The organism is Photobacterium sanguinicancri, from assembly GCF_024346675.1.
GTDB classification, from domain to species: Bacteria; Pseudomonadota; Gammaproteobacteria; order Enterobacterales; family Vibrionaceae; genus Photobacterium; species Photobacterium sanguinicancri.
On sequence record NZ_AP024851.1, the window covers coordinates 173,015 to 230,685 of the forward strand.

The following is a 57,671-nucleotide window of genomic DNA, read 5'->3' on the forward strand; positions in this document are numbered from 1 at the left end:
AGTCTTAAATACATCGATTGTTGGCCCGCAAGTAGGGGCTGAAATGGCGAACCAAGGTGGCATGGCTATTTTGGTCGCGATGTTATGTATTTTAGGTTACCTCAGCTACCGCTTTGAATGGCGATTAGCGGCGGGCTCGTTGTTTGCGTTATTGCACGATGTGGTGTTTGTATTGGGTTTCTTTGCGGCAACGCAAATGGAGTTCAACCTGACCGTGTTGGCGGCAGTGCTGGCTATTTTGGGTTACTCCTTGAATGACTCGATTATTATTGCTGACAGGATCCGAGAGTTACTGATTTCGAAACCTAATCAAGATACAGAAACAACAAATAACCAAGCTATTGCGGCAACTATCTCCCGTACTATGGTGACATCAGGAACCACCCTTATTACGGTAGGGGCATTATGGTTACTGGGTGGTGGGCCATTAGAAGGTTTCTCTATTGCGATGTTCATTGGTATCGTAACAGGGACGTGGTCGTCTATATCTGTCGGTACAACATTACCGGAATACCTTGGTTTAAAACCTGAGCATTATATGGCAAAACCAATTAGTGAAGAGCCATAAGCTCATCAAAATACAGAAGGCCACATTATGTGGCCTTTTTTATTTGATGTTAAAACTAATGGTTATATTGAAGCGAGGTTGTAAACTAGTTATGGAGAAAACACGAGCTTGATAGTTCGGCTGTTTTTGGGATGGTAGTGACTCATAATTTGTGGGTATATTTGGGCTTAACATCTTATTTTATATAAATTCTATTTGTTACTTAATATCTAATTAGATAGGACGCCTAGAGAATTTATGGTGTGTTTAACAGCGTGATTAAGAAGAACCATTATCTGACTTATACTGCCGAAGAGTAAGAGGTTTGCTATGAAGCCTTTTTTCGGGTGGCTCTTGTCAGCAAACTTACCCTTAAGTACATGAAAATATAATTCATGACGAGGTGGGTGTCTTTTTAGCTCCTATAAATGCTTATATTTATATAAATAAGGTTTTCCAGTGCTAACTTTTCGAAATTTTTCCATTGGCAAAAAAATTGCCAGTGTCTTTTCTGCGATCGTATTGGTGCTAATTGGCTTCGGCTTGTTCATCAGCAGTGAATTGAATTCCGTGCGTAACGGTATTGTCAATTTTACTGATTCTACGTTACCAAGTGTACTGAGCGTAGAAGACATGCTGTTTGATTTGTCTTATGCCCGTCGTACTCAATACGCAATTCTCACCTATACCAAACTTGACGATATTCGTTCTCGAATTACTAAAGCCAACCAGCAACACCAAGAAGTAGAGAAAAAGTTTTCTGAGTACGGTGCAACGGTATCTTCAGCGGAAGAGCAGCGCATATTCGACCGTATCATGACGTCGTGGCGTCGCTATCAGCAGGCATTGAATGGCTTTAATGAAGCGGCTGGCCGTGGTGATATTAGTGCTGCTCAACCGATTCTTGCTGGCACATTTAAAGACTTTAATGCATTGGAAGCGGCCATGGATGAGTTGCTAGAAATGAACCTTGGTTTCGTCGCGAATAACCGCGAATCGATGCTAAGTAGTGTGGCTACTGTGGTTAATATCACCATCGCCAGCATCCTAGGTTTAGTTGCGTTTATGATCGGAAGCAATATCTTTCTGTCTCGCCAAATTTGCGGTCCATTAAGCCTTGTTATGGCGCAAGCACAGGCAATTGCCAGCGGTAATTTAACGCACAAAATTCAACGTGAAGAGATGGGTAATGATGAATTAGGTAAGCTGGCTGATACGACGATTACGATGCAGCTTAACTTACGTAGCTTGATTGAAGAGATTGTTGCTGCAGTTACCCAGCTAAGCTCGGCTGTCGAAGAAGTTAGCGCTGTTGCCGCTCAATCATCTGTTGGTATGAGTGAGCAGCAAAATGAGATCACTATGGTGGCTACAGCCATGGATCAAATGAAAGCGACGGTAGCGGAAGTGGCGAGCAACACTGAAGTGGCATCAGCATCTGCATCAGAAGCGAATGTTGAGGCGGCTGAGGGGGCGGCGGAAGTCACGCAAACCATCAAACATATCCAAAGTGCGTCACTGGAAATTGAAAATGCAGGCGCTTTGGTTGGACAGCTTGTGAAAGAATCTGAAAACATCAGCATGGTTGTTGATGTGATTCGAGGTATTGCAGAGCAAACTAACCTTCTTGCTTTGAATGCGGCCATTGAAGCAGCACGTGCCGGAGATCAAGGCCGAGGCTTTGCCGTTGTCGCTGATGAAGTAAGAACACTGGCTGGTCGTACTCAGCACTCAACGGGTGAAATTATTACGATTATCGAAAAACTACAGAAAAGTGCTAATGAGGCACGTGAAGCGACCAACGAAAGTTGTTCATTGATTCATTCCTGTGTCGAGCAGAGCCAGAACACGGGTGATAAGATTCAATCTATCGAGGTCACTGTAGGCAAAATAGCTGATATGAGTGTGCAAATTGCGAGTGCTTGTAGCGAGCAAGATTCAGTGACGGAAGAGCTGGGTCGTAGTGTCGCTAAAATCAATGAATCTTCAGCAGAAGTTGTGGAAGGTTCAGGGCATACAACGCAGGCTTGCCATGAGTTGAGCCAGTTAGCAATGAACCTCCAACAAGCGATGAGCCGTTTTCGTGTAGTTTAGTAACGTATCGTAATACGGATTCACATGTCTAAATTTAAACGCCTGATGTATTTCATCAGGCGTTTTTGTTTCTATTACATTTCAATATTCTATTAACTATCTGACTTTAAATAGGTAAATAGGAAGCTGTCTTCTGTTGGCGGCTTTTCGTCGTAAGATCTATCACTTTCTATATCAATACATTTTGATCATTCTAATCATGATAATTAAACGCAGGTATACGTTCATTCACTTGCGAAGTTAGGGAGAGGCGTGTACTCTTTAAATAAAGGACGCCATCCATTAAGCGTGGGGTGTCCTTTACTTTTGATTGTAAAAAGGACGTAGTCCCTTATTTTGCATATCCATGTACTTAGGCTCGGCAAAATGGAATATCACTCAGCTCTAATGGAAGAGTAAACAATAGAGCTACCGTCAGTTTAGTGGCTACAGGCGGTAAGCCCTGCCATGGTCTCAGAGGGCACCTTGTGCCATGGCTTAAACTGAATTTGGTTGGTCGTGCTCTAACCAATTTTTCCTGACAGTTAATTAGGCACACGGCCAGCCATCCTAAAACAATAAGCAAAAATGATAATGACCAATAGAAGTACTGAACAAAAATGTGATGCACCAATGCCAGAGCAACTACCTTTGGCGACGTCAATAATCGAACAGATTAAAAGTCTTGAATCGCTGAATCGTGTGACCGTTTATACACCAGACGATAAAAGTAAGATTGTTATTAGTAGCAACGAAGCCAAAACACAAAGCCTAACCCTTTATTGGAATGTGGATGGTTATATGGCTGATTGTACGGCCAACCTGGGTTTTTCGGGGGTGTCGATTCGCAGTGCTGGCTGCGCTGGTATCTTCGCTTTTGCTTATGATGTTTGCCATGGGTTTCAAGCGAAATGGTTTAAGTAACCTTATTTAGCTAGTCGCACCGTTTTGTTTAACTTGGCAGTTAGTGTAGACACGCGGCTAGCTATCTTTGCCTAAAATAGTGAGAGTGAATCATGGAATGTAAATATTGCGGAGCAATCCGTTTTGCTCGGGTTAATAACAAGCTTGCAGATGAACAACGAAAGGGGGCGACTATCTATCACTACCGATGCGCTCAATGCGGTAGAGATAGACTCATTAAACGATTTTCTGATTTACTCGATTGAAGGCTGCCCTCTAATGTTATTGATAATTAGTACAACAAATTTGCAATAAGATTCGCAAATTAAGACGAATAAAAAAAGATTGTGCATCCTGCATCATAAATGCCCGTAAAAGAAGCGTTGATAGTCATAAAAAGTAGGCATCACAATTGCTTTACCTTAGTGATACACCTCAAAGGTGTTTATAGCTCAGCAGTTAACACTCATGGTAGAGGACGGCACTATGTATCAATCAGACATGAAGTTGAACCACCAAATTACTCAACATGTAGAAATGCAGATGCAGCGATTAAAGTCGTCCGCTGCCAGTGCTGATGAGAGGATGCTCTTGCCTCATCAGCAAGGACAAGAAGTCATGCGTGATATTTTGCAACAATACCTAGCGGGTTTGAAAGCAATAAGCTGCTTGCTTGATCATGGCTACGTGGCACAAACGCGAGGTATTTTTCAAACACTTGGCGATGATTATGAAGATATTATTTTTTTAAGCTTGCCGAGCTTAGATGGCGAGTTAACAAGTCTACATAAAGCGTATCTGAAAGGGGTGAGTAGTGCCCATTGTGAGGCGTGCTATAGCCCTATCACGCGGTGTGAAATTCGCTCGACGATTAAGCAAGCGAAAACCATTAATCATAATGTCTTTCAGATATACCCGAAAAAGCAGGCGCTTCAGGTATTGCGTCCGCAGGGGGATAAGCCTTGTTCAACAACACTCGCTATTTCACTACATCGCCATTATGCCCACAAAGCGTTACTGCTCACTATGCTAACAGCCAAAGTCAGCGGTGAAGATGACGTAATGCGTGCTTGCTTAAATTACCGTGCACATTTGGAAATAAGTGATGAGCTGGTATGGCAACGTGACATTGAAGAGCATCAAGAAGTACCAGCATCAATGCATAGTTCTGTGAACGATCGGGAAGAATATGCCGCGGCATTATAAGTCTACAAGCCGAAAGTGCTAGTCACAATATCTCCTTTCATATTCTTTTAGGTGTGGTAACGTTGAGCTTAATCGTTAAGTTTGATTTTATTGTGCCTTTGCATGAATAGGGAAGTGAATTATCCATGGAAAAGAAAGCGTTAGATACAAGCATTGTGACAGCCGGTCGCTCCAAAAAGTGGACTCAAAAACTCGTCAATCCACCCGTTAGTCGAGCATCTACTATTGTGTTCGACAGCGTTGCTGATATGAAAGCATCCGCGTCTAAACGTATGGATAAAGCCTTATTTTATGGCCGCCGCGGTACGAATACCCATTTTGCTTTTCAAGATGCCATGGTGGAATTGGAAGGTGGTGTAGGTTGCGCTTTGTACCCTTGCGGTACAGCTGCGATAAGTAATGCCATTCTCTCTTTCGTAAAGACAGGCGATCATATTTTGATGGTAGATGGCGCATATGAGCCGACACGCGATTTCTGTGACAAGATTTTAGTGAATATGGGCGTTGAAACGACCTATTATGATCCCATGATTGGCGAAGGTATTCGTGATTTAATTAAACCGAATACCAGTGTTCTTTTCCTTGAATCACCATGCTCTATTACCATGGAAGTGCAAGATGTACCGACATTAGCTCGCATTGCGCATGAGCAAGACATTGTAGTGATGCTAGATAACACTTGGGCTTCGCCAATTAACTTCCAGCCATTCGACCACGGTGTTGATATTTCGATCCAAGCGGCAACGAAGTATATTGTTGGACACTCAGATGTAATGCTAGGGACGGCGACGGCGAATGCCCGCTGCTGGGATCAACTACGCGAAAACAGTTACCTGATGGGGCAATGCACATCACCAGACGATGTTTACTTAGCCATGCGTGGTTTGCGCACCTTGGGTGTACGCTTAAAGCAGCACGAAAAAAACGCGCTACGTATTGCGCATTGGCTGGCTGAGCGTAACGAGGTGGATCATGTTCGTCATCCTGCTCTGCCTTCTTGTGATGGACATGAGTTTTTCAAGCGTGACTTCAAAGGCTCAAATGGCTTATTTTCTTTGGTGTTGAACCGTGGGAATACCGAAGCGCTGACAGCCTTGCTTGATGGGATGGAACATTTCAGCATGGGTTATTCATGGGGAGGCTTTGAAAGCCTGATTTTAGCCAATGAAAACATCAATAGTTTACGCACTGCGACAAAAAAAGATTTTGCCGGTCCTATGCTTCGCCTGCATATCGGGTTAGAAGACCCTGAGGATTTGATCCGCGATCTAGAACGAGGCTTTGAACGTTTTAATGCTGTTCTTAACCGTGATCAGATGTAAACGCATGCATGATTGCCATCGCTGAGCTAACGTTATTCTATAAAACCACCTTTGGGTGGTTTTTTGTTTGTCAGCGTATAGGTATAGAGTCGCAAAAAGTAATGGGGAAGATGTGGGTTAAACGCAGTAGAAATTCAGTATTGGTATAAGCTTAATGAACGTATGGGAATGATAAGGACTTGGTATGCACCAATCGAAGTTTATGTGGTTCGCGTCTGGGATGATGGTTATATTGCTCGTCGGTTGTACCAATAGCAGCGTTAATAATATTGATACGGGGTTGGATAATTACCAGTTTTTACCCGATGAGTATGATGTTGAAACTGAATATAACAGTATTTATTTTTATGGTTTTAATCAGGGATGTCGTTCGAAAACGTATGATTCTGAAAGCGGGCGACTACCTGTTGAAATAGATAGTACTTTAGCGAAAAGAAGCCAGAAATATAATGATGGAATTGAAGCCGGAAGAAAAGCCTGTGAAGATGGCTCTCCAAGAACGGTTTCATATTATACGACAAATAAATAGCGAAACGATTGCGTAGCTCAAAGTGGTGGTTAACTATATGAGTGATATTAAGAAGGGAGTAGTATTAATTACTCCCTTTTTCAATGCGATTTATAATAACGTTACATTATTTAATCAACTGTCTATTTTTCAAGCAGCTTCTGCGTCGGAATATGACGTTATTTTACCGTTTATAAATTGCACGGGTATTACCATCGATATTTCAGGTAACAGTAAGTGGGCATCAAGCTCGCTAGCTTCAATTGGCTGAACAACAATATGCAGATGGTGCTCTAAAATGCTTCGAAGCTTACTAACGCTGATAATGCCGCCTCCTTCGATTTCAGTGTATCTATCGTTTTCAGAGTAGATCCAACATGCAACAGAACGATATTGCTTCTCAATTTGATCAATGAAGGCGGTAATGTTTTTCATAAAAATCCTTTTTCTTACATCAATAATATTAGTATTGATTCCTAGACATTATGGAACGACTTGCAAATTAAGCAAATGAAAATGTGGTTTATTATGCAATATGTGAAGGCTATAGGGTTTTTGCGCAAGACGATAAGAGCTATTATTTACTTATTTATATAATAACAATGTAAATAATTACTTTTTAAGGTTTAGCTATAGGCTTGGTATATTTATCCAGTCAAAAAAATGTCGGTGATAAATGATTCAACTCTATTTTAAAATTATATTATTTGAAGATATTGAAATCGGAGGGCTATATAGTGGAAAGTAATCGTTGTGGGTGGACACAGCACCATCCATTAGAACAAAGTTACCATGATATCGAATGGGGAATGCCCGTTATAGATGATATTCAGTTGTTTGAATATATCACTCTGGAAGGTGCTCAAGCCGGGTTAAGTTGGTTAACGGTATTGAAAAAGCGAGAGGGTTATAAGACGGCTTTTTTAAACTATGACTTGGTTCGTTTAGCTGAGCTTAACGAGAGGCATGTCGATGCGATTATTGCACAATATGACGTGATTAAACATCGCGGGAAGATTGCCTCTGTGTTTACTAATGCAGCAGCAGCAATAGCCCTGCAAAAAGAATATGGCTCGCTGTCAAAAGCGCTTTGGCAATTCACCGACGGTTCTCCCATTAATAATCAATGGGCTTCTATGGCTGAGGTACCGACATCGACTGAAGCATCCAAAGCCATGAGTAAATTTTTGAAGAAAAAAGGCTTTAAATTTGTGGGAGAAACAATTTGTTATGCCTTTATGCAGGCAACAGGGATGGTGAATGATCATGCTGTAAATTGTGACTGCTATCAGAAAGTGATAGCAAAACAGAAGCTAGTCTTTAGCTCGGCTCCTCGCTATCATACGAGCAATTGATGTAATTGAGAGTCCTCATGTCAGAGCAGCCAGTAAAGATAATTCAAAAAGCCACTTGGGTGGGTTCGATTGCTAACGTCGCGTTAGCCATTATTAAAATAACGGTGGGTAAGATTACCGGTAGCCAAGCACTTATCGCAGATGGTGTTCATAGTTTTTCGGATCTTGTCACTGATACCGCTATTTTGATTGGTTCTCGCTATTGGACAGCTCCAGCAGATAAAGAGCATCCTTATGGTCATGGCCGATTTGAAACCTTAACCAATATTTTTATCGGAGTGATCCTTGTTTTAGTGGGTCTAGGTATTGGCTGGGACTCCATCAGCAGTATTGGTCATGAACCGACAACGACACCTGGCATGCTTGCATTCGGAGCTGCTGTCGCTTCTATATTGGTTAAAGAGGTACTTTACCGATGGACGATTATTCAAGCGAAAAAAATTAATAGCCGCGCATTACATGCGAATGCATGGCATCACCGCTCAGATGCACTCAGTTCGTTGCCCGTAGCCATTGCCGTTATTGCAAATTATGTCTTACCTGATTTGTATTATCTTGATCAAATTGCAGCCTTACTTGTCACAGCGATGATACTAAAAGCGGCATTTGAGATTTTATGGCCTGCTATCTGGGAGTTAACAGAAGCGGAAGCCGATAGCGAGCTTGAACAGAAAATCCAAAGTTATGCTGCTGATGATAAAGACATTGGTGAAGTACATGCGATTCGCAGTCGCCGTACGGGAAGTAATATTTTACTGGACTTTCACTTATTGGTTGATCCAAACATGTCGGTAGATAGGGCGCATACCATTGCCGAAAATTTCAAAAATCATATATTAGAAGAAATCGATGAAGTGGTGGACGTTATTATTCACATTGAGCCCTATAACTGCGCTGAACGTGTCCACAATCCTTGCTGTGGCGATGGTGAATGCAAGTGATTATGCAAGATTGCTTAGTAAGCTGAGATAGAAGCTGACTGAGGTATAAAACATTTAAAGTGCTTAAAAAGAACGTCAACTTAGGTTGGCGTTTTTTGTTTGTCTCATCGATAAGATAGTGCGTTTATTTGGTGTTTAGCTAAGATTTATTAGAGGTGTCCGATTGCAAACTCAAATTTGGTCGGAGAAGGAGAGGGCAACAGGGAGGCTAGCTATGCCACTAATAAGAATTAAGTCTTTACCTTTTACGCAACAAGAAGTGCCGATACCACAGGTATTGAATAGCCTCTCTAGGGCTATTTCAGTGGAGACTGAGATTGAATCTCACCATATCATGCTGACATGGGAATACATCCCTGCGGGACATTATGTGCACTCTGGTAAAGCAGTACATCATCAACCTATTAACACACACCCAATATTAGTTGATCTGATTGCACCAAATTTTAATACAGAGCAGCAAATTGCTTCAATGTTAGAGCTTATTGCTAATACATTGGCAGAGCAGGTCCCTATTGCTAAAAATAATATCTTTATTAATTTCACACCAGCCTACAGTGATGGAGTCTATGACAGCGGGCAGGTGGTTGAGTGGGATGAGTGAATGAGCGATAGATTGGCGGGGCGAATGCAACTGTGCGTGAGCTATTGTTCACTTTGATGCTACTTCACCATAAAAAATACTTAATGTGAGTTAAAGGACATTTAATGAAAAGTGTTATTTATTTTTCGCATTAATCACGTAGCATTGTTGGTTCGTCATTAAACTATAATTGCAGAGTATGCTCCCTTTTTTAACCTCTTTATCACCAATGATACCTCTCTCGATTGCTATTATGTGCGAAGTTGTCGCAACGAGTTTTTTACCCAAGACGGAGCAGTTTACTAAGCCAGAATTGACGCTTCTAGTTTTGATCTGCTACGGGATTGCTTTTTTTATGCTTTCAATTACTGTGCGTACTATGCCTGTTGGTGTTGCGTATGCCATTTGGTGTGGCGCGGGTATTGTGCTAGTCGCGATGTTGGGTTGGGTGTTTTCAGGCCAGTATTTAGACAAATATGCCTTATTAGGGATGAGCCTTATTATGGCGGGTACTATTATTATTAATGTGTTCTCTAAGTCAGTTACGCATTAGTCATTTGTATTTCGAATTCCTTTATATTTACGGTATTAAAAAAGAAAGCCCACAGGCTAATGCTCATTAATCTGTGGGTTTTCTTTACTGATTTATCATGGCCCTATGAAGTCGATTTTGGCTGGATTTATCAGTTTTAATGTATTTTCATGCTGTTGCTGAGTTACTACGTGGCATATTTGTATTGTGACTCATATTTTTGTCTTTCTATGCAAGCACTTCGATTGGGTTAATGGCCCGTCATCTTGTAAGAGATCTCTTACAAAGTAGTGGGGTTATATCTGAATGTATTGCATGTTATTTCTCAATAAAAACATTAATCCCATATAAAACAATGAGTTGAATGTTTAATGTTAAAATAAGTTAATGGTAAAATAAAAAGTGTGATCAGGGAGTGTTGTTTCAAATCGCAGATCGAGTAATCTTTATCTCGTCGGAAGGAACTGACGGAACAGGAACAAGCCAAGGATTTGGTAGCCTCAGGAAGAGGGCGATAGATTAGGATGATTTATCGAACAAGGACTGTGAAGGGACAATTGGAAGGAACCGATATAGTAAATAGGATATTTACTAGTCAGGAAGACAAATGGAACACTTCAGGATGAAGTAGGGACACCTCCAGGACGGAGAAGAGAGTCGAAACAGGAAGAATCGACGGGTCAAGGATTGATCAGTAGGACATCTCTAGGATAGAGACATAAAGGACTTAGCTGAAGGATTCAGCATAATCATGGAATGATGCAGGGAGCACCATAGTAGCCGGATTGCTGCAAGTAAGACCTAAGGGCGCGACGAAAGTCGCGCCCGTTCTTTTTTAGGTGCTATTTACTTGTAGCTCACTTCACAATGCCCAATCAATGCTTAGCTTGCCAATACTTCTGGCTTACGTTTCGCACTCGCAATAAGCATGTAAATCGCCGTAGCCAGTAAAATCACGAAGAAGAAAGCGGTTAATCCATCTTCTGTTTTCATGAACTTGTCAGCCACGATTGGACCCAACGCAGAACCTAAGCTGTAGCTAAATAGCATGACTTGCGTTGCTGCTACAATGAAGGTGCTATCCAGTTCATCACACGCCAACGTGATAGCTATAGGGTAAAGGGCAAAAGCCGACATACCCAGTAAAGCTAACATCATCATCATCATTGCAAAGCTGGTTTCAAAGTGAATGATGCCCATCGCAAAAACACCCACTAAACATGCTAGAGCCATCAGTAGTGATTTGCTCATGCGAATTGAAAGCCAGCTAATAATTGGCTGGATAAACATACCGCCTAGAATGATGGCTGCCATCAGTACACTGATTTGCTCGTTAGCTACGCCTTCTTGTTGCAAGGACAGTGGCATAAGGCCGTAAATCGATCCCATTAAAATACCAGACACTAGGCAGCCTATAAGTGCAGGCTTACGCAGTTGCATTATTTGCTGCAACGATAAGCTTTGTGGGTGCTCTATGCTTGGTTGACCTTGTCTGCACAGTAATGGTGGCAGCATTGCCATGCACAATAGTGCAAAAATCATGATAAAAGGTTCGAAGCCTTGAGTGCCAATAACAGAAATTCCAAACTGCCCCAACGTTGTGCCGCCATATAATGACGTCATGTAAAAGCCTAGGCGTTTAGCGCGCTCTTTCTTGTCGCCAATCAGCAACCAAGACTCAACAACAACGAAAACACCAGCAACTGCAACGCCAGCAATAAAACGAGCCAGAAGCCACACTTGCTGTGATGGTACGAGCGGCATCATGATCACTGTTGCTGCTAACAAGCTTAAAAAAGCAATGAAAGAAACACGGTGCCCTAAACGAACAACGATTGGCTCAACAATAATGGAACCAAGGAGTAAGCCACAGTAATAACTACTTGCTAACCAACTCACTAGGTCCTGACTCATCTTAAATTCATTTGTAATTAACGGAATAAGACTCATCAAGTAGCCAGAAGCGATAGCAAAAATAGTTAAGCCCGCGACAGGCACAAAGGTGCTGCTACGACGAGCTAGAGTAGTAGTAGTTGTCACTACTGTGATCTCCAGAAAAAGTGTAAGTAATAAAACAGCTAAGGAAGGGCTGTTTGGTTCTATATGTGTATAGATATTTGCAAGGAGAGTTGTCGCGTACAACGGCAGAGAGGCTGTTGAGGTCGCTGGAATTTCGAGCAAATAATCTCAGATGGCGGGACTATATCTGAAAAAACTAAAACGTAAAATGAGAAAAAATAATCCGAATAAGCAGGAAAATTAATGGTGTTAATAAGAGATTTTGAATGTTTAGAGTAGTATGTTGTTTGGAGTGGCTCCAGTGGGATTGTTTTATTTAACCTATTGATTTAATGGCATTGAAAATCAAGTGTTGTGGTTTTTAATCTGGATTAATGCGAGAAATGTTTCGTGTATTAATGTTTTTATTTCGCTAAAAATGAGCCCATGCTTCTAGTCTGCTATTTTTAACACTAAAAATTTATGGGCTTGAAGGTGAATTTAAAATTCTTGGTTCATTACTTGTAGGCATTTAAGCAAGTGGAGGCGGTCGGTATCACTGAGTTTTGCAGTGATGTCTTGCGTTAGATTCAAGTGGAGTTGATCGTGCTCTTGGTACAAGCTTTCACCGGATGTTGTTAGTTCTACTAATATTGAACGTCTATCAGACTCATGAGGACGTCGGCAGATTAAACCTGCATTGACCATTTTATCGACTTGGACTGTGAGTGTGCCTGTCGTCACACCAATCTTATCCGCGAGTTCTTTCATTCGCATTGCGCCATGTGCGCCGAGTATTTCAACAATATGTACTTGTGGTAAGGAAAAGCCCTTACCACGAACAACAGATTGTTCCCACGACGATAGTTTCTCGTAAAATTCAATAATGGTGTGGTTTAATTGCTCGATATCTTTCATTTTTATTCCGAGGCCATCTCATTACGATGGCATTGCTGAACTTCAATCGTTAAGTGGTTGAGTTTATCGAAATTTCGGAGTAATTGCTTGTAGTGTGTTACTTCTGCTGGGGTTGATGTGACAACTGAAATAGCGGCAGCGTAATGATCGGCACTGATCTTCCAAATATGAATATCACTGACTTGGCTGTCTTTGTCCTGCTCTAGTGTCTCAACAATTTGTTGGCGATACTGACTCTCGATGCTTGCGTCTAGCAGGATTGGGCTAGTTTGCTGCATGAGCCCGTATGCCCAGCGTGTGATGATAACTGCCCCTACAATCCCCATCGCGGCATCCATCCAATTAAATCCAAAATATTTTCCGCAGAATAACGCCATAATCGCCAGTAATGAGGTGAGTGCATCTGCCATTACATGGAAGTAAGCCGCTCTTAAATTGTGATCATCATGATGAGAGTGTCCATTGTGATGGTCATGTTTATTCGCATCATGCTGGTTATGGTTATGGTTATGGTGTTCGTGGTGATGATCATCTTTTAATAAGAACACACTGACTACATTAACAATAAGGCCGATAACCGCGACAAAAATGGCTTCATTAAATTGGATTTGCTGCGGTGAAAATAAACGGTGCACCGATTCAATCAGCATGATCAAAGCCACAAGCCCTAAAGCTATCGCACTGGTAAATCCGCCCAGCACACTGACTTTACCCGCCCCAAAGGCGAACTTATCGGTATTGGCATATTTACGGGCATAGCGATAGGCAAAAAGGGTGATCATAAAAGCGGCAGCGTGTGTACCCATATGCCAGCCATCGGCAAGCAACGCCATGGAACCGTAAATGGTGCCTGCAATAATTTCAGCCAGCATAGTGACTATGGTCAGTAATAAAACATAGTAGGTACGACGCTCACCTTTATGGTTGTGGCTGACAAAATCGTGGCTATGTTGCCAAGGCGCAAGTGAATGTGGCTGGTGCTGCATAGTGAACCCTTATGTTGTTTGCTTTACAACTTGCTTGCTTATCAAGTAATTTGATTGATAAGTATCTTGATGGTCAAACTATAGTTACAGCATTTAGTTTGATTATCAAGGTAAATACCAGTAAATGAGTGGTGATGACAGTGAGTTCGTTTTGAAAAGATAGTTGATAAATCGCATTTCTCACCGAGAGAGACTTGACCTTCCTCTAGGGGGAAGGTTTAGACTTTTATGGTTTCCTATTGTTATTTATGAAGTTTGATGCCGATATTACTGCGTTTGTTTTCTTTGCCTGCGACAACATTGGTTGTGATCATAAGTTTGATCATGCAACCTGTGCTTGCACAGCAACAAATGTCGAATATGGCAGGAAATCATCAACATAGTATTGCAGTGCTTGATGCTGAATTGACTTCAATAGCAAAAAGCGAACACTTACCAGAGTGCATGCAGCCTGAATCTCACTTGCACCATGAAAGCCAAACCTCTTCACCTTCTTTATGTATGACGACAAGCCATTCTTCTGGAGCAAGTCAACAGGCTGATGTTTCGTGTTGCAGTTCAATGGATATGCTGGATAGTTGCTGCAATATCACACACTGCCAAAGCCATCCTTTTATCACCGCATCACTTCCTGCGATTTCACATGCGCAAACGTCGCGTGCACCTATTATTCATACCTTGAGTTCTCCGATTCAATCTACCGACAACCTCTTTCGCCCTCCGATTGTATAGCCCATACCTCGCACTCTGCGCGTGATGCTTTAATTCCTTAATTTCGATGAAAGCCAATGTAAATAGCTTCTATTGAGTAATTAGATCAGAACTTCAGAGTGATTGGTTGCAATAGCACTGTGTTCTCCGTTGTGAGGCGTGCGATTGTTAACCCATCTATTTGCTTTTAAAGGGTAAAACTGTCGATTTTCAATTGATAGTACTTATTCGTATCTCACTAAAAGCAGCTTAAAAATACTCTCCTTATTAAAGGATGTGATTATGCACAAACGTGTATTTGTAGGTGTTATCGGCATCTCGTTATTACAGGTAATCGCCTTTCCTGTCATGGCCAATAGCGATTTACCTCAGTTGATAACATGGGCCGTAGAACATGATGTGGCAAAACAACAAATTGAATCGCAAGCAAATGCGATGACAGATGCTGGTGTTGCCAGCAGTCAATGGATGGACCCTAAATTAAAACTGGGTGTTGGCGGGTTACCTGTCGATTCATTTGCATTGGATAAAGATCCGATGACAAACATTTCGGTTGGCCTTATGCAGCAATTTGGCCGCGGTGATACGTTAACGCTAAAACAACAGCAAACCAGTGAGCAAGCTGAAAGTATTCGGAAAAAATTGGGCGTACGCGCATTGGATGTACGTTTTGCGATGACCAATTTATGGGTTGAGGGCGTTTATCAGCACCGTGCTCGTCAATTGTTACAGCAAAATAAAACGCTGTTTAAAGAGTTAGAGCAGTACCTAAGCATGAATTACGGGGTAGGCGTTAACCAAGCACAAGATGTGATTCAAGCTCAGCTACAAATTGCACGTGTAGACGACAAATTGGATGCTAACGCGCAAGTGCAACAACGAATAAAGGCGCAATTTGGTGAATGGTTAGGGAAGCAAGCGCAGTCAGTTGCTCCCTCGCAATACCCAGAGTGGTCAGCACTTCAGGCGTATCTCGACACACAAGCTTCGCATCAAAATGATTACTCAGCATTGGCGCAGCACCCTGCTGTGAAAGTGATCGATGAGCTAATAAAAAGCAATGAAACCAGCATTGATATTGCCAACGAAGCGTACCAACCACAGTTTGGTGTCGAGGTGATGTACGGTAATCGGCAAGCCACAGGGATGAACGGGCAACCTGCTTCAGATTTGTTGAGTGTGTTTTTAACCATGGATATTCCACTATTTACGGAAAACCGCCAAGACAAACAGGTTTCTTCTGCGCAACACCAACTTGGTGCTACTAAGGCGCAACGCGATTTACTCCTTCAGCAAATGAATGCGCAAGTGGCAGCGGTACGTCACGACCGTATTAATCTCCAGCAGCGTCTTAATCGTTATCAAAATGGATTATTGCGCTATGCCCAAGAGAAAACCCAAGCCATCGAACGTGGTTATCAAAACAATACCAGTCAATTAGATGAGTACATTCGAGCGGCAAGTGACGCCTTGAATATTGAATTAGAGCAAGCTCGACTACAGGCAGATCTTTCGTTGGCGAACGCCAAGCTTTCCTACTTATTAAATAAATTCTGAGAGGCAACATGAAAAAAACATTAACAGTTGCAGTGTTGTCACTGGCAGTGGGAAGTGCAGTCGGTTATTACGTTAGCCACAGTGGTGTCTTTGGCTTTAGTGCGCAGGCGAGTGATGGACAAAATACAAATACGATGGCAACGGATTCTACTGCTAATGAACCTCTGTATTGGGTTGCGCCAATGGACCCGAAATATAAGCGTGATAAACCTGGCAAATCCCCGATGGGGATGGATTTGATCCCAGTATATGCAGATGAAAGCCAAACAGAAAAGCTGGCAGGGACTGTCGAAATATCGCCTTCAATTGAAAATAACTTAGGGGTAAAAACTACACAGGTAGCACGCCAGCAGTTGATCCCACGTATTGATACTGTGGGTTATGTTGCTTTTGATGAAAGCCAAATGTGGCAGATCAATAGCCGCGTGAGTGGCTGGGTTCAAACATTAAAAGTCGCAGCCATCGGCGATAGAGTTGAAAAAGGACAAGTGCTGTTTGAGTTGTATTCACCAGAGTTAGTGAAAGCACAAGAAGAGCTATTAAACGCAAAAAGGCTCGGGCGAGCAGCGTTAGTACAAGGGGCGAAAGAACGTTTATTTGTATTAGGTGTTGATAGCGAACAAATCCAACGTGTATTAAGACGCGGTAAAGCTATGAAGCAAATCGAAGTTAAGGCGCCAGCTGATGGGGTTGTTGCGAGCTTGAATATTCGGCAAGGGGCTTATCTTTCTCCGCAACAAACCGTGATTAGCGGTGGTGATTTAACCAGTATTTGGGTCGATGCTGAAGTGTTTGAGCGCCAAGCACACTGGATTAAATCAGGTGCGCAGGCCGAGATGAGTGTTGATGCATTACCGAGTCAAAATTGGCAAGGCGTGGTTGATTATATCTACCCAGTGTTAGATGAAAAAACACGGACAGTAAAAGTACGTTTGAAATTTCCGAATCCAAATGGCGATTTGAAGCCGAATATGTTTGCCAATATTACGCTTAAGCCGCAAAGCGAAGGAGCGGTTCTGACGGTGCCAGATAATGCCATTATTCGCACAGGCAACATGGCACGTGTTGTGTTGGCGTTAGGGGATGGGCAATACCGCTCGACTCGGATTGAGATTGGACGTCAGGCGGGTGGTGTGACAGAAGTCTTGCAGGGGCTTAATGTGAGTGACCGGGTTGTCACATCGGCACAATTCTTATTGGATTCAGAATCAAGTCAATCAGCGGATCTTTCTCGTATTTCTACGACTAAGGCGGCTATTTCGATGGCTGATAATCACGCATCGACAGAAGGTGATTCGACCCAAACGGCAATGACAGCGGCTTGGACGCAACCTGCGATTACAGCACAAGGTGTCATTAAATCCATGATGCGCGATCATAAGATGTTAACCGTTGATCATGCGCCTATTTCTGAGTGGGATTGGCCAGCAATGGTCATGAATTTCACAGTAAAAGATAACAGCGATCTTTCGATACTGGCAGATGGTGATGCGATTGAATTTTTGATCGAGAAAAATGCACAAGGTCAGTATGTGTTAAGTGATGTCAGAAAAGTCAATGCGGCCCAGTCAGAGGTTGGCCACGCATTGATGAACCATTCGGCAATGGATCATGGTGATATGGAACAAGGTGGTGACCAATGATCCCTTCTATTATTCGTTGGTCGATTGCGAATCGATTTCTGGTCTTGGTAGCAACCGTCTTTCTGGTTGCAGCGGGTCTTTTTAGCGTAAAACAAACCCCTATTGATGCCATTCCTGATTTGTCTGATGTGCAGGTGATCATTAAAACCAGCTATCCTGGTCAGGCACCTCAGGTGGTCGAAGATCAGGTGACCTATCCATTAACCACAGCGATGCTCGCAGTGCCGGGCGCAGAGACTGTTCGTGGCTACTCTTTCTTCGGTGACTCTTATGTTTATATCATTTTCAATGATGATACCGACATGTATTGGGCGCGTTCGCGTGTTTTAGAGTACTTAAGTCAGGTCGCACCTAAATTGCCAGCTAACGCTAAACCGACCTTAGGGCCAGATGCTACCGGTGTTGGCTGGGTTTTCAGTTACGTGTTAACTGATAAATCCGGTCAGCATAATTTAAGTGAGTTGCGAAGCCTGCAAGATTGGTTCTTGAAGTACGAGTTACAAACTGTCGATGGCGTGTCTGAAATCGCGACAGTGGGCGGTATGGTGAAGCAGTACCAAGTGCAGATCGATCCCGCTAAATTACGAGCTTACGATTTGACTTTGCAGCAGGTTAACAAAGCGATCCAGTCTGGAAATCAAGAAGCGGGTGCATCGGTCGTTGAAGTGGCTGAAGCAGAACATATGGTACGCGCGACGGGGTATATTTCAGATGTTGATGATTTAAAAAATATCCCACTGAAAGTAACTGATCGTGGTACGCCTTTAATGCTTGGCGAGGTGGCTGATATTCAAGTTGGTCCTCAGATGCGTCGTGGTATTTCAGAGCTTAACGGTGAAGGCGAAGCCGTTGGTGGTATTGTCGTGATGCGTTTTGGCGAAAATGCCCGAGAAGTGATCGCGAATGTCAAAGCCAAGTTGGCAGATTTACAGCGTAGTTTACCTGAAGGGGTTGAGATTGTTCCGACCTATGATCGCTCTGAGCTCATAGAAAGCGCAGTAGATAACCTCTATGAAAAGCTGCTGGAAGAATTCATCGTTGTTGCTCTAGTGTGTGCGCTGTTTTTGTTCCATATCCGCTCATCTTTGGTTGTTGCTATCAGCTTACCAATTGGCATCCTTACTGCGTTTATCATCATGCATTGGCAGGGTATAAATGCCAATATCATGTCCTTAGGTGGTATTGCGATAGCCATTGGCGCCATGGTAGATGGTGCCATTGTTATGATCGAAAATGTCCATAAGCATATTGAGCGAACGCCATTAACTGATAAAAATCGCTGGCAAGTGATAAGTAAAGCGGCAGAAGAAGTCGGCACACCGCTGTTCTTTTCATTAATTATCATAACGTTAAGTTTTGTGCCTGTTTTTGCCTTGGAAGGGCAAGAAGGAAAAATGTTTGCTCCTTTAGCCTTTACCAAAACATTTGCGATGGCGGCATCGGCGGGTTTGGCGATCACTTTAGTGCCCGTATTAATGGGGTATTTCATTCGTGGAAAGGTACTGCCTGAGCATAAGAACCCCGTTAACCGTGCGGTCGTTGCTTTGTATCGCCCATTACTGAATCTTGGTTTACGTTTCCCTAAAACAGTCATAGTGGTGGCTTTAGCCTTAATGGTGTCGGCGTATTACCCAATAAGCAAAATGGGTAGTGAGTTTATTCCACCGCTAGATGAAGGCGATCTCATGTATATGCCAACCACGTATCCGGGGATATCGATTGGTAAGGCGCGTGAGTTGCTGCAACAAACAGATCGACTGATCAAAACCGTGCCTGAAGTCAAAACAGTATGGGGAAAAATAGGGCGGGCTGAAACCGCGACTGATCCCGCGCCTTTGACGATGATCGAAACGATCATTCAGTTTAAACCGCGCAGCGAATGGCGTGACGGCGTAACCTCGGAGAGTTTGCGTAGTGAATTGGACAGCTTAATTCAGTTCCCTGGGGTTACTAACGCTTGGGTAATGCCGATCAAAACGCGTATTGATATGTTGGCGACAGGGATAAAAACACCAATAGGCATTAAAATCGCGGGCCCTGATCTTAAAACGATCGAGAAGATAGGCACACAACTGGAAGATGCCTTACGTGATCTTGAAGGAACGGCTTCTGTTTATGCCGAGCGTGTTGCTGGTGGGCGTTATATCACGATGGATATTAAACGCAGAGCTGCAGCACGGTATGGATTAAGTATTCAAGACATCCAGCAAGTGATCAGCACGGCGGTAGGAGGAATGAATGTAGGTGAGACAATTGAAGGGTTAGAGCGTTACCCGATTAATGTACGTTACCCACAGCATTACCGTGATTCATTGGTGAAGCTACAGAATCTGCCACTCGTGACGGCGAGTGGTGCACGTATCGCATTGGCTGATGTTGCAGATATTCGTTTTGAAGATGGGCCGCCGATGATCAAAACGGAAAATGCACGTCCGAATGGTTGGGTCTTTATTGATATTGAAGGGCGTGATTTAGGATCGTACGTTGAAGCTGCTCAGCAAAAAGTCGCTGAAACTGTCGTTTTACCTGCTGGTTATTCGCTGGCTTGGTCTGGACAGTACGAATATATGGAGCGAGCGAAAGCACGCTTGAGTGTGGTAGTGCCAGCGACGATCGCAATCATCATGCTGTTGCTTTACTTGAGTTTCCGTCGTGTTGGTGAAGTCTTGATTATTATGGCGACCTTACCTTTGGCAATGGTCGGGGGCGTATGGCTAATGCATGCGTTGGGGTATAACTTCTCGATCGCGGTGGGGGTAGGCTTTATCGCCTTAGCGGGTGTTGCGGTTGAAATTGGGGTTATTATGCTGGTTTATCTTAACCAAGCATGGCAATCCAAGGAAGAGGCTGCGCGTAGTAGTCATTCTGTACTTTCTCAAAGTGATTTATTCACGGCGATTCAAGAAGGTGCAGGGCTTCGAGTTCGTCCTGTCATGATGACGGTAGCAACTGTGATTATCGGCTTGATCCCAATAATGCTTGGTGATGGGACAGGTTCGAGTGTGATGCAGCGTATTGCCGCCCCAATGATTGGTGGTATGGCATCGGCGTTGATATTAACGCTTGTCGTCTTACCCGCTGCGTTTAAATTGTGGAAAACCCACAGCCACAAACTGTCTTAATCAGTCGCTGTACAACTAAAGAAAGGGCTATCACTCGATAGCCCTTTTTGTATCTGTTGGAGCTCATTTCGCTTATTGAATATCTATTAGCGGAATGAGACATAGCGGAATGAGACATAGCGGCTTGAGTGAGCCATGTACCTTAGTAAAAATGGTTACTCGACCCGAACAAAGCGAGAAAGGTAACGGCCATCCCGCGAGAAGAACACGATCTCTTGACTGGTGTTATTGGTGTTGCGACTAACGCGTATTTTATTATCGATACCTGCGGCATACAGGCTATTACTGTTTTTTACGACTAAAGGAATATTGGCTTGATTCACCTTGGCGGTTAGTGCACCTTCTTCGTAAACAATTTGCAGTGGTACCCCTAAGTTATCTTGGTAATTACCAACAATATCGCGGTTACTTTGCCAATTTACAGTTTGGTTTTTCGGTGCAGTGACCAAATGTAACGCGGGCTTTCCTTGGCTTATTTGTAATAAATCAGCGGTTAATAAGGAGAGGTTAGTGTTTTGGTAGTTACTAAGTGCAATCATCATGGCTTTGGTGTCAGGTTGATAAGTCATCAGCGTTTTAAACCCATCAATGTTGCCTTGTTGGCTGTAATAGGTTTGAGTGTTATGTTGGCTTCTTACCATGCCTATTTGTTCGTTATACATTTTTTGTAATGACATTTCAGAAACCACGCTGCCATTATGTAAAGCCTGATTCCAGAGGTATAAATCACGGGCGGTAGTAATCAGTCCCCCTGCTGACCATGCACAATCTGTTGGTGTGATATGGGCATTAATCAGCCCTGAAATTTCATATGATTTGGCGAGCTGAAAAGAAAGTGTCAGCTTCATGCTACTGTCTTTCATGCCAATCGGCCGTAAAAATTCTTGGTCGATATAGCTGTTGTAATCAACCCCCGACACTTGTTCGATAATACTACCAAGTAACACATAGTGTGCGTGGCTGAAGTTGTATTGCAGTGCGGGCGGATATTGGCGGCTGTCTTTGATGATTTGATTTACTAGGCTCTTGCTACGACAAGATTGAGGGCTATCACGCCAAGATATATCACGGTTTATGCCCGCAGTGTGATCAAGTAAGTCATTAATGGTGATTTTGTTGCTAAGCGCGAGTTTAGGAAAATAACGATCAACGGGAGCATCAAGTTGTAGTTTGTTTTGTTCTGATAATCGAAGAATTGCAGCGGCCGTTAGTTGCTTGGTTAAGGACCCCACTTTAAATAGGTTACTTGGGTTGATTGGCCGCTTACTTTGCACATCGGCGAGACCTAGTGATTGCTCGAATATGACGTTATTATCTTTAGCGATAAGAAGGTTGCCACTAAATTGGCCATGTTGATTTTGATGCACTAAATAACGGCTGAGCGCTTCTTTATCTAACGCGAATGTATTCGTGTTAGAGAAAGAATGAGACGTTGTTTGCCCCATCGTTTCCGTAGGGACTTGCGCCAGTGGTTGTTCTTGGCTAGCAGCGAAAGCGATGTTTGAAAAAGTAAGCTGACAAGCGAAAAGAGCTGCGATTGGTCGGTACTGTAAGTGCATGTTTTCCTCTGATTTAGCGGCGGCACAAGCTAAATATATCACCGTAAGTCAGGCTGGATAGCTCATGAAACTGATACGCTAGGTGTATGCAAATGCTTTGGGAGTGAGTCTGGATTTGCGTGAGAAATGAGAATGAATAGTTACATCTTTATTTCGAGCAGCTTCCAAAATATGAATTATTCATCTAGATGAGAAAGTTTAGCCAAAAGCCTGAGCGACGGCAGTATGACGCTAGCTAATCATTACGTGCTGTGCTTAACTGCATAGTGTGCTTTGGGTTTGTTAACGCATTGAAAGCATTGTATTGACGCATATTTATCAAAGAGGGCCTATGCAGTATTTTCCTATTTTTGTCGATCTGGTCAATAAACCTGTATTAGTGATAGGTGGTGGGGAAGTCGCCAGCCGTAAAGTCGCCATGCTCTGTGAAGCGCAAGCTGATGTGCTGGTGGTATCGCCAACGTTAAGCGATGAGCTGTCGGTAAGATTTGCCTCAGGAGACATTCGCTACCGTCAAGCTGAGTACCAAACGCAAGATATTGATGGTGTATGGCAAGTATGGGCAACAACCAATAATAGCGAACTAAATCTACGTATTCACCAAGATGCGACAGCGGCCAAGGTGCTGTGTAATGTTGTTGATAGCCCTGACCATTGTGATTTTATCACCCCCTCTATTATCGACCGTGGTTTGCTGCAAGTCGCAATTTCTAGTGGTGGTGCCGCACCAGTATTAGTACGTTTTTTACGTGAACTGCTTGAAACACAGCTAGCAGCCAATCTACCGCTTATTGCCCAGTTTTCTCAGCAATCACGCCCTTATATTAAGCAATATTTTAACACCGTCGATGAACGTCGCTATTTCTGGGAGCGATTCTTTCGCCATCCTCTGGTGTCGAATGCTCAATCCTTACTTCAACTACAAACCGTGTTTGAAGAGCTACTTAATACCGAGAACAATTTCATAGTGCCGCCCGTTGTGGTGTTCTATCCGCAAGACCCAGAACTACTGACGTTAAAAGCATTAAGGCTAATGCAGCAAGCGGAGCGTGTGATTTCGACGAAGCATTGTCCTAAGGTGATCAGTGATCTCTGCCGTCGAGATGCCAATCGTTCACCCATCGAGAATTCTGACGAATGGCTATCTGTTGTTGAGCAATTCCCAACAGATCGTATCGTGATTCTGGCAGCTTATGATGAGCCGTGTAATTTGTCTGTACTGCCTGCCAAGACACAAGTACTGCGTTGCAATGGGGAAGCCTTTACACTGTAAACTCAGTGCAGATGAAACATGGCAGAAATCATCAGCGTTTAAATATAGAAAAACCCCGCATTGTGGTATACAAGGCGGGGTTTTTATCAAAGAGAAGAGCGTATTACGTATTAACGCTTGTTGCGCAGGTAACGTTTACGGCGTTCTTCTTTCTTCTTAATTTGTTGTTCTTTCTTTAGCTCAGTTTGGATAGCAACGTTCACTAGCTCTTCAGTGATCATTTCTGGGCGTTCCATTGTGATCTGGCCTAAGGTGCCGTTGCGAAGTTCATTGATAAGAATTTCAGAGGCTTTGTGTAAATCAATGCGGCCACCAGCACGAAGGCAACCACGTTTACGACCAATCTCTTCCATTAACTCGATATCTGTTTCTGGCATATCTTCATCAAGGTCGTAACGTGCAATTAGGCGATCGGCATAAGCCTCTTTAAGGTATTCAACCGTAAAGAAAGCCACGTCCATATAATCCATCGCTGTATCTTTAACTGCACCTGTTGCCGCTAAACGAAAGCCACTGTGCGGGTTTTCAACTTTTGGCCATAAAATCCCAGGGGTATCAGAAAGGATAATACCGTTCTGTAGATTAATACGTTGTTGTTGGCGAGTGACCGCGGGTTGGTTACCTGTAATAGCAACAGCACGGCCTGCTAATGTGTTGATGATGGTAGATTTACCAACATTCGGAATACCCATTATCATGGTACGAATGTTTTTACCCATCTCTTCACGGTGTGGTGCCAGTTTGCGGCAAAGCTCTGTGATTTTTTGTACTTCAGAGATGTTTTCAGTCGTGATCGCAATCGCCTTAACACCTTGCTCTTTCTCTAGGTGAGCAATCCAAAGTTCCGTCATTTCAGGATCGGCTAAATCACGCTTATTAAGAACCTTAACAACAGGTTTTTCGCCACGAAAAGAAGAGATGAGCGGGTTTTCACTACTGAATGGGATACGCGCATCCAGTACTTCAATAATTACATCAACTTTTGGGATCGCTTCTTCAATTTCTTTGCGAGCCTTGTGCATGTGACCCGGAAACCACTGGATACTGTTAGACATTTGAAAACCTTAGCATAATTTATTTATTCATTTTAAGTTACGGGGTACAACATGGGGTACATAAAATTTACCGCGCATAAAAAGGGCTGGCGTTTGCTTACTTTACAAGCAACCCCGTAACTGGAATTTTTCTATTGTGATGATCTTAACACTTTATTCTAGGCGCTGAAATTAATAGTAGGGGAGACTTCAACGAAAGTGATGAGTCTCTTCGTCATCACGGTGTAAGTTCATGCGATGGATGTGAGTACTGGCTATACCAAATGTGGCAGAGGGAAGTCCTAAGTTTTTGCTAAAGCTCATACAAAAGGACATTAATGACAAGCTGTACTCTTGAAGGCTCAATGGCAGAGAAAATTCGCTGCCATTTAATGCCATAGAAGAAGAGAAAATAGTGCCTATATTAATATAATCTAAATCGACTTGATGCGTGTGATTGGCGCTTATTTTCTTTCACGAGATTCAAAGAAATATGTCATAAATAGCATGTAGAGCAGTACGAGGAATAACTGGAAAATACGGACGTAAAACTTGTCATCTAATGCGCCATTACTCATCGAGGTTCCCATCAGGACCGTAAAACCAGTAAAGGCGGTAATGTAAAGAGGGGCCTTTGTTGGATCGGTATAAATTTTGGTGCCGATCATAGCTATGATGACGAGGATAACTAACATGTATATATACATGTTTGGTACTAAAGAAATGGTTACAAAAGCGATAAAGGCAAGTAACCCACCAAGGATGTTACTCATAGTGAAAAATAGCGCGGCTTTTCCAGTCTTATCACTGCTTGCCATTAAAGATAATATCATCACAAATGCCACTGTCAGTAGTATTTGGGATAGCTGGAAGTAGAAGTAAAAGCAAACTAACGGAAATGAAACCTTCCAGGCTCGAATGGCTGCAGCCCAACGCATCTCGTCTGTCAGTGGTGATGGTGGAAAACCATTAAACTCTACCTCTTCTTCCTCAGGGAAGTACACATGAGATAGTGCGTAGAGTGCGACCGCTAATATCCCTGAGAATGCAAAGCCAACGCCAACATCAATCGCTACGCCTTGATCTATGATTGTTATTGAAGGGAGTAAGATAAGTTCGATCATTAGATATGTTGCAAACATTACCCACTTTGGGTCGGTAAATAAATAGTATGCCCAAAGCATTCCAAGAGAGATCATGGCTAAAAATGCGATTTTATACTCGGGTAATCCTGATGATATTAAAAATCCAATAATAGCCGTGGATATAAGCGCATAACCTAGTTGTTTAACATGTAGAATATGGAATTGAGGTTTGTCGGTAATAAACTTTGCAGTCAATAGCGGCGTACAAAACGCTAATGGCCAGTTAAACCATAAAGCAAGGAATGTGGCGATGCCTACCGTAGTGATGTAACGCAGGATCCTTCGTTCCTGCGCTTGATTTATATTATCGAACATAAGACAAGATACTCACTAGATTAATCCAAGCCTTACCAAGAAGGTTAAATAGTGCATTATCTCCAGTATAAATAATCACATCTGCTTGCCCCCCAATACGCATCATTTCGATAGCGGCTGGCTCGTTGAGTTTTATTGTCACAGGTATACGTTGTGTGTCTCGTAACCAACCGTTTTGGTTTTGTACGTTGGCAAGCTTACCAAGTTGATCGTTTTGTCCCCAAGCCACACCAAGGTCAATCGAAGATACCGTACCTTTGAACGTTGTACCGGGCGCATAATCAAGTGCAATTTCAACGTCGTCGCCAGACTTTATGTTTCCTAAGCTATTTTCACGAAAATAGGCTTCTAGCCATAGACTGTCTTTTTCAACAAATGTCATTAATGGGGAGCCTGCCGAAGCATAAGAACCTGCTGACAAGTTCAAATTGGTTATTGCCCCGTTTGCTGGTGCGAACATTGTTGTGCGTGATAGATCTAATTGTGCTTGTTGCAGTTCAAGTAGTGCTGTTTGTATTTGGGCATTATCTTTACCCTCTGAACCTACTTGAGATTTTGCTTTTTCAAGATTAGCCTGAGCATTCAATACATCAGCATTGGACTTATCGATAGTTGCGCGGGTTGTGTCAGCATCAGACTTTGAAACAACGCCTTTCTCAGCCATTGCGAGTACTCGCTGGCCCTGACGTTTAGCATTTTCTTGCGCAATTAATGCGGTTGTTAATTGTGCTTGCGCAGCAATGATATTGGCCATTTGAGAGCCAACTTGTTGCCCGGTGATTTTAAGTTTTGCTTCTGCTTTCTTTACTGCAATTTTATATTCCGTTGGCGCTATTTGAAGTAACACATCATTTTTATTTACATTGGCATTGGGTTTAGCTTTGATTGCTTCTATTTGTCCTGAAACCTGTGGCTTTAAGGAAACAACATTGCCTTCCACTCTAGCGTTGTCAGTCGTGGGAATAATTCGGTCTGAGATAATCGCGGTACTAATTGAAACAACAGCTAATGCTAATAAGGCATTGGTTGTTATTTTAACTTTGTTTACTTTCCTTGGTTCTTCCGCTTTCTTGTCAATTTTATTATCTTCAGACATGGTTATTCTCGTGGGTAATGTTATTGATAAATAATGCTTTGATTACTCGCTTTGAGTCACTCGACGGCACAGTGTAAATGGCGTTTTATCCTTTTTTAAGAAAGCATATACACCAAATCCTCCTTTTAATTGCCATCTAACGACACTGCGTTTTTTGTTCGTTTTACGTGTCGGTTTTTATATATAGGGGTTTATTAGGTTGCGTGGAAGAAGGCGGTTTCACATCGTAGCTCGAGTATCGCGAAGAATTATGCTGTGTCACTAAATGGCAAGTGTGTCATTCGATTGATGATTATGATTTGTTTCTGACTTAAGAAGTCTCTTTAACTAAACAATGAAGATGACAGTAACTGAAGCCAAATATGAGCTCTAATTGGAGATCGATATGAAACTAATTAAAACACTTTCTTTAGCTTTGATAGTGCTAGCTACAAATGCTTATGCAATCACCGATGCTAGTAAGGTCGGAGCAAATGCAGGCGCGATGGTTTATTGTTATGACCATGTCGCAAGCTCAGGTCAACGCTCTAAATATAAAGTCCTTAAGCTTCAGTCTTACGATCAATATAAAGATCTACCTTCAAATGAACGTGCTCGGGCACTATTGATGAAGAAGGCTGCAGAAGATGGTGACTATCTTGGCGATCGTTTAGATAAGCGCCGATGTGATAGCCTTCGAAAGATGCTTTATATTCAATATAATTAAGAGGTGAAGAGAGCTTGATGTTAATCAGTTAAGCCTTCAGCCTCTTATAAGGCCTAGCTGCATAGCCGCTAGGCCTTTTTATTGCTGTGAACACTGAACTTTTCTTCTATCTCATTTGGATCAAACGTTCTAGGCGAGTGATCACATTATGGACATTACTCCGTTGTCACAAGACATGTTTGGATGACTCGCAATGCACTCTTCTATTAGAACGTAATCGCTCTTTGTTATGAGTTTGATTATGTATTAATACGTAGCTATGACTGTTTTTGTGGGGAGGTATGGCGTTGTGTGGCTGGCTTTTTGAGATGTTGCTAAAAATAATTATCAATTTGATACAATTGTCACTTACTATGTTGCGCGAGAGGTATTTTTGACGGTATTTTTATACCGTCCATTGTGCGAAAACAGAAAATAATAAGAGACAATCTGATGTTTAGTAGAAAGTTAAAGCAGCAGCTAGCGACTGTTCAGGGTGAGAATGCTCAGCTTCAATCGATTGTAGGCTCAATCCAGTCGGAAATGGCCACTATCGAATTTGATCTTGATGGCCGAATTTTAGATGCCAATCCACTTTTTTTAGGTATTGTCGGTTATTCGTTATCCGAGGTTGTGGGTAAATACCACAAGGCCATGTGTTTTAAAGCTTTTGCTGACAGCGCTGAATATCGTCAATTTTGGCAGAATTTAAAAGCGGGCAGAGCAGCGCATGGCACGTTTGAACGTAAGAACAAGCACGGTGAGGCGATTTGGTTAGAAGCGACTTACTTTCCAGTTAAGCAAGATGGCGTGATCGTAAAGGTCATGAAGATAGCATCTGATGTTACGATCGCTAAAAACGAGTCAATTGCTCAGCAAAATGTGTTGGCTGCGCTAAACCGTTCTCAGGCGACCATCGAATTTGATCCAACAGGCATTATTTTAACTGCGAACCAAAACTTTTTAAGTACTGTTGGCTATGCGTTAGAGCAAATTCACGGTCAACATCACCGCATGTTCTGCGATGATACTTTCTATGCTGAAAATCCAAGCTTCTGGCAAGATCTAGCGAAAGGCCACTTTAAGTCAGGGCAGTTTTTGCGAAAAAACAGTTACGGTGACAATGTGTGGTTAGAAGCCACGTATAACCCGATATTAGATGCATCAGGCAATGTGGTTAAGGTGATTAAGTTTGCCTCTAATATCACAGAGCAGATTAAAAAGAACGAAGCCGTTGCTCAAGCGGCTGAAGTTGCTTACAGCACATCAGTAGAAACGGCACAGATTGCCAAACAAGGCTCTGAACTACTCACAGATTCTGTTGAAGTGTCAGCTAAAATATCAGAACAAGTGGAAAGCACGTCTGAACAACTTCAACTGTTGAATACTAAATCACAGAATATCGAAGCCATTGTTTCAACGATTAAAGAGATTGCCGATCAAACCAACTTATTAGCATTGAATGCAGCAATTGAAGCCGCTCGTGCTGGTGAACAAGGTCGTGGTTTTGCCGTTGTCGCGGATGAGGTACGTCAGTTGGCGTCTCGTACTAGCCAGTCAACCAGTGAAATTGCTTCTGTGGTTGCAGAGAATAGAAACTTAACGGATCGTGTCACCGCAAGTATGCGTGAAGTGGCAACGATCAGTAACGAAGGCATGAACAAGATTGCCGAAGTCTCGACGGTAATGGATGAAATCTATACGGGTGCTGAAAATGTTTCGCAGACGGTCATGAGTTTGTCTGAGAGCTAACAGCCAGTTTGAAATTATAAGCGAGAAATAACAAAGCCAGAGCATGACTCTGGCTTTGTTGTATTTGCCTGTGCGAGCTAGAAGCTTACTAGCTTAGAAACTGGTGATACTAATAAAGACAGAAATAATTATCCCGCCTAACATAGGAACTGCGGTACGTTTAGCGAGTTCAAACGGTGATACTTCTGCCACACCAGCGATAGCCACCATATTGGGTGCAATCGGTGAAATGTTACGGCTCATCCCTGCGACAAACTGCATTGGTAATAGCATGACAACCGGTGCTATCCCCATTTTTGCTGCAATGTCAGGCACTAAGTTAGCAAACGAGAAGAATGCAGCGTTACCTGAGCCCATTAAGATGGCGGAGACCATAATGATACCGACCATCACTATGGTCATCAGTACAGGGCCAAATCCAGCGGTTTCAGCGGCATTAACAATGACATCAATGGCACCTATGGTTTTCAGGCCTTGGGCAAAAGTTTGACCAGCAACGATGAAGGTAACTACGTTAGCAAATTGTCGGCCCATACCATCAAAGAAAATTTGAATTGAATCAATTACTTTCTTTGCGTTACCACGGCGGAAATATTCAAAGAACAGCGTGATCACGATAGACACAAACATGGCTGTTGTGACGTCCATCTTAATGCTGCTGATCATTAACTTACTGAAAGTGAAAATCAGTACCAGTGGGATCACGGGTAAAATCGCGTAAATCGTAGGTGCGATTGACTGAGTATCTTCAGTTGAATGATTTTCATCAGCTTGATCGGCAAGGTGGCGGTGCTCGCTAGCAATGTGACCACTTTTCACATCGTAGTATTTCTGAATAACAACATGTAGAACGGCGATGGTGATTAATGCTGCAGCCGCGACAACAAGCTGGTATTGCACAACATAATCGACAACGTCGATACCAATAATTTCAGCGGCAAAGTTAACGTTACCTTGGCCTGGTCCCATTTCTACCGCAACCGCGGTAGCGATCGGTGCACAAGCCGATAGTCGGCTTAACCCTACGCTGCGCATTAGTGGGTACAGTGTCACCATCAACAATACACCTAGGCCTGAGGCACTGGTAATAAAGATGGACAGGAATTCGCCAATGATGAAACACATTGCCATGAAAAAGTAAGGCATGTGCTTAATACGAGCAAGTGGACGAGTTAGCACGCGAACGAGGGATTCAGAAGCGCCAATCTCATGCATGTAAAAAGCAAAACCGGCAATGGCCATGATTTTTAAACCAAGCCCTGCACTCTGGCTTGAAAAGGTGTTTTTAATAAATTGGAAAACATCAAGCCATTGTGAACCTGTAGAGGCGCTTTCTGGCAATGGTAGGTCTTGGCCAATTAACATTGCGGCAATCATTAAAACAATGCCGCCTGCCATTAATATTGCTTGCGCTTTATATCCCTTGAGTACAAACATAGTGACAAAGCCTGTCACTATCAATGCAATGATTATTGATAACATAAGTTCCCTTAAATGACATCACAGCAAAACAGCATGATAATCTTAATTGGTGAGTGTCTAGTGGTTGTTAATAGATGTATAAATACTGGCAGGTAGGATCTTATATTGCTTGCCTTGCTTTTTTTGTGATGGATATGCTGTATTGATAATTGATTTTTTATGCGTTCAATCTGGGCTTTGTTGTTTTAAATTGTTGATTTTTAATGGATTAAATTTAATTATGGTGTGGGTGTATTTATCAAAGTAAGTTTTCAAAAATAACAATATAAAAAGGAGGGTATAAAGGGTAGTTAAAATAGGCAGTAGATATTGGAATAATTAATTTTAATGTAATTAATATATGTCTTACTTATAGATATGGGATAGAGAATATTCCACATTTAAATCTATTTTTTTTGTGCCGTTCAATTATCAGCCATGATCGTGCTTATTTTATTAATATGTAAAAAGGCTAAGCCTGAGTAATGTGCGTGGTGCAAAAGGCGGGTAGGCCAAAGCTTCGTAACGCATCGATATAACAATCCAAACGTATTTTTCCTTCAGGCTGAGGTTTTGGGCTTAAACCATCACGAGCAGCATAGTGATCAAAGTGAATGAAGGTTGGCTGGTTATTGGGCTGCTGGCCTGTTAATCGCTGGTGCAGTTGCGTTGATACAAAGATAATTTCACTGCGATGGACATGAATAGAGGCACTGATTAACCAAGCTTGCTGGATATTGTGTTGTTGGAGTTTAGCTAAGGTGAAGCGTGCATTATCAAGTGTATTGGTGGCCTCATCTTCCAGAATAATACGATCAGCTGCGACTGCATGGCCAATAAGCCATTGCTGCATTGCACAGGCTTCTGTCATACCAGCTTGTGCTAACCCACCTGTTACAAATATCGGGATTTCGGGATATGCCTTTATTACGGTTAGTGCCGTGTCCAAGCGCTGTAATAACATTGGCGGTATGGTGCCATCAGCATTTAATTTATAACCCAAAATGATAATGGCGCTATTACCGTTTTCTTGTTGAATTGTTTTGAGTTCACTTTCAGTGTTTAGTGCAGTCCCGTAATTTATCGTTTTTGCCAGTATTTGCTCAATAGCGCTAAGCAGTTGCTCGACTTGCATGGCTGTCGGTGATGACACTTCCTTTAACCGCTGAAGATAATGTGTCACTTTTTTATGCTGATCTAAATAATGGTGCCATACGGCGAGGTATGTAAGGGGAATAATCGCATCAGATTGAAGAGGACTTTGAGATACACAATCTTCATAGAGGTGCAGTGCTTTAGGTATTTCCCCCTGAAAAGTATAGATATTTGCAAGGGTTAGCAGTAAATCAGTTCGTGTGGTGTCTAAACTAATTGCATGTTCAAGGTAGTAGCTGACAGCATCAAGGTTTGTGCCAATATGGCCACCAAAGGGGTACTGAGTGCGGTTGGATGATTGGTAAGCGAGGGAGGAAGATTCAATTAGCTGGGTGATCATAGATAGTCGGGTCCGTAACACAAAATGAAAGTCACTATTGTTCACAATGCTACATTTATTCACCAAATTCTACCAAGTATTCAGCGATGGCAGACTAAACTATTCGTAGTCAGTGAAGAAAATGGAGATCGTAATGAATAACGTATTTCAACAGCAGGGTGCGTTTAGCTGGTCTGAGCTTATTGTGGATAATCCAGAAGAAGCGGTGAAGTTCTACCAAGACGTGATTGGCTGGGAAGTAGAAGCGATGGAAATGCCACAAGGTGTTTATCACGTTGTAAAATCAAACGGTGAGCCAGTGGGTGGGATCATGGCAAAACCACCAGGCGCAGAGAAAATGCCTAATTATTGGGGCTGCTATATAACGGTAGAAAACGTGGATGAGACAATAGCAAAAGCAGAGGCTGCGGGTGGGAAGGCGGTTTATCCAGCGATGGATGTACCCGGTGTCGGTCGGATGTGTGCTTTTTTTGATGTTTCGGGTGCCATTATTTCAGTGATCACCTATGAGAAAAAAGAGTGTTAGCTCCTTTATTTCACCTTGCGGTGCGGCGTTTTAGTGTGTACTCAATTTTTGCTATGCAATGAAAGTGAAGAAATAACGAACACTTTAAATTTTGTAAAACCTGCTTACATTATTTTGCGTAACTTATGGAATATGGTGCTGATTATATGTATTTGATTTTAATGATTAAATAAGCTTTATCCTAATGCTTGTTGAGAATTATTTTTTACTTTTTTTTGTATGACGTGCATAATCTGGAAGAATTTTTGACCAGTTTCTTAGAGAAACGAACATACTGGCGCTATACGAATGAAAATCCGCTTAAATAGCATTGTATACACACTGCTCATTGCTTTATTTTTTACTATTTTCCAAAATATTGCCGTTTGGGAACGCTTAGACATTATCTTTGAATCCCTGCCTGATGCGTCAATGGGGTTCAAGTTGTCTCTGCCTTTCTTTATCTTGGCGATAATGAATGTGGTATTCACCTTGTTCACATGGCCATACCTTCACCGCGCGGTGATTGGCTTGATCATTATTATTTCGTCAATGGCGACATTTGGTATGCACCAATACGGTGTTGTACTTGATTACGATATGATCGTAAATGTGATTGAAACCGATACCAATGAAGCGACCAGCTACATGTCAACATCGGTTGTATTGTGGTTTGTATCATTAGCGGTTATTCCACTTTTCATTATGAGTCGCATTGAAGTTAAATTTAATGGCGTAATTAAAGAAGTGATCTTCAAAGCGCTAAGTATTGTTGGTTCAGTTGTCGTGGTTGCTCTGATTGCCTCTATGTACTACAAAGATTATGCATCGTTACTTCGTAATAATGCAGAAATCAAATCGACGCTTAATCCTACTAACTATATTACAGCTACGTTCCGTGTTGCGAAAACTCGTTTGTATGAAGCCAACTTACCATTTGTCCAAATTGGTACAGATGCGGTAAATCGCAATGCTGATAACGAGCAAAAAAATGTGTTAGTTGTGGTTGTAGGTGAAACGGCGCGTGCCATGAACTCATCGTTTAATGGTTATGAGAAAGAAACCAACGAATATCTAGCAAAGCAAGAGGGGGTGATTAACTTCCCGAATGTTAGCTCATGTGGTACTGCGACAGCTGTTTCTTTGCCGTGTATGTTCTCGAATATGACCAAGTCATCTTACAGTGCTTCTACCGCTCGTCACCAGGAAGGGCTATTAGATGTGCTGGATCACGCGGGTGTGGATGTGCTTTGGAAGAACAACAACAGTGGTTGTAAAGGTGCTTGCGACCGCGTGCCGTATATTAATTCGAGCAAATCTAAAAGTGAGGAACTGTGTACAAGGGGAACCTGTTTTGACGGTGTTTTACTTGAAAACTTGGACGAAGAGATTACAGCCATCAAAAAGGACGGTGTGATTGTATTGCACCTGCTAGGTAGCCATGGTCCTACGTACTATAAACGTTACCCTGATGAGTTTAAAAAATTCACGCCAACCTGTGATACGGCTGAAATTCAGAATTGCTCCAAAGAAGAGTTAGTGAACACTTACGATAATACCCTGCTATATACGGATTACTTGTTGAGTGAAGTGATCAATACACTGAAAGCACAAGACGATAGCGTAAATACAGCCATGCTTTATGTGTCTGATCACGGTGAATCATTAGGTGAAAACGGTATCTACTTACATGGTCTACCGTACGCGATTGCCCCTGATTACCAAACGCATGTACCTATGGTTACTTGGATGTCTGATAGCTTCACCAAGAAGCATAAGTTAAATACTGAGTGTCTTCAGGAAATGGCGCAAGGCGAGTATTCACATGACAACTTCTTCCATTCAATCTTAGGTTTGATGGATATCGAAACAAGTGAATACAAACCAGCGTTAGACATGTTTGCGACATGTTCAAAATAATGCATCTTAATTTAGTTCTATATATAGGAAAATCTACATGAAACCTGGTGCTACCGGTATTAAACGCGTTATTGACGCGACGGGTTACTCCATGAAAGGCTTAAAGGCGGCTTGGCAACACGAAGCTGCTTTTCGTCAAGAAATCGTATTAATGGCATTGTTGACTGTCGTTACTTTTTTCTTACCTGTCACTAAATTAGAGCAAGTCGTGATGATTGGCTCATTATTCATCGTGGTGATTGTAGAACTTCTTAACTCAGCTGTTGAAGCGGTTGTTGACCGTGTAGGTTCGGAATTCCATGAGTTAAGTGGCCGAGCAAAAGACATTGGTTCAGCGGCTGTATTTGTGGCGTTGACACTGGTGACTGTTACTTGGGGTCTTATCCTATTTACTTAACTCGTTTGGCATTTTGCTTTAAGAAGCGTGAATGTTAATAGATGAGTGTTAAAAAAATCCCTAGCTTTTGGCTAGGGATTTTTTATTTGTGCAAAGTAAACTGTCGTTAGACCTAGATTAAAAAACAGAGGACATGCCCGGTACTTGTGACTGCAACATCACCATGCCAAGGATGATGAGTGCCCCCCCTCCTAATGCTTGTACCACAGGACGAAGATCGGTTAATACTGACGTCGGTTTAGTCGTATTATGTTTAATATAAAAGTGAGCCAACTTCTTGCCTGTAATTGTCATCATTGCGAGGGTAGAGGTTGTCATTGCGGTTCCTAATGCCATCACGATAGCACTGACTATGCCAAGCCAATACATATCGACCATATTGGAAAACAGCAGCACCATAATGGCGCCAGTACATGGTCGGATACCAATGCTGGCAATGATACTGACAATTTCTTTTTTGGATGTTGTTTGGTTTACGCTATCGGCAGATGCATGATGATGACAGCAAGTCTGTATGCTTGGTACGTTAGTATCTTGCGCTTTATTGGTTAGCTGCATTCGCCATAAGGTGCGGAGACTGCGTGTTATTAGCGCAAGACCCAAAGCAATTACGGCATAAAAACTCCAAGTGACAAAGGTGTCAGCGTGGGCGCTAATGTCGCGCATGGAGGTATGATAAACAAAACGCAAAGTAGAAACGAGGCTGATCGCGACAATGGCTTGCATTAATGCAGACAGTAACGTGATCCATAAGCTAATGGTTACTTTGGCGGGATGGGTCGCCACATAGGTAGAGACAATGACCTTGCCATGACCAGGCCCCAGAGAGTGTAAAATGCCATACAATAGACTAACACTCACTAAGCTGATGCTGGCCGAGAGAGGCTCAGTTTTCGCATCAAACAGTAACTCACTTAACGTGTTATAAAGGCTGCGTTGCCACTGCATACCAGATAGGATCAGGGAAGGCCAAGCTTGCCACAAGGTGTAGCCTACGATGCTAAACAAGCTTAACACTGTGAGTAAGCCATAAATCGAAAAGAGCCAATGAGCGACGGAAGAGCGGGTTGATTGCATTTGACTGACCTTGATTAGACCTTTGGTTGACAGACAATAGTGACTGTTTGAGTAAAGAGTTGACCTAATGCGTTATCAGGATCGGCATCGGCTGGCAGCGACATGGCGTAGCTCATTTGTTCAGCTGTTGGGTTTGGTTTAATTACCTTCACTTGGCAGTGTTCTTTCAGCGGTTCAGCAAGGGTGATATCGCTGTTCGCTTTCCATGCCAGATCAACGTAATAGCTTGGTTCAAATACGCGTAGCTTTAATGGCTTTTCAGGTAGCGGTTGAGGGGTAGCGAGAGGCAGCTCAAAACTTAAAGTGATTTTCATTCTATCTTGGCTTAACGATCCACCAGGCGATACTTTATATTTGATCGGTTGCTCATTTTGGTAGAAGTACGTGAAGTAGTGTTCCTGCAATAGGTTTTCCATTACAGAATCAGCGATAGTTTGGAAAGTAGAGACCTTGTTTTCTGCTGATGTATCTTCACCATCGAGCATATAGGCCGACGTCATTGCATCAAATGTCCAATGCATTTTAAAACCCGTGATATGAGTTTTAGTGCCAAGAATTTCTGTATGAATATCGACCCAAGAGTGAGGGTGGGCAAGGGATACTGAAGGTATTATGCATAATACCCCGAGCAGTAGTGTTGAAAAGCGTCGGCGGAGTGTAGTCAAAAAGGGAATATTAGTCGAAGGTAAAAGCAGCTTTGTCATGACACCATTTTCATCGATTTTGGTTTGATGTGGGATGTTACTTTATCACATTTTATCATCGACAGTGCTTGGTGTTTAAAAGAAAAACGGAAGGCAAGCTTCCGTTTATGATTAACCTGTTTTAATACAATTGACTTGCTTTAACAGAGTCAGTGTTGTTGGGTTTAAAGCTCTTTAGCTTGTACCCAAATAACGGCATCTTGAGACAGTTCTTTGCCTTGGTATTCTGTATCAGGACCAGTGCCTAGACATGCAAAGCCCCAAGTGCCCGCTTTAGGGATACCAAATGTAAATACACCGTTATTATCGGTAAACGCTACAATAGCTGATGCAGGTGCTTCGCGGTAGTTGGTTTTACCGAATGCATTCTTTTCTAGATTAATGTCAGTATTTACAAATTCGATTTCACATTCTGCACCTGCAACGGGTTTGCCGTCGCTGATGACTCTACCGCTGAATGTACCGCCCGCGAAAACTTGGTATGGTTTGTTTAATGGTAAAATTTCTGTTTTAAGACCAAGTGGCTCTTCCCAACCTGTCGGCATAGCCCCTTTATTAACAAAACTTTTAGTGATCTGTTGAATGTAAACGTCTTCATTTTTCTCGTAGTAAGGTGTTGGTACAACAGCAAAAATGTAGTCGCCGTTACGCTGTACTTTTACATCAGCTTGGTAAGCTTTTGCTTTGTTTTCTGGACCCTGCCAGCTGATTTCTTTTAACTTCGCCATCAGATCCGTGCGCTTATCTTTGAATTGCACGAAGAACTCAAGTGGCTTTTCCATATCCATTACATGACCATTTTCCATTGGGTGCCCAAAAACCAACTTCATGTCGAGTGTCGCAGGTTTCGCCAGCTGCATCTCGGGTGTGTACGCCATTTGGAAGTGCGCGTGACTTGCCACTGAAAAAGAGAGAGTTGCGGCACTTAGAAGGGCTAGGGTTGTTTTTTTCATGATCATATTATCCTTATAGATTTGTCAGTTTTGGTCTTGTAGCTAGAAATTATTTGGCTGTTATTCGACAATATTTTCGCTATCGATAGAGATGAGGTGGCCTGGGCCCGCGTTAAATTCAACGTGGTAAGCTGATTTTGGTTTGTCGAATTCAAATTCACTGTCTTCATTCATTTTGCCTTTCACGACTAATTCACCACTGTCGTTAATAACCTTTATTTCTACCCCAGTTGCTGACGAACCATCGGAAAAACCGCCTTCACAAAGTACCGTACCATCGCCTGAGTCATAGCATGAACACAGTGGCGTATGGGCTAGTGCAATTGTTGGAGTAAAAAGGGCTGCAATAAGTGCCAATTGTTGAAAACGCATAGGGTATTCCTTCAGGTTATTATTGTTTCAGCCTCTCGCTGAATTGATGGCGGGACTTTAAATTAAGTCGCAGTTAAATTCTGCTTCATTCGACATAAAATTGATCGCGATCATCCTAATGATAACTATTGTTATTTGCGGTTGAGTTTGTTTATCAATATACGTAAATTCAGTAGATTATGCCTTACATCTCATATCGACTATTCAAATGAAACTTGATCAACTGCACCCTCATCAACACGCAATTATTCTTCAACATCATGCTGAAGGAGCAATAAGACAAAGGCTGATGGATCTTGGTCTTCTCCCTCAAACGCTAATTAAATTAGTTCGTTACGCACCATTTGGTGACCCTATTCAAGTTAAGGTGGGGCGTGCAAGTGTGAGTTTACGTATTGCAGAAGCAAAAATGGTTTCAGTTGAGTTACTGGAAAATCGTGCTGAAAGTAAGGAGTAGCGAAATGACGATTTTATTGGCTGGACAACAAAATGCAGGCAAATCCACGCTTTTTAATATGCTCACAGGTGCGCGTCAGCATGTGGCAAATTACCCTGGAGTGACGGTTGATAAGAAGGTGGGCTTCTTTAAGGTTGGCAATGAAACATGTAGTCTTATTGACTTGCCTGGCACCTATAGCTTATCGAGTTTTTCGCTTGAAGAGCGCGTCACACGGCAGGCTTTGAGTGACTTAAAACCAACAGCAGTGTTGAATGTGTTAGATGCAGTAAACCTTTCCCGTGGTTTGAACTTAACAATGCAATTGATTGAGCAATCTCAGCCTCTTGTTCTTGTTATTAATATGATGGATATTGCCCAATCGGAAGGTATCACCATTGATTCTGATTTGTTGTCGAAACGTCTTGGTTTACCTGTTATTGAAACAATAGGTAAGCAAGCGCGTGGAAAACAGTTAATCGCCGATTCGATTTCAACAGCCACCGTTAGTCAGCTACCGTATTCGTTACCTAAATTAACCCAGGCCCAGCAACAGTTAGTATTATTGTTGCAGTCTAATCAACACTACCTCGGCCAGCCGATAGAGTGGTTGGCGTTACGTTTATTAGAGCAAGACGCCGTGGTTGAAGGGCAACTTAAAGAAGCGTTGCCTACAGAGGAGTGGGAGAAAATATCGGTATGGTTGGAAGAGACTATTCCCAATCTGACAGCATTGCTTACCATGTCGGTGAGTGATTATGTGATGACGTGCCGGAATGGTTTCATTCAGCAGTTATTACAAGATGTTGTGCATGAAGCCACACCAGATAAAGAGACAAGAACAGAAAAAATCGATCGTTGGGTGCTGAACCGCTATATCGCGCCATGCGTATTATTAGCCACGGTATTTCTTATTTACCAACTATCAATTGTCTATGGCTATGAGCTGACCAACTACACTTGGCCTTATTTGGCTGCTACGCGCGAATTTATCGCTGGATTTTTACCTGCGGCTGGTTTTTTACATGATCCTTATGTGCGCTCTATGGGGTTATGGATCGTCGATTCGGCCAATACGTTACTAAACTACGTGCCCATCTTCTTGATTTTATTTGGTTTAATAGCCGCACTAGAAGACTCTGGCTACATGGCTCGAATCGCTTTTATCGTTGATAAAATTCTTCACAAATTTGGGCTGCATGGCCAGAGTACTTTACCGATGATTTTAAGTGGGGTGTTTGCTGGTGGCTGCGCTGTACCTGGTATCATGGCAACCAAAGGCATTCCCGATCATCGCGCACGGTTAGCCACTATTTTAACGGTGCCATTCATGAACTGTTTGGCGAAAGTCCCCCTGTATACCTTGTTAGTTAGTATTTTCTTTGTAGAGCATAAAGCACTAATGATGTTCTATATTGCAACAATTACGATTATCGCGGCGCTTTTGGTTGCCAAGTTATTAACGAAAACTGTATTGAGAGGGACAGAAACAGCCCCTTTCGTAATGGAACTTCCGCGCTACCATATGCCAACGTTGCGAAGTGTACTGACGCGTGCGTTTGAACGAACTTGGATTTATATCAAGAAGGTCGGCACCATAGTGATTGCAGTATCCGTGGTGATTTTCTGTTTGCTTCAATTCCCGGGTGTACCCAATAGTCAGCAACAAACGTTTGAGCAGCAAGCAACGGCAGCCATCGATCGTTTTTACACTAAGCTAAAAGGTAACCCGTACTTAGACAATGTCCCTGCCGCTGAACTACCAGCGTTAGTGAATTATTACACTGACTTTAAGCGTGCGAAATTGAATGCCACTAGCCCGAGTGCGTCTAAATCGGTGAATGTGGCTTTCTCTGAACGTAATGCGTTGTTTTATCCTTTAGTTGTGCCTCCCAAAGGTGATAAATCAGCGAAAAAAATCAGTCGAGAGCTTCGGAAGTTAGCATCATCACGTAAGAAAATCAGACGTAAGATGAAAGAGTTACGCTTAGAAACTTCCTTGTTAGGTCAGCTAGGTCGTTCAATGGAGCCAGTGACACAATTGGCAGGCTTTGATTGGAAGATCAATGTTGCCTTGCTGTCTTCTTTTGCTGCCCGTGAAAGCAGTGTTGCAACGTTGGGTGTGTTATTCCAGCAAGATGACGACAGTAATGACACACTTGAAGCCCGAATGAGTTCGGAAACCAAAGACAAAGGCAGTAGTGATTTGTCTGCGGTTGCAGTGATTTTGTTCTTTGCTTTATATCCACCATGTTTAGCAACGATGATCATGATCCGAGTGCAAACAGGTCAGTATCGTTGGATGTTACTCGCGATATTCCTGCCAACAGGTTTAGGCTTTTTGGTTGCAACAACCGCGTATACCCTTGGCAATTTATTTGCGCTATCTGGTATTGCCATGATGTCTTGGATATATGGCACAAGCTTAGCTACTCTGTTGCTAGTGGCTTGCAGCGATACGTTAAAACGCTGGAAACAACGATGGTTGACGCCTCAACAGCTAAGGAATGAAAATGGGTAATTCCAGTTCTGCGCTTGTTACTGATGCCGCTAATCATTGGCAAGATATAGCACTGTTTGGTTTGATTGTGGCAGCGGCGGTTTATTATCTTTATCAGAAGCTTTGGAAAAAGAAAGGGGAGTGCGGAAGTTGTGATAGCTGTGGCAGTGCTTGCCCTTCAAAGCCGCGTGATAAAGATCGAAGTAAACGCTAGCAACCGTGTTAATACCAGTAACGACCGCCTTTAAAAGCGGTCGTTTTTGTATTCAGCTTATTTTATTAAAGTGCACTGTCTACAATATGTAGTGCTAGCCACTCAGAAAGATCTTTTAGTACGTGTTCTTTCTCTGGCTCATTAAACAATTCATGATATAAGCCATCGTATTGTTTGAGTGTTTTATCTGTACTTGAAACGGCGTTAACCAAAAAATTCGCCCCTCGTGGGTTTACTAATCGATCTTCAGTTCCTTGTAATATAAGTAAGGGCAGATTAATCAAATGGGCATTTTGAGCCATATTGTCCATGGCCAGCTGTATTTGGCGGCTTAATCCTGCTGTTACATTACCTGAATGTACCAATGGGTCTTGTAGGTAACGTTCAATAACGCTGGGATCGCGGCTTATGCCTTTTATATCAAGCGCGACAGCAGGTAGGGCTGGTGCGATTGCTGCAATATATTTTCCCAGTTTAATTAGAAGCGGAGAAATTTGTGCTGGTGGTTGAATCGCTGGTGCAGAGAGAACCGCTCCGTTAACCTTGTTTTGATGCTGAAGAAGATAGGTAGAGGTGATTAAACCGCCCATGCTGTGCCCGATAAGGAAAAGAGGACAATCAGGCCGAGTCTCTTTTACCTGATCGACATAGTTATCAAGTGTATCGATATACTCGTCAAAACTGTCGATAAAGACTCTTTTTCCTTCGCTTTGCCCGTGACCAAGATGATCAAGCCCGTACACAGCAATGTTGAGGGGAAGTAAAGTTTGAACTAGGTTCTGGTATCGACCAGAATGCTCACCTAAGCCATGAACAACAATGACGATCGCATGTGGACGATTGCCTTCAGGTTGCCATGATTGCGTGTAAATTTGCTTCCCTGAGAGACTGGTAAAAAAGGCTTCTTGATGAGTCATTGATCGATATGTCTATACTGTGAAATTGATGGCAACAGTATAAGTGTGGTTTTGTACCTATAAAAGAAGAGTTCGTTTTGATGTGCAGAAATATAAAAGAGTGGTCAATAAGAGATAGGTACGATGTTAAGTAACGTACCACTGTTATATGGAAGTTAGAAAGTCAGGACAATACGCTAATCACCATGTCGCGAATGATATGAATACTTGTGTAGGGACCAGCAGGAATAAGCCTCCACTTAAAAAAGTTTAAGTGAACTAGCTCCCCACTTTTAAACAGCCTGAATCAGATTCAAGATCGATGGCAGCAAGTATTGCGATAAACATAACAAATAAACCATAACCTAACCAAAACCAAGTAGTCATCACTTTACAAACCTATATTACAATTTAACAATTACTCCTGCTTTAACACGCGTCATCCATTGACGATATCATTATAGATTCGATGGCAAATCATTTCAATATGCACCTAGATTGGCATGAGCGTACGGTAAACACGCCTTGTTGGTTTATCGCAAACAATGATAAATACTCACTTTAATGCATAGGTGCGTGCAAGCCCCCGATTAAGCAATTGACTTTCAATAGCGCCATCACCTAAAAACTGCTTTGAACAACGTTTTATTATATTGATACTAAAATATACCGCTGACTGATTGAGTAATAAAGGAGGATATGGGTTACCTGATTGAGCGTTGGTTTAATGGTTTTAACCACAAAAGTAAGGTGTAGTAGACCTATAGAAAGGGCTTATGAGACACAATAATATAAAAATTAGAAAAAAATTAGATGCTATATTGTCATGTAAATATGCTGACGTTAATGCTGGGAACTGGATTAGATTTGATTGGGTGTCCAATTAAAAATTGAATTGAGATGAGTATAATTGGATGGCGCCTGTCTTAAATACAGGGTTAATTGATAAAATTATTACTAAATTTAAATTAAATATCAAATATTGACGTGAATTTATAAATTACACAGTTATGAAGATCCATTAAATAATATTGTGTATTTGTTATTGATAAAGAAGAAATGTAAATGGTGGTCGGATTTGTCACCTTAACTATTGCAAGTACTATCGCTTCGAATTCAGAAGTTAGTCACTAAAAACAATAAAGGAAATAAGTCATGTCAATTACATTTCAAGGAAATCCGGTTTCAGTTTCAGGTACATTCCCTAAAGTAGGTGAAAAAGCACCTAGCTTTACGTTGTGTTCTGCTGAATTAAACGATTTTAGTTTAGAAAGTTTAAAAGAGAAAAAAGTTGTTTTAAATATTTTCCCAAGTATCGATACTCCTGTATGTGCTACTAGTGTTCGAACCTTTAATGAAAAAGCAGTTAACTTAGAAAATGTTACTGTTTTATGTATTTCAGCTGATCTTCCTTTTGCTACTGGTCGTTTCTGTGGAGCTGAAGGTCTCGATAATGTTGAAACCGCATCTTTTTTCCGCTCTTCTTCTTTCACAGAAGATTATGGTGTTAATTTGAATGATGGTGCATTAAAGGGTTTAGCGACTCGTGCTGTTGTTGTTATAAATGAAGAAGGTACTGTTTTACACAGTGAATTAGTTTCTGAGATTACTGAAGAAGCTAACTATGATTTGGCTTTAGAGTCTCTAAAAGCGTAACCTTATATAATAAGAGCGCTTTGCTAAGCGCTCTTTTAATACTTCTGATTTGTCATTACTTAATGTTTAAATTGAAATGATATATTTTTACGAAGTATCGATAAGTGTATCTTAGTTATTTTTACGCTATCTTCCTTATTATGAAAATAAAATGATAGTGTGTGGCTTATAATAATGCTTGAGTTTTAAGCTAATGGGTAAGGTGGGCTTGATCCAGGCTGAGATCTGTTTTATATATCATCTTATACATCAGTGGCATTAAAGTCGTAGTTATAGATCTTCCCCTCCTCGAATTTAATGAACAGTAATAATTATATTGAGAATGAAAGCTGTATTGGGAAAAATAGAAGAGTATCAAGAGGTTACTGGTTTGGAGTGCGATAATTTAGACAGGCTTAAACTGCATGTTAAATGCTTTTATATAAAAAAGTAAGCATTTAAATGAACAAGATAAATTTCTTATGTCAAAAGATATTTGTCGAATGCTTAAATCAGAGTTATGTTTTGTGAATTAACCTCAAATTATGAAGCTATCGACATTTTAACTGATATTAAAATAAGTTTAGTCTAGCGTAATAACACATTAGATATATCTAATGTGTATTAATGTTACGTGTTTTATATATTCCAAATTACTCGACGCTAACTCATGTAAAATTATTAACTTACTGCAAGTTAAAATAGACAGTTTATATGATACAAGAATAAGAATTATATTTATGAAAACAACAACAATTTCTGCACTAATCGCCTGCCTTTTATCAACTACAACATTGGCAGCAAACCAATTCACAACCGTTTCTGAATCTGCACCTTTAGGTATGGGTAATATCGTTACACTAGATGCATCACCACTACAGTTAATTGGTCAACCCGTTAAAGTGGGACAAATGATGCCGAGTACACTACTAAAGAGAGGTGATCTTAGCGACTTTGATACCAGCGCACCGGTTCATAATGTTCGTATTTATAGCATTATAGCTTCTGTTGATACACCTGTTTGTGATGAACAACTGCATGAGTTAAATGATCACTTAGCATCAAATGATATTAAAGGTATCGACTTCTTAGCTGTAAGTTCTGATACCGTATTTGCTCAGTCTCGCTTTGCAAAAGTGGCGAATATTAGTGATAAAGTCACTTTTTTATCTGATGCTGTATCCCATAATTTTGGTCAGAAAACAGGTACCCAAATTGATGGTATTGGTTTGCTAACACGTACCATTATTGTGGTTGATAAAAATAATGTAATTCGTCATATTCAACGAGTTCCAGAACTAACAACAACACCTGATTTAGCTAAAGCTATTAACGTAGCAAAGCAATATATTTAGTCAATACTAATGTGCGCCGTAATTCATGATGAATGAGTTACTGCGCCTTAATATATGTTTCATGTACCTGAGGTCTTTACCTATAAAGTAGAGATTATAGCTGTAGTAAATGTGATGTTGCCACGCTTTGAGAACTTGTGAAAAATGAAACAAAAGCTAATTACTCGAATGATCTCTCTTATTATCCTTTTTACACTTTTTTCTGGCCTTGGCTGGATAGTTATAATGGTTGATAATCACTTTGACGATACTACTGTCGAAGCCATAGTTTTTGATAAGGCCGCTTTTTTTAAATGCCACGTCATTTGTTCATTGAGCGACAATAAGTATTTGTAATCCAATATAGGCTTTATATCAAAATAGGTTTTGTATTTCTTGTCTCTTATCTTATAGATTCGCTACCTTTTTCTCGTCCTGCCTAGTCCTTTGGCACAGGTAAGCATTATTCCATTTTACCAACGCCTTAAGACAGATGTTTTTGTGTCGTATGGTTTGATCTGTGTATGGCAATTTTACGCGCGCTTCGTCAACTTGGGTTGCTTTTGTCACATATTTACAAACAGTTTGCGTGTGCTTTCTAAAAGAAAATTTGCAAGATGTGATTTAGTTGACAGAATAGTAAATTACACACTGGTATGACAAGTATAGATTGATCTAAATCATACTGGAAAATCTTTATAGCACTACTATCTGGTATATCTATAAAGCAAACACCTTTCATATGCTTTGAAAATGTTTATGAGATGTAATAATGGTAAATATACTGTGTGTTGCATTGATAAGATAAGAATAGAACGGTTTTATTATTTAGATGGATTTGTAGTTGAAACATGAAGTACAAAATTAATGGATTTCTTTATTATGATGCCACGGATGCAACATTAAGTATTGATGATAATGGTACTTCGGATACACACCTTTCAATTACAGCAAATGCTTTACTCTATTTTTTACTACAAAATCCCGGGGTAATAACTCGTGATGAGATAATGCAGAAGGTATGGGATGATAATGGACTCACTTCATCCAATAGTAATCTAAACCAATACCTGAGCTTATTGCGTAAATCTTTTCGTAACTATCAAATTGAGAACGCTATCATCACCGTCGCGCGCGGTAGATTGGAGTTAAGCAAAGATTTAGTCATTGAAGTGATTGATGATAATCAATTACACCCGTTGTTTATTAATCAGGAAGGGCCAGCACAAGAGCTGAATGAACCCGCAGAGCTAGCTGATAGCTCGACAGCGACAGAGTTACCAGAGCAGACTGAAGAGCAAGAGCGAAACTGGATGATGGCAAGTGCGGTTTTGTTTACAGCGGCATTGGTTTTGTTGTGGACGGCCATTATCTCTGAACGATCCATTAATATTGTGCAGCTTAATCAAGTTTCTGATCAGGCCTGTGAGTTGTTTTCTAATGAGAAAATGATAAATAGCGAGATGGATAAAAGTTATAAATTAAGTTTCGATGCAGTACGCAAAAAGTTATCTCTTGAATGTAATGATGATCGGCGCTTTATTTTCTATTACAGCGATAAGTTTAAAAATAAAGGGTTAGGCCGAACTTTCATGGCGCAATGTGCAAAGAATGAAAATAACCCATATGCCTACTGCGATAATTACTTTTACTATTCTTGGAAATAAGCATGCATTCAAATAAAAGTGGTAAGATATTTTTCTTTTATGCGCTTATTCTTTTTCTGCTTTGTACTCTCCCTTTTTTGGCTAAAGTTATGCCTGAAAATAGTGGGGAGATGAAATGCACTGCTCGTGCCATTATGCATTTCGAAGATACCGAAACCGAAACCGTGAATGTTAACGTCCATTTTCATTTTGCTGTCGGAGGAAAGGGTTCTATGGTGGTGGAAGGGTATTCAGATTCAAAAGCAGGCTGGTTATACCTTCAGCGGTACGTGAAATTTGAATATTACAGCCAGCGCGTTTCTGATCTTGAGCGTATGTACAAAGTAAAAAGTTGGTCGTCGAGTAAATCATCTATCGATGAGGCACCCGATGTGATTTTTGACTACTTTATGCGTGAGATGTCTGACAGTAATCACGCACTCCAAATTCAGGTTAAACAGCTTAATCATGATACTGTGTTACTGAGTTCGATTAATTCACCGTTATTTGTGTGTGCGCTAGCAGATTAGGCCCATTGATTAAATGATCAGGCAATAACTCGTCGCTTGGTGCTTCGGGTTTTTCTGCATCAATACTTTATTGCTCTACGGTAATTGTGATTATCATCTTACCCAGACCCAGACCCAGACCCAGACCCAGACCCAGACCCAGACCCAGACCCAGACCCAGACCCAGACCCAGACCCAGACTCACGCGTTATTTATCCCGTCAATTACCTGAACACCTACTTATCCTATTGGTATCAACGTTGATCCATACAAAATGGAAGGCCAGCTACTGGCTGTTGTCATTGCAGTAGAAAAGGCTGTTATGCCGACTTTTGATGCCGAGAGTGAAAGTCATCAATTATCTTCTTATTCTCTCTTCTATCGCTACTTCTGATGCTGTACCTATCACCAGGAGATGGCATTACCTTGTGCAATATCTCTGCTCAACTTCACACTTATCATCCTTAACTGACTGACAAATAAGAATAATTTTCAATTGAATTCTCTGTGCAAACTAAATAGAGAATATGGTGTGAAAATGTTTTTACAGTACGTTGGCAAAACCTAAAAAACAGGATTATTTGATAAATAAGGGCGTGAATGCCCATCTATAGCAGAGTAATTAGCTAATTATCTTACATTTGAGGGGTAATCTGCCATTTTGTTTTTTGCGGGGATATAGTCATTTCGAGGTCGCTAATGGCTTGTTTTTATTAAATGACACAGCAAGCCTCCTGCTTTTCTAGCCACCTCCTAATAACAATATTTAATCTCAGTAACGGAGGAATCAAACATGGGTGACGCATTAGGTTTGATTGAAACAAAAGGTCTTGTGGCATGTGTTGAAGCTGCAGACGCAATGTGTAAAGCCGCGAATGTCGAACTGATTGGCTACGAAAACGTAGGTTCAGGTTTAGTGACTGCCATGGTCAAAGGTGATGTAGGTGCCGTAAAGGCAGCGGTTGATTCAGGTGTTGAATCTGCACAGCGCGTGGGTGAAGTCGTGACATCGTTAGTGATTGCACGCCCTCATAACGACATCGACAAGATTGTAATTAAGCATAAAGCCTAAGGCTAACAAGGAGTTTGTAATGAAAGACGCATTAGGTTTGATTGAAACTAAAGGCTTGGTCGCATGTATTGAAGCGGCAGATGCAATGTGTAAAGCCGCAAATGTTGATCTGATTGGCTACGAAAATGTGGGTTCAGGTTTAGTTACAGCGATGGTTCGCGGTGATGTAGGTGCGGTAAAAGCCGCGGTTGATTCAGGCGTTGAATCTGCACAACGTGTTGGTGAAGTTGTTACTTCGCTAGTGATTGCTCGTCCACATACTGATATTGAGAAAATCGTTTCTCAATACACCATGACTGAATAAAAGGAATATCCGATGAGAGACTCATTAGGTCTTATTGAAACAAAAGGGTTAGTTCCAGCAATTGAAGCTGCCGATGCAATGTGTAAAGCCGCGAATATTGAACTTATCGGCTACGAAAATGTGGGCTCAGGTTTAGTGACTGTAATGGTAAAAGGCGATGTAGGCGCTGTGAATGCTGCGGTTGAGTCTGGCATCGAAGCGGCTCAGAAAGTTGGCACTGTGGTATCACACCGTGTGATTGCTCGCCCACATAACGACATCGAAAAAATTGCCTCTCAGCACCGAGCATGAGGATAGTCCTGCTGGCTGGGCGATGCCTCGCTAGCGGGAAGTAAGATGAAGGATTATGGTCATGATGTTAGATAAAGATTTGCAATCCATTCAAGCCGCTCGTGAGTTGGTGAAGAATGCGAAAAATGCTCAGCGTCAATTTGCGAAGTTCACACAAGAACAAGTTGATAAAATTGTTGCTCACATTGCTGCTGAAGCCGCGCGCCATGCAGAAACGTTAGCGAAGTCAGCTCACCAAGAAACAGGTTTTGGTCGCTGGCAAGACAAGGTACTTAAAAACCTATTTGCTTCAACCCAAGTACACCAACATATCCGCGATATGAAAACCGTGGGCATTATTGCTGACGACTCAGCGAAAAAGGTCATGGAAGTCGGTGTTCCACTTGGTGTGATTACAGCGTTAGTCCCGTCGACAAACCCAACGTCGACAATTTTCTACAAAACATTGATCGCTTTAAAAGCGGGTAATGCCATCATTTTCTCGCCACACCCGAATGCAAAAGTGTGTAGCCAGCAAGCAATTGATGTTGTTAAACGTGCAGCATTAGAAGCGGGCGCTCCTGAAGGGATTGTCGACGGTGTAACGTTATTAACAATGCAAGCAACTGAAACGCTAATGAAGAGCAAAGATGTGTCTTTGATCTTAGCGACAGGTGGTGAAGGCATGGTGCGTGCAGCTTATGCTTCAGGTACGCCAACTATCAGTGGTGGTCCAGGCAATGGTCCTGCATTCATTGAGCGCAGTGCGAATATACCGCAAGCCGTCAAAGATATTATCACCAGTAAAACATTTGATAACGGTGTTATTTGTGCGTCAGAGCAATCCATTATTGCTGAGCGTTGCATTTATGACCAAGTTCATTTCGAGTTAGTTCGTCAAGGTGCTTACCTGATGAATGAACAAGAATCAGATCAACTTGCTGCAATCTTATTGCGTCCAAATGGCATGATCAATCCAGAGTTAGTTGGTCAGTGCGCTGTTACGTTAGCACAAAAAGCGGGCTTTATTGTTCCTGCTACAACAACGGTATTAGTGTCACCACAAACGACAGTATCCCCGCAAAACCCATACTCACGCGAAAAACTGTGTCCTGTACTTGGTCTGTATGTTGAAGAAAACTGGCACACAGCGTGCGAGCGAGTTTTAGCTTTGCTAACCAATGAAGGCATGGGTCATACCCTGGTTATTCATACTCAGAATCCTGACGTAGTACGCGAATTTGCATTAGAAAAACCTGTCTTCAGAATGCTAGTGAATACGCCTGCAGCCCTTGGTGGCATTGGAGCAACAACCAATATTACGCCAGCCCTGACATTGGGTTGTGGTGCACTTGGTGGTGGTTCTAGCTCCGATAACGTTGGCCCGATGAACTTATTGAATGTAAGAAAAGTCGGCTATGGCGTCCGTTCTATCGAAGACCTTCGTCAACCTGTTGCCGCACCTGCTCCTGCTTGCGAGCCGACATTCAGTGCGTGTGTTGAACCAACTGTCGCTCCGACAGCTGTAGTCAAGTCTGTCAGTATTTTTGAAGATACACGCTTCACAGGTTCTGATGTAGCGCCAACGGTAGCCGTAATTCCTGCTGCTTCAAACGCCATTGCCTCTAATCAAGGTGACGATCGTTTTACAACCGCAGTAAGCCCTGCAAATGACGAGATAAATGAAGCGCAAGTTGAGCGCATCATTAAACAAGTCATGGGTCGTCTTGCGCCATAGCACTTAAACCAAGGTGGTAAGAATATGATTCTTGCAACAGTGACTGGACGTGTCGTCGCTACCCAGAAAAGTGATGAGCTACGTGGTTCCAATTTATTACTTGTAACAGCACTTGGCGATGATTTAGAGCCTGTGAAAGATCGTACTTATGTCGCGGTTGATTGTGTTGGCGCAGGTGTTAACGACCATGTGTTAGTTGAAGAGTACTTTGCGCTCCATAAGCAAGAGTACAAGGCTATGTCGATTGTCGGCATCGTAGAAAAGATCCATCAAGGTCGATAGGGAAAGGCAGAAACATGAATGAATTTCAGATCAAGCCAGCCATTCAATTTGGTGCTAACGCACTGACTAAATTGCGCACTCTACAAGGTCAGCGTGCATTGATCATCACAGATCAAGCCATGGTTAAGTTTGGTATCGCAGAAATGGTTGGCCAGCATTTGCAAGCGAATCAGATGGTGGTTGATGTATTTGCTGATGTGACGCCCGATCCTGATTTGGCTGTGATTGCGAATGGTATGAAAGCGTTTGTTGCTGCAAAACCAGACGTTGTGGTTGCGGTCGGTGGAGGCTCTGTTATCGATGCGGCGAAAGGGGTGATTTATACCTTATCGCAAGGTGGTCAGTTACAGCACAAGCCGTACTTTGTCGCGATTCCTACAACCAGTGGCACTGGCTCTGAGGTGACAGCCTTTTCAGTGATTAAATCTAACACTGAAAAGTGGGTTGTCGTTGATGAATACATGCTACCAGACCTTGCCATTCTTGACCCTGCATTGGTGAAGTCAGTACCTGCAGCGATCACTGCTGATACCGGGATGGATGTTCTGTGTCATGCGTTAGAAGCTTACGTGTCTAACCAAGCTTCTGATTTTAGTGATGCACTGGCAGAAAAAGCCGTTCAGCTAGTTTTTGCTCACCTGTTGGATTGTTACCTGCAAGGTAGTGACCTTCAAGCACGTGAAAAAATGCACAACGCATCGTGTATTGCGGGTATGGCATTTACCAATGCTTCTTTGGGGATCACCCACAGTCTGGCACATGCGCTTGGCGGTAAATTTGGTGTACCGCACGGCCGTGCCAATGCCTTATTAATGAGCCAGATAGTTGCTTTTAACGCTGACTTCACTGGGGCATGTGATACGCCTGCGGCGAAGAAATACGCACGACTCGCAGCAATGCTTGGTTTACCAGCTGCTGATTATCGTGAAGGTGTGCGTAGCTTATTAGTCGCCATAGATGTGCTACGTGAACAACTTGGGTTACCTACCAATATTCAAGCTTGTGGTATTGCAGAGCATGACTTTAACACCGCACTGACTGCGATGGTAACGCTGGCCGAACAAGACAACTGTACCCCAACCAGTCCGCGCTCCGCGAGCGCAATAGAACTGGAAACCTTGTATCGCCAGAGTTTTCTATCGGCACCGTTAACGTAACTGTCGTTATGTAAAAACGGTTACGCATTTATCCAATATTCGAATGGCCAGTATTGCTGGCCAAATTGAAACAAAATAGTAGGAGAGGCTAAAATGGCCAACTATTCTCTAACGCCGCGTGTAAAAATGCTGGCTGAAAAGTTACTTGCAAAAAACAGCTCTATTAATTCAGAACGTGCAACTATTTTAGCCTCTATTGGCGAAGACATTGCTGGCATGCAACCGCTGGTTAAAAAAGCACAACACTTCAGTCAACTAATGTCAGATCTACCGTTATACATCGGCCAAGATGAATTAATTGTAGGTAGTCAATCATCAGCATTACGTGGCGCTATTTTCCATACAGAAGAAGAGCTTAATAGCCCGTCGGTATTTGGATTCTTAAATAGCGATACAAGTAACACGCCAGATTACATGACAGTGATTAGCACCGGTCTTAAAGTGCTCGAGCAGCACATGGAATCTCGCCTTAAAAATATTGGTAGCGCGATCAGCCGTAATGGCATGGACGAAGTTAACCAAGGCAAAGCCATGTTGTTGGCTTGCAAAGGTGCCGACACCTTGACCCAACGTTTAGCCGCAGAATTAGATGCGAAAGCGAGCGCTGAAAGTCACCCATACCGTAAAGCTGAACTACAAGAAGCTGCAGCAACACTGCGTCATATTCTTGGCCAACCAGCGCGCACATTTAAAGAAGCGTGTCAGGCGTTCTACTTAATTCAACTGATGATGCACCTTGATAACGGCGGTTACGCTGTCGGCCATATTGGCTTCGATAAAGCGCTTTACGGTTACTACCAACGTGATATTAATGCGGGTGTGATCACCGCAGAACAAGCTTACGAAGTGGTTGAGTCTTTATGGCTGAAACTGGTTGAGCTTTCTGAAGTGCGTGCTGATGTTGCAACTGCTGGCTACCCAATGTTCGATTGGTTAGTGCAAGGCGGCCAGATGACAGATGGTCAACTGGTACAAAACGAACTTTCTACCATGTTACTTGCGGCACGTAATAATCTAGCAAGCTTGAACAATGCGCTACAAATGCGTTTATACCAAGCTGGCGCTGTTGCTGCGACGACGACAAAAGCATCGTGTTTTGCCGCTGCTGCAGAATGTGATGTGAAAGAAATGGAAGGGTTAACGCCACGTATGCAACGCTTACGTAGTAACTACCTAAAAGCACGTCCAAGCGTGTCTATCTACCGCGCTCAAGCATTTACCGAAGTGACCAAAAAACACCAAGGCCTACCGCTCATTTTATTGCGCGCTAAAGCTTTCCGTTTTGCGTGTGAAACGGCACCGCTACTTATTCAAGATGATGAACTTATTGTTGGTCATCCATGTGGCAAACCACGTGCTGGTGCATTCTCGCCAGATATCGCGTGGCGTTGGGTACGTGATGAGCTTGATACCATGAGCACGCGCGCACAAGACCCGTTTGAAATTTCAGAAGAAGACAAACGCGTTATTCGCGAAGAGATCGTTCCGTTCTGGGAAGGCCGTTCGCTTGATGAAATTTGTGAAGCGCAATACCGCGAAGCAGGGCTTTGGGACTTCAGTGGTGAAACCTTTGTCAGTGATTTGTCTTACCACCAAATTAACGGTGGTGGTGATACTTGCCCGGGTTACGACATTCTACTGTTCACAAAAGGTATGAACGGTATTAAAGCTGATGCGGAAGAAAAATTGGCATCGCTAAGTATGGAAAACCCAGACGACATCGACAAGATCTACTTCTATAAAGCATCGATTGAAACCTGTGAAGGTGTAGTGGCTTATTCGCACCGTATCGCAGCACATGCATTGGAATTAGCGGAAAAAGAAACGAACCCACAACGTCGTGCTGAGCTATTAACTATTGCTCAAACGAACGAAAACGTACCTGCAAATCCGCCTAAAACATTGCAAGAAGCACTGCAAAGCATCTGGACTATTGAGTCGTTATTTGAAGTGGAAGAAAACCAAACGGGTCTGTCACTTGGACGTTTAGACCAGTACTGCTACCCAATGTACCGTGCAGATATTGATTCAGGACGCCTAACAGAAGAGCAAGCGCTTGAAATGATGCAAGCTTTCATCATCAAGTGTGCTGAATTGATGTGGATGTCGAGCGAGCTAGGTGCGAAATACTTCGCGGGTTACCAGCCGTTTATTAACTTAACAGTGGGTGGCCAGAAGCGCCAAGGTGGTGATGCAACCAATGATCTTACGCTGATGATCATGGACGCAGTGCGCTATGTAAAAGTGTACCAACCGTCGCTGGCATGTCGTATCCACAACCAATCACCACAGCATTACCTAGAGAAAATTGTGGATGTGGTTAAAGCAGGCATGGGCTTCCCAGCTTGTCACTTCGATGACTCTCACATCAAGATGATGCTACGTAAAGGTTACGATTTTGAAGATGCACGCGATTACTGCCTAATGGGCTGTGTGGAACCGCAAAAATCGGGCCGTATTTACCAATGGACATCAACAGGTTACACCCAATGGCCGATTGCGATTGAGTTCGTTCTAAACCGAGGCCGTATGGTGTTATTTGATAGTTACCAAGGTCTTGATACGGGCGAATTAAACCAAATTCACTCTTTCGAACAATTCGAGCGAGCAGTGAAAGTACAGATTGCACACATCATCAAATTGTCTGCAATTGGTACCGTTATTAGCCAACGTGTACACCGCGATGTTGCGCCTAAGCCACTGATGTCTTTGATGGTTGAAGGCTGTATGGAGCAAGGTAAAGACGTAGCTGCGGGTGGCGCGGTAATCAACCACGGCCCTGGTTTGATTTTCTCTGGTCTAGCGACCTATGTCGATTCAATGGCTGCTATTCGCAAGTTGGTCTTTGAAGATAAGAAATACACCTTAGATCAAATACGAGATGCGATGCTGGCTAACTTCGAAGGCTTTGAAGAGCTTCGCCGCGACTGCTTAAACGCACCTAAATTCGGTAACGATGATAACTATGCCGATGAGTTTGCTCTGGATATTACCGAATGGACCGAACGCGAATGTCGCGATTACCAAATGCTGTATTCAACCATGAGTCACGGCACCTTATCTATCTCTAATAACACCCCAATTGGTGAGTTAACCAATGCAACGCCAAACGGACGTTTAGCATGGATGCCGCTATCGGATGGTATCAGCCCGACCCAAGGCGCTGATAAAAATGGTCCAACAGCCATCATTAAATCAGTCAGTAAAATGAACGTTGAAACCATGAATATCGGCATGGTGCACAACTTCAAATTCCTGAAAGGGCTACTTGATACCCCTGAAGGGAAAAACGGTCTGATCACCTTATTACGTACTGCATCAATTTTGGGTAACGGCCAAATGCAATTCAGCTACGTCGATAACGAAGTGTTGAAAAAAGCCCAACTTGAACCTGAAAAATACCGCGACTTGATTGTTCGTGTTGCAGGCTACAGCGCTTACTTCGTTGAACTTTGTAAAGAAGTTCAGGATGAAATCATCAGCCGTACGGTTTTAGAAAAATTCTAACCCAGCACTAAGGGGGTGAAAGCCCCCTTACATAAAACACCACTAAGCCTGAACAGTAGCAAATATGTGAAGGCAAATGCGCAAGCAAAGTGAGGAGAACAACAATGACTGGGGTAATTGAAGTGAGTAATGAAACCGAGTTGAAAGGCCGTATTTTTAATATTCAAAAATACTCTATTTATGACGGTGATGGGATCCGTACGCTGATTTTTTTCAAGGGTTGTAACTTACGTTGTGAGTGGTGTGCCAACCCAGAAGGATTAAGCAGTAAGTTTCAAGTGATGTTTAGCCACGACAAATGTATTGCCTGTGGTAAATGTGCCGACGTTTGCCCTGCTGGCGTTCACCTAATGTCGACAGATGCTGATGGCAACGCGGTTCATTCCATTAACCGAAATGTTGATTGTATTGGCTGCCGTAAATGTGAAGACGTTTGTATGGGCAACGCATTAGACATTATGGGCAAAGACGTCACCGTGTCTGAGCTGATGGAAATCGTCATGCAAGATTATGACTTTTATATGTCTTCTGGTGGTGGTGTCACTCTTGGTGGCGGCGAGCTGAGCTTACAAACAGATTTTGCAGCAGCGCTACTTACTGAATGTAAAAAGCAGATGATCAATACCGCCATTGAAACGCAGGGGACAACCAGCCTTGCCAATTACGAAAAGTTAGCTAAATGCACTGATTTGTTCTTGTTTGATATTAAGCAAATCGACACTAACCAGCATCGCGAGCTACTAGGCATAGGTAATGAAGGCGTAAAACGTAACCTTGAACGCCTTGTTGAGCTTGGCGCCAATATTGTGATTCGTATGCCACTGATCCGAGGCCATAACGATTCGTACGACTCGATCACTGGTGCATTTGAATACGTGATGGAGCTAGCCAAACGCGGTAACGGCAATATCCAGCGAATTGATGTTCTACCTTACCACCAGTTTGGTAAAACCAAGTACGACAAGCTCGACATGATTTATCCCATCACCCAAGACCTTGGTTATAGCGATGAAGAGCTGAACCAATTGAGTGACTTTTTCACCAAATTTGATTTCGACATTCGCTTAGTTCGACATTAAGGAGAAATGATGACGATAAGTCTTGGAGTGATAGAAACCGTTGGCTTCACTGCTGCCATTCATGCTGCGGATGCTGCATGTAAAGCAGCTGGCGTGAGCTTAGCGGGGTACCGAAAAGCGGGTTCTGGATTGGTTTCCGTTTACTTTGAAGGTGAAATCAGTGCAGTAAAAGCAGCGGTGGATAGTGGTCTTAATGCTATTCGTGAGCAGTCTGCAAGCAACATGGCGTTAGTGATGGCACGGCCAGATAGCAGTGTGCTCGCTATGTTGGCGAGAGGTCCTATTTTGCAGGCTGTGGCCGATGAATCCGAACGGAAAGTACCGGTTGAAGAAACCGTAATACAGACTTCGATAGAAGAAGAGGTAATACCTGAACTGACGTCAATGAATGAGGCTGTGCAAGCAGAATCAATCAAGGCGAATGATGGTGAAAATAAAACAATT

The 57,671-nt window shown here is 42.4% G+C and carries 51 protein-coding genes (2 of these 51 running past the window's edge); 36 read left to right on the forward strand and 15 right to left on the reverse strand.

Annotation, left to right across the window (positions count from 1 at the left end; all coding sequences use genetic code 11):
- The 6 genes from secF to OCU87_RS17765 form a co-directional block, all read left to right on the forward strand.
- Positions 1 to 568: the 3' portion of a protein translocase subunit SecF gene (gene secF / locus OCU87_RS17740; RefSeq protein ID WP_261858967.1), read on the forward strand. Its footprint begins 332 nt before the window's first position; 568 of the gene's 900 nt are visible here — the last part of the coding sequence; its start codon lies beyond the left edge, outside the window; the stop codon is at positions 566 to 568.
- Between the two features lie 438 nt (positions 569 to 1,006).
- The gene (locus OCU87_RS17745; protein ID WP_261858968.1) at positions 1,007 to 2,641 is read left to right on the forward strand and encodes a methyl-accepting chemotaxis protein; all 1,635 of its coding nucleotides are present in this window, start codon (positions 1,007 to 1,009) and stop codon (positions 2,639 to 2,641) included.
- A 573-nt stretch (positions 2,642 to 3,214) separates the two neighbouring features.
- A complete protein-coding gene (locus OCU87_RS17750) occupies positions 3,215 to 3,544 on the forward strand; it encodes a hypothetical protein (RefSeq protein WP_062691434.1) in 330 nt (109 codons plus the stop codon).
- 465 nt (positions 3,545 to 4,009) lie between these two features.
- Positions 4,010 to 4,729, forward strand: a complete 720-nt coding sequence (locus OCU87_RS17755) for a hypothetical protein (protein ID WP_062691433.1) — start codon at positions 4,010 to 4,012, stop codon at positions 4,727 to 4,729.
- Positions 4,730 to 4,854: 125 nt separating this feature from the next.
- Positions 4,855 to 6,051 (forward strand): cystathionine beta-lyase, encoded by a 1,197-nt coding sequence (locus OCU87_RS17760; RefSeq protein ID WP_261858969.1) that lies wholly within the window; start codon positions 4,855 to 4,857, stop codon positions 6,049 to 6,051.
- 184 nt (positions 6,052 to 6,235) lie between these two features.
- Positions 6,236 to 6,580 (forward strand): hypothetical protein, encoded by a 345-nt coding sequence (locus tag OCU87_RS17765; RefSeq protein WP_062691430.1) that lies wholly within the window; start codon positions 6,236 to 6,238, stop codon positions 6,578 to 6,580.
- A gap of 129 nt (positions 6,581 to 6,709) precedes the next feature.
- Here OCU87_RS17765 and OCU87_RS17770 read toward each other — a convergent pair whose 3' ends face one another.
- Complete coding sequence (locus OCU87_RS17770; RefSeq protein ID WP_062691428.1) at positions 6,710 to 6,994, reverse strand: hypothetical protein; 285 nt, start codon at positions 6,992 to 6,994, stop codon at positions 6,710 to 6,712.
- A gap of 302 nt (positions 6,995 to 7,296) precedes the next feature.
- Here OCU87_RS17770 and OCU87_RS17775 point away from each other — a divergent pair, with 302 nt between their 5' ends.
- The 4 genes from OCU87_RS17775 to OCU87_RS17790 all read left to right on the forward strand — a co-directional run bounded on the left by OCU87_RS17775 (position 7,297) and on the right by OCU87_RS17790 (position 9,991).
- Positions 7,297 to 7,914, forward strand: a complete 618-nt coding sequence (locus OCU87_RS17775; RefSeq protein ID WP_083540994.1) for a DNA-3-methyladenine glycosylase I — start codon at positions 7,297 to 7,299, stop codon at positions 7,912 to 7,914.
- A gap of 17 nt (positions 7,915 to 7,931) precedes the next feature.
- Positions 7,932 to 8,855: a cation diffusion facilitator family transporter gene (locus OCU87_RS17780; RefSeq protein ID WP_062691426.1), complete on the forward strand. Its 924-nt coding sequence runs from the start codon at positions 7,932 to 7,934 to the stop codon at positions 8,853 to 8,855.
- 214 nt (positions 8,856 to 9,069) lie between these two features.
- Positions 9,070 to 9,459, forward strand: coding sequence for a hypothetical protein (locus OCU87_RS17785; RefSeq protein ID WP_062691424.1), 390 nt, complete (start codon positions 9,070 to 9,072; stop codon positions 9,457 to 9,459).
- 178 nt (positions 9,460 to 9,637) lie between these two features.
- A complete protein-coding gene (locus tag OCU87_RS17790; protein WP_261858970.1) occupies positions 9,638 to 9,991 on the forward strand; it encodes a DMT family transporter in 354 nt (117 codons plus the stop codon).
- Positions 9,992 to 10,852: 861 nt separating this feature from the next.
- On the opposite strand, the gene OCU87_RS17795 is transcribed toward OCU87_RS17790, so the two are convergent.
- The 3 genes from OCU87_RS17795 to dmeF form a co-directional block, all read right to left on the reverse strand.
- Entirely contained in the window at positions 10,853 to 12,010 is a 1,158-nt protein-coding gene (locus OCU87_RS17795) for an MFS transporter (protein WP_094958763.1), read from the reverse strand.
- A 459-nt stretch (positions 12,011 to 12,469) separates the two neighbouring features.
- Positions 12,470 to 12,886 (reverse strand): MarR family winged helix-turn-helix transcriptional regulator, encoded by a 417-nt coding sequence (locus OCU87_RS17800; protein ID WP_062691422.1) that lies wholly within the window; start codon positions 12,884 to 12,886, stop codon positions 12,470 to 12,472.
- 2 nt (positions 12,887 to 12,888) lie between these two features.
- Positions 12,889 to 13,872, reverse strand: coding sequence for a CDF family Co(II)/Ni(II) efflux transporter DmeF (gene dmeF / locus OCU87_RS17805; protein WP_261858971.1), 984 nt, complete (start codon positions 13,870 to 13,872; stop codon positions 12,889 to 12,891).
- 258 nt (positions 13,873 to 14,130) lie between these two features.
- On the opposite strand from dmeF, the gene OCU87_RS17810 reads away from it, so the two are divergent.
- The 4 genes from OCU87_RS17810 to OCU87_RS17825 all read left to right on the forward strand — a co-directional run bounded on the left by OCU87_RS17810 (position 14,131) and on the right by OCU87_RS17825 (position 20,905).
- Positions 14,131 to 14,604: a hypothetical protein gene (locus OCU87_RS17810; RefSeq protein WP_261858972.1), complete on the forward strand. Its 474-nt coding sequence runs from the start codon at positions 14,131 to 14,133 to the stop codon at positions 14,602 to 14,604.
- Between the two features lie 261 nt (positions 14,605 to 14,865).
- On the forward strand, positions 14,866 to 16,140 hold the full coding sequence (locus tag OCU87_RS17815) for a TolC family protein (RefSeq protein WP_261858973.1): 1,275 nt from the start codon (positions 14,866 to 14,868) through the stop codon (positions 16,138 to 16,140).
- Between the two features lie 8 nt (positions 16,141 to 16,148).
- Positions 16,149 to 17,783, forward strand: coding sequence for an efflux RND transporter periplasmic adaptor subunit (locus OCU87_RS17820; protein ID WP_261858974.1), 1,635 nt, complete (start codon positions 16,149 to 16,151; stop codon positions 17,781 to 17,783).
- Positions 17,780 to 20,905, forward strand: coding sequence for an efflux RND transporter permease subunit (locus OCU87_RS17825; RefSeq protein ID WP_261858975.1), 3,126 nt, complete (start codon positions 17,780 to 17,782; stop codon positions 20,903 to 20,905). Before OCU87_RS17820 ends, OCU87_RS17825 begins: the two co-directional genes overlap by 4 nt.
- Before the next feature lie 155 nt (positions 20,906 to 21,060).
- Here the strand turns inward: OCU87_RS17825 and OCU87_RS17830 are convergent, their stop codons facing one another.
- On the reverse strand, positions 21,061 to 22,464 hold the full coding sequence (locus OCU87_RS17830) for a serine hydrolase domain-containing protein (RefSeq protein ID WP_261858976.1): 1,404 nt from the start codon (positions 22,462 to 22,464) through the stop codon (positions 21,061 to 21,063).
- A gap of 331 nt (positions 22,465 to 22,795) precedes the next feature.
- On the opposite strand from OCU87_RS17830, the gene OCU87_RS17835 reads away from it, so the two are divergent.
- Entirely contained in the window at positions 22,796 to 23,737 is a 942-nt protein-coding gene (locus tag OCU87_RS17835; protein ID WP_261858977.1) for a precorrin-2 dehydrogenase/sirohydrochlorin ferrochelatase family protein, read from the forward strand.
- A 110-nt stretch (positions 23,738 to 23,847) separates the two neighbouring features.
- Here the strand turns inward: OCU87_RS17835 and ylqF are convergent, their stop codons facing one another.
- From ylqF to OCU87_RS17850, 3 genes are all read right to left on the reverse strand, one after another.
- On the reverse strand, positions 23,848 to 24,792 hold the full coding sequence (ylqF, locus tag OCU87_RS17840; RefSeq protein ID WP_062691406.1) for a ribosome biogenesis GTPase YlqF: 945 nt from the start codon (positions 24,790 to 24,792) through the stop codon (positions 23,848 to 23,850).
- A 443-nt stretch (positions 24,793 to 25,235) separates the two neighbouring features.
- On the reverse strand, positions 25,236 to 26,231 hold the full coding sequence (locus OCU87_RS17845; protein WP_261858978.1) for a DUF2955 domain-containing protein: 996 nt from the start codon (positions 26,229 to 26,231) through the stop codon (positions 25,236 to 25,238).
- Positions 26,221 to 27,327, reverse strand: coding sequence for an HlyD family secretion protein (locus OCU87_RS17850; protein WP_094957457.1), 1,107 nt, complete (start codon positions 27,325 to 27,327; stop codon positions 26,221 to 26,223). Before OCU87_RS17850 ends, OCU87_RS17845 begins: the two co-directional genes overlap by 11 nt.
- A gap of 385 nt (positions 27,328 to 27,712) precedes the next feature.
- Between OCU87_RS17850 and OCU87_RS17855 the strand changes: the two genes are divergently transcribed.
- On the forward strand, positions 27,713 to 28,033 hold the full coding sequence (locus OCU87_RS17855) for a hypothetical protein (RefSeq protein ID WP_094957456.1): 321 nt from the start codon (positions 27,713 to 27,715) through the stop codon (positions 28,031 to 28,033).
- 432 nt (positions 28,034 to 28,465) lie between these two features.
- Positions 28,466 to 29,764, forward strand: coding sequence for a methyl-accepting chemotaxis protein (locus OCU87_RS17860; RefSeq protein ID WP_261858979.1), 1,299 nt, complete (start codon positions 28,466 to 28,468; stop codon positions 29,762 to 29,764).
- Positions 29,765 to 29,857: 93 nt separating this feature from the next.
- On the opposite strand, the gene dcuC is transcribed toward OCU87_RS17860, so the two are convergent.
- Both dcuC and OCU87_RS17870 read right to left on the reverse strand, forming a co-directional pair.
- A complete protein-coding gene (dcuC, locus tag OCU87_RS17865; RefSeq protein WP_261858980.1) occupies positions 29,858 to 31,246 on the reverse strand; it encodes a C4-dicarboxylate transporter DcuC in 1,389 nt (462 codons plus the stop codon).
- 451 nt (positions 31,247 to 31,697) lie between these two features.
- Positions 31,698 to 32,720, reverse strand: coding sequence for a YdcF family protein (locus OCU87_RS17870; protein WP_261858981.1), 1,023 nt, complete (start codon positions 32,718 to 32,720; stop codon positions 31,698 to 31,700).
- Positions 32,721 to 32,853: 133 nt separating this feature from the next.
- Between OCU87_RS17870 and OCU87_RS17875 the strand changes: the two genes are divergently transcribed.
- From OCU87_RS17875 to OCU87_RS17885, 3 genes are all read left to right on the forward strand, one after another.
- Complete coding sequence (locus OCU87_RS17875) at positions 32,854 to 33,246, forward strand: VOC family protein (protein WP_261858982.1); 393 nt, start codon at positions 32,854 to 32,856, stop codon at positions 33,244 to 33,246.
- Positions 33,247 to 33,534: 288 nt separating this feature from the next.
- Positions 33,535 to 35,145, forward strand: coding sequence for a phosphoethanolamine transferase EptA (eptA, locus tag OCU87_RS17880; protein WP_261858983.1), 1,611 nt, complete (start codon positions 33,535 to 33,537; stop codon positions 35,143 to 35,145).
- Between the two features lie 37 nt (positions 35,146 to 35,182).
- Positions 35,183 to 35,542 (forward strand): diacylglycerol kinase, encoded by a 360-nt coding sequence (locus tag OCU87_RS17885; RefSeq protein WP_062691389.1) that lies wholly within the window; start codon positions 35,183 to 35,185, stop codon positions 35,540 to 35,542.
- A gap of 117 nt (positions 35,543 to 35,659) precedes the next feature.
- On the opposite strand, the gene OCU87_RS17890 is transcribed toward OCU87_RS17885, so the two are convergent.
- From OCU87_RS17890 to OCU87_RS17905, 4 genes are all read right to left on the reverse strand, one after another.
- The gene (locus OCU87_RS17890; RefSeq protein WP_261858984.1) at positions 35,660 to 36,619 is read right to left on the reverse strand and encodes a nickel/cobalt transporter; all 960 of its coding nucleotides are present in this window, start codon (positions 36,617 to 36,619) and stop codon (positions 35,660 to 35,662) included.
- Between the two features lie 14 nt (positions 36,620 to 36,633).
- Positions 36,634 to 37,284 carry a DUF1007 family protein gene (locus OCU87_RS17895; protein WP_390961524.1) on the reverse strand — a complete coding sequence of 217 codons (651 nt, stop codon included), beginning with the start codon at positions 37,282 to 37,284 and terminating at the stop codon, positions 36,634 to 36,636.
- A 203-nt stretch (positions 37,285 to 37,487) separates the two neighbouring features.
- Positions 37,488 to 38,276: a DUF4198 domain-containing protein gene (locus OCU87_RS17900; RefSeq protein WP_261858985.1), complete on the reverse strand. Its 789-nt coding sequence runs from the start codon at positions 38,274 to 38,276 to the stop codon at positions 37,488 to 37,490.
- Between the two features lie 60 nt (positions 38,277 to 38,336).
- Positions 38,337 to 38,648, reverse strand: a complete 312-nt coding sequence (locus tag OCU87_RS17905; protein ID WP_261858986.1) for a hypothetical protein — start codon at positions 38,646 to 38,648, stop codon at positions 38,337 to 38,339.
- A 208-nt stretch (positions 38,649 to 38,856) separates the two neighbouring features.
- On the opposite strand from OCU87_RS17905, the gene OCU87_RS17910 reads away from it, so the two are divergent.
- From OCU87_RS17910 to OCU87_RS17920, 3 genes are read left to right on the forward strand one after another with little or no spacing between them, the layout of a single operon-like run.
- Positions 38,857 to 39,105, forward strand: coding sequence for a FeoA family protein (locus OCU87_RS17910; RefSeq protein ID WP_094957155.1), 249 nt, complete (start codon positions 38,857 to 38,859; stop codon positions 39,103 to 39,105).
- Between the two features lie 4 nt (positions 39,106 to 39,109).
- Entirely contained in the window at positions 39,110 to 41,605 is a 2,496-nt protein-coding gene (gene feoB / locus OCU87_RS17915; protein WP_261858987.1) for a ferrous iron transport protein B, read from the forward strand.
- Positions 41,598 to 41,798, forward strand: coding sequence for a FeoB-associated Cys-rich membrane protein (locus OCU87_RS17920; protein ID WP_062691377.1), 201 nt, complete (start codon positions 41,598 to 41,600; stop codon positions 41,796 to 41,798). Before feoB ends, OCU87_RS17920 begins: the two co-directional genes overlap by 8 nt.
- Positions 41,799 to 41,863: 65 nt before the next feature.
- On the opposite strand, the gene OCU87_RS17925 is transcribed toward OCU87_RS17920, so the two are convergent.
- Positions 41,864 to 42,715, reverse strand: coding sequence for an alpha/beta hydrolase (locus OCU87_RS17925; RefSeq protein WP_261858988.1), 852 nt, complete (start codon positions 42,713 to 42,715; stop codon positions 41,864 to 41,866).
- Between the two features lie 1,134 nt (positions 42,716 to 43,849).
- On the opposite strand from OCU87_RS17925, the gene tpx reads away from it, so the two are divergent.
- The 13 genes from tpx to OCU87_RS17990 form a co-directional block, all read left to right on the forward strand.
- Entirely contained in the window at positions 43,850 to 44,350 is a 501-nt protein-coding gene (gene tpx, locus OCU87_RS17930; protein ID WP_261858989.1) for a thiol peroxidase, read from the forward strand.
- Positions 44,351 to 45,069: 719 nt separating this feature from the next.
- Entirely contained in the window at positions 45,070 to 45,684 is a 615-nt protein-coding gene (locus OCU87_RS17935) for a peroxiredoxin (RefSeq protein WP_062691374.1), read from the forward strand.
- A gap of 830 nt (positions 45,685 to 46,514) precedes the next feature.
- Entirely contained in the window at positions 46,515 to 47,330 is an 816-nt protein-coding gene (locus tag OCU87_RS17940; protein ID WP_261858990.1) for a winged helix-turn-helix domain-containing protein, read from the forward strand.
- A gap of 89 nt (positions 47,331 to 47,419) precedes the next feature.
- Positions 47,420 to 47,839, forward strand: a complete 420-nt coding sequence (locus tag OCU87_RS17945; protein ID WP_261858991.1) for a FidL-like protein — start codon at positions 47,420 to 47,422, stop codon at positions 47,837 to 47,839.
- Positions 47,840 to 48,611: 772 nt separating this feature from the next.
- Positions 48,612 to 48,890 (forward strand): BMC domain-containing protein, encoded by a 279-nt coding sequence (locus tag OCU87_RS17950; protein WP_048899356.1) that lies wholly within the window; start codon positions 48,612 to 48,614, stop codon positions 48,888 to 48,890.
- A gap of 19 nt (positions 48,891 to 48,909) precedes the next feature.
- Positions 48,910 to 49,194: a BMC domain-containing protein gene (locus OCU87_RS17955; protein ID WP_062689453.1), complete on the forward strand. Its 285-nt coding sequence runs from the start codon at positions 48,910 to 48,912 to the stop codon at positions 49,192 to 49,194.
- A 12-nt stretch (positions 49,195 to 49,206) separates the two neighbouring features.
- Positions 49,207 to 49,485, forward strand: a complete 279-nt coding sequence (locus OCU87_RS17960) for a BMC domain-containing protein (RefSeq protein ID WP_062689455.1) — start codon at positions 49,207 to 49,209, stop codon at positions 49,483 to 49,485.
- A gap of 61 nt (positions 49,486 to 49,546) precedes the next feature.
- A complete protein-coding gene (locus OCU87_RS17965) occupies positions 49,547 to 51,202 on the forward strand; it encodes an acetaldehyde dehydrogenase (acetylating) (protein ID WP_261858992.1) in 1,656 nt (551 codons plus the stop codon).
- Positions 51,203 to 51,226: 24 nt separating this feature from the next.
- Positions 51,227 to 51,484, forward strand: a complete 258-nt coding sequence (locus tag OCU87_RS17970; protein ID WP_062689459.1) for a EutN/CcmL family microcompartment protein — start codon at positions 51,227 to 51,229, stop codon at positions 51,482 to 51,484.
- Positions 51,485 to 51,498: 14 nt separating this feature from the next.
- A complete protein-coding gene (locus OCU87_RS17975; RefSeq protein WP_261858993.1) occupies positions 51,499 to 52,641 on the forward strand; it encodes a 1-propanol dehydrogenase PduQ in 1,143 nt (380 codons plus the stop codon).
- Between the two features lie 93 nt (positions 52,642 to 52,734).
- Positions 52,735 to 56,148: a choline trimethylamine-lyase gene (gene cutC / locus OCU87_RS17980; RefSeq protein WP_261858994.1), complete on the forward strand. Its 3,414-nt coding sequence runs from the start codon at positions 52,735 to 52,737 to the stop codon at positions 56,146 to 56,148.
- A gap of 104 nt (positions 56,149 to 56,252) precedes the next feature.
- Positions 56,253 to 57,227, forward strand: a complete 975-nt coding sequence (cutD, locus tag OCU87_RS17985; protein WP_261858995.1) for a choline TMA-lyase-activating enzyme — start codon at positions 56,253 to 56,255, stop codon at positions 57,225 to 57,227.
- 6 nt (positions 57,228 to 57,233) lie between these two features.
- Positions 57,234 to 57,671: the 5' portion of a BMC domain-containing protein gene (locus OCU87_RS17990; protein WP_261858996.1), read on the forward strand. The gene runs 195 nt beyond the window's last position; only the first 438 of its 633 coding nucleotides appear in the window; the start codon lies at positions 57,234 to 57,236; its stop codon lies beyond the right edge, outside the window.

Excerpts from the sequence above, each read along its gene's own strand:
- OCU87_RS17850 (WP_094957457.1), bottom strand. The coding sequence starts at position 27,327 with ATGTCTGAAGATAATAAAATTGACAAGAAAGCGGAAGAACCAAGGAAA.
- OCU87_RS17855 (WP_094957456.1), top strand. The coding sequence starts at position 27,713 with ATGAAACTAATTAAAACACTTTCTTTAGCTTTGATAGTGCTAGCTACA.
- OCU87_RS17950 (WP_048899356.1), top strand. The coding sequence starts at position 48,612 with ATGGGTGACGCATTAGGTTTGATTGAAACAAAAGGTCTTGTGGCATGT.
- OCU87_RS17905 (WP_261858986.1), bottom strand. The coding sequence starts at position 38,648 with ATGCGTTTTCAACAATTGGCACTTATTGCAGCCCTTTTTACTCCAACA.
- dmeF (WP_261858971.1), bottom strand. The coding sequence starts at position 13,872 with ATGCAGCACCAGCCACATTCACTTGCGCCTTGGCAACATAGCCACGAT.
- cutD (WP_261858995.1), top strand. The coding sequence starts at position 56,253 with ATGACTGGGGTAATTGAAGTGAGTAATGAAACCGAGTTGAAAGGCCGT.
- OCU87_RS17975 (WP_261858993.1), top strand. The coding sequence starts at position 51,499 with ATGAATGAATTTCAGATCAAGCCAGCCATTCAATTTGGTGCTAACGCA.
- OCU87_RS17835 (WP_261858977.1), top strand. The coding sequence starts at position 22,796 with ATGCAGTATTTTCCTATTTTTGTCGATCTGGTCAATAAACCTGTATTA.
- OCU87_RS17955 (WP_062689453.1), top strand. The coding sequence starts at position 48,910 with ATGAAAGACGCATTAGGTTTGATTGAAACTAAAGGCTTGGTCGCATGT.
- OCU87_RS17925 (WP_261858988.1), bottom strand. The coding sequence starts at position 42,715 with ATGACTCATCAAGAAGCCTTTTTTACCAGTCTCTCAGGGAAGCAAATT.
- OCU87_RS17810 (WP_261858972.1), top strand. The coding sequence starts at position 14,131 with ATGCCGATATTACTGCGTTTGTTTTCTTTGCCTGCGACAACATTGGTT.
- OCU87_RS17755 (WP_062691433.1), top strand. The coding sequence starts at position 4,010 with ATGTATCAATCAGACATGAAGTTGAACCACCAAATTACTCAACATGTA.
- OCU87_RS17870 (WP_261858981.1), bottom strand. The coding sequence starts at position 32,720 with ATGATCACCCAGCTAATTGAATCTTCCTCCCTCGCTTACCAATCATCC.
- ylqF (WP_062691406.1), bottom strand. The coding sequence starts at position 24,792 with ATGTCTAACAGTATCCAGTGGTTTCCGGGTCACATGCACAAGGCTCGC.
- OCU87_RS17910 (WP_094957155.1), top strand. The coding sequence starts at position 38,857 with ATGAAACTTGATCAACTGCACCCTCATCAACACGCAATTATTCTTCAA.
- OCU87_RS17785 (WP_062691424.1), top strand. The coding sequence starts at position 9,070 with ATGCCACTAATAAGAATTAAGTCTTTACCTTTTACGCAACAAGAAGTG.
- OCU87_RS17830 (WP_261858976.1), bottom strand. The coding sequence starts at position 22,464 with ATGCACTTACAGTACCGACCAATCGCAGCTCTTTTCGCTTGTCAGCTT.
- OCU87_RS17780 (WP_062691426.1), top strand. The coding sequence starts at position 7,932 with ATGTCAGAGCAGCCAGTAAAGATAATTCAAAAAGCCACTTGGGTGGGT.
- OCU87_RS17890 (WP_261858984.1), bottom strand. The coding sequence starts at position 36,619 with ATGCAATCAACCCGCTCTTCCGTCGCTCATTGGCTCTTTTCGATTTAT.
- OCU87_RS17860 (WP_261858979.1), top strand. The coding sequence starts at position 28,466 with ATGTTTAGTAGAAAGTTAAAGCAGCAGCTAGCGACTGTTCAGGGTGAG.
- OCU87_RS17945 (WP_261858991.1), top strand. The coding sequence starts at position 47,420 with ATGCCTGAAAATAGTGGGGAGATGAAATGCACTGCTCGTGCCATTATG.
- OCU87_RS17825 (WP_261858975.1), top strand. The coding sequence starts at position 17,780 with ATGATCCCTTCTATTATTCGTTGGTCGATTGCGAATCGATTTCTGGTC.
- feoB (WP_261858987.1), top strand. The coding sequence starts at position 39,110 with ATGACGATTTTATTGGCTGGACAACAAAATGCAGGCAAATCCACGCTT.
- OCU87_RS17920 (WP_062691377.1), top strand. The coding sequence starts at position 41,598 with ATGGGTAATTCCAGTTCTGCGCTTGTTACTGATGCCGCTAATCATTGG.
- tpx (WP_261858989.1), top strand. The coding sequence starts at position 43,850 with ATGTCAATTACATTTCAAGGAAATCCGGTTTCAGTTTCAGGTACATTC.
- OCU87_RS17790 (WP_261858970.1), top strand. The coding sequence starts at position 9,638 with ATGCTCCCTTTTTTAACCTCTTTATCACCAATGATACCTCTCTCGATT.
- OCU87_RS17970 (WP_062689459.1), top strand. The coding sequence starts at position 51,227 with ATGATTCTTGCAACAGTGACTGGACGTGTCGTCGCTACCCAGAAAAGT.
- OCU87_RS17820 (WP_261858974.1), top strand. The coding sequence starts at position 16,149 with ATGAAAAAAACATTAACAGTTGCAGTGTTGTCACTGGCAGTGGGAAGT.
- OCU87_RS17760 (WP_261858969.1), top strand. The coding sequence starts at position 4,855 with ATGGAAAAGAAAGCGTTAGATACAAGCATTGTGACAGCCGGTCGCTCC.
- OCU87_RS17765 (WP_062691430.1), top strand. The coding sequence starts at position 6,236 with ATGCACCAATCGAAGTTTATGTGGTTCGCGTCTGGGATGATGGTTATA.
- OCU87_RS17815 (WP_261858973.1), top strand. The coding sequence starts at position 14,866 with ATGCACAAACGTGTATTTGTAGGTGTTATCGGCATCTCGTTATTACAG.
- OCU87_RS17770 (WP_062691428.1), bottom strand. The coding sequence starts at position 6,994 with ATGAAAAACATTACCGCCTTCATTGATCAAATTGAGAAGCAATATCGT.
- OCU87_RS17960 (WP_062689455.1), top strand. The coding sequence starts at position 49,207 with ATGAGAGACTCATTAGGTCTTATTGAAACAAAAGGGTTAGTTCCAGCA.
- OCU87_RS17940 (WP_261858990.1), top strand. The coding sequence starts at position 46,515 with ATGAAGTACAAAATTAATGGATTTCTTTATTATGATGCCACGGATGCA.
- OCU87_RS17965 (WP_261858992.1), top strand. The coding sequence starts at position 49,547 with ATGATGTTAGATAAAGATTTGCAATCCATTCAAGCCGCTCGTGAGTTG.
- OCU87_RS17845 (WP_261858978.1), bottom strand. The coding sequence starts at position 26,231 with ATGTTCGATAATATAAATCAAGCGCAGGAACGAAGGATCCTGCGTTAC.
- dcuC (WP_261858980.1), bottom strand. The coding sequence starts at position 31,246 with ATGTTATCAATAATCATTGCATTGATAGTGACAGGCTTTGTCACTATG.
- OCU87_RS17900 (WP_261858985.1), bottom strand. The coding sequence starts at position 38,276 with ATGAAAAAAACAACCCTAGCCCTTCTAAGTGCCGCAACTCTCTCTTTT.
- eptA (WP_261858983.1), top strand. The coding sequence starts at position 33,535 with ATGAAAATCCGCTTAAATAGCATTGTATACACACTGCTCATTGCTTTA.
- OCU87_RS17935 (WP_062691374.1), top strand. The coding sequence starts at position 45,070 with ATGAAAACAACAACAATTTCTGCACTAATCGCCTGCCTTTTATCAACT.
- OCU87_RS17750 (WP_062691434.1), top strand. The coding sequence starts at position 3,215 with ATGACCAATAGAAGTACTGAACAAAAATGTGATGCACCAATGCCAGAG.
- OCU87_RS17875 (WP_261858982.1), top strand. The coding sequence starts at position 32,854 with ATGAATAACGTATTTCAACAGCAGGGTGCGTTTAGCTGGTCTGAGCTT.
- cutC (WP_261858994.1), top strand. The coding sequence starts at position 52,735 with ATGGCCAACTATTCTCTAACGCCGCGTGTAAAAATGCTGGCTGAAAAG.
- OCU87_RS17885 (WP_062691389.1), top strand. The coding sequence starts at position 35,183 with ATGAAACCTGGTGCTACCGGTATTAAACGCGTTATTGACGCGACGGGT.
- OCU87_RS17800 (WP_062691422.1), bottom strand. The coding sequence starts at position 12,886 with ATGAAAGATATCGAGCAATTAAACCACACCATTATTGAATTTTACGAG.